The sequence below is a fragment of the Rhodanobacter ginsengiterrae genome (assembly GCF_050026815.1).
GTDB lineage: Bacteria > Pseudomonadota > Gammaproteobacteria > Xanthomonadales > Rhodanobacteraceae > Rhodanobacter > Rhodanobacter ginsengiterrae.
Genome location: NZ_JALBWO010000057.1, coordinates 681717 through 739387, shown reverse-complemented (window position 1 = coordinate 739387; position 57671 = coordinate 681717). Strand labels below are relative to the sequence as shown.

Annotated in this window: 43 protein-coding genes and 1 riboswitch (2 of these 44 cut by a window edge); of the genes, 21 read left to right on the top strand and 22 right to left on the bottom strand. The window is 67.0% G+C overall.

Annotated features, from left to right (window positions below; genetic code table 11):
* Positions 1 to 2192, bottom strand: the 5' portion of a protein-coding gene (locus ACQGNJ_RS18160) for a glycoside hydrolase family 20 protein (RefSeq protein WP_426690649.1). The gene continues 25 nt to the left of window position 1, outside the view; only the first 2192 of its 2217 coding nucleotides appear in the window; its start codon is at positions 2190 to 2192; its stop codon lies beyond the left edge, outside the window.
* Between the two features lie 278 nt (positions 2193 to 2470).
* Here ACQGNJ_RS18160 and ACQGNJ_RS18155 point away from each other — a divergent pair, with 278 nt between their 5' ends.
* Together ACQGNJ_RS18155 and ntrC are read left to right on the top strand one after the other, a co-directional pair.
* Positions 2471 to 3439: a two-component system sensor histidine kinase NtrB gene (locus ACQGNJ_RS18155; protein ID WP_426690648.1), complete on the top strand. Its 969-nt coding sequence runs from the start codon at positions 2471 to 2473 to the stop codon at positions 3437 to 3439.
* Positions 3440 to 3769: 330 nt separating this feature from the next.
* On the top strand, positions 3770 to 5158 hold the full coding sequence (gene ntrC, locus ACQGNJ_RS18150) for a nitrogen regulation protein NR(I) (protein ID WP_426690647.1): 1389 nt from the start codon (positions 3770 to 3772) through the stop codon (positions 5156 to 5158).
* 18 nt (positions 5159 to 5176) lie between these two features.
* Here the strand turns inward: ntrC and ACQGNJ_RS18145 are convergent, their stop codons facing one another.
* A complete protein-coding gene (locus ACQGNJ_RS18145; protein WP_426690646.1) occupies positions 5177 to 9073 on the bottom strand; it encodes a GH36-type glycosyl hydrolase domain-containing protein in 3897 nt (1298 codons plus the stop codon).
* 272 nt (positions 9074 to 9345) lie between these two features.
* Here ACQGNJ_RS18145 and ACQGNJ_RS18140 point away from each other — a divergent pair, with 272 nt between their 5' ends.
* The 4 genes from ACQGNJ_RS18140 (at position 9346) to ACQGNJ_RS18125 (ending at position 14152) form a co-directional block, all read left to right on the top strand.
* Complete coding sequence (locus ACQGNJ_RS18140) at positions 9346 to 10671, top strand: glucoamylase family protein (RefSeq protein ID WP_426690645.1); 1326 nt, start codon at positions 9346 to 9348, stop codon at positions 10669 to 10671.
* Positions 10668 to 12197, top strand: coding sequence for a mercuric reductase (locus ACQGNJ_RS18135; RefSeq protein ID WP_426690644.1), 1530 nt, complete (start codon positions 10668 to 10670; stop codon positions 12195 to 12197). The genes ACQGNJ_RS18140 and ACQGNJ_RS18135 overlap by 4 nt, the downstream gene beginning before the upstream one ends.
* A gap of 73 nt (positions 12198 to 12270) precedes the next feature.
* On the top strand, positions 12271 to 13176 hold the full coding sequence (gnd, locus tag ACQGNJ_RS18130; protein WP_426690643.1) for a phosphogluconate dehydrogenase (NAD(+)-dependent, decarboxylating): 906 nt from the start codon (positions 12271 to 12273) through the stop codon (positions 13174 to 13176).
* A 508-nt stretch (positions 13177 to 13684) separates the two neighbouring features.
* A complete protein-coding gene (locus ACQGNJ_RS18125; protein WP_426690642.1) occupies positions 13685 to 14152 on the top strand; it encodes a hypothetical protein in 468 nt (155 codons plus the stop codon).
* Here ACQGNJ_RS18125 and ACQGNJ_RS18120 read toward each other — a convergent pair.
* The 7 genes from ACQGNJ_RS18120 to ACQGNJ_RS18090 all read right to left on the bottom strand — a co-directional run bounded on the left by ACQGNJ_RS18120 (position 14144) and on the right by ACQGNJ_RS18090 (position 18759).
* Entirely contained in the window at positions 14144 to 14707 is a 564-nt protein-coding gene (locus ACQGNJ_RS18120) for a DUF488 domain-containing protein (RefSeq protein ID WP_426690641.1), read from the bottom strand. The genes ACQGNJ_RS18125 and ACQGNJ_RS18120 overlap by 9 nt on opposite strands.
* A 3-nt stretch (positions 14708 to 14710) precedes the next feature.
* Positions 14711 to 14923, bottom strand: coding sequence for a hypervirulence associated TUDOR domain-containing protein (locus tag ACQGNJ_RS18115; RefSeq protein WP_426690640.1), 213 nt, complete (start codon positions 14921 to 14923; stop codon positions 14711 to 14713).
* Positions 14924 to 15027: 104 nt separating this feature from the next.
* The gene (locus tag ACQGNJ_RS18110) at positions 15028 to 15306 is read right to left on the bottom strand and encodes a hypothetical protein (RefSeq protein ID WP_426690639.1); all 279 of its coding nucleotides are present in this window, start codon (positions 15304 to 15306) and stop codon (positions 15028 to 15030) included.
* 53 nt (positions 15307 to 15359) lie between these two features.
* Positions 15360 to 16067 carry a LytR/AlgR family response regulator transcription factor gene (locus ACQGNJ_RS18105; protein ID WP_426690638.1) on the bottom strand — a complete coding sequence of 236 codons (708 nt, stop codon included), beginning with the start codon at positions 16065 to 16067 and terminating at the stop codon, positions 15360 to 15362.
* Positions 16064 to 17116, bottom strand: a complete 1053-nt coding sequence (locus ACQGNJ_RS18100) for a sensor histidine kinase (protein ID WP_426690637.1) — start codon at positions 17114 to 17116, stop codon at positions 16064 to 16066. Before ACQGNJ_RS18100 ends, ACQGNJ_RS18105 begins: the two co-directional genes overlap by 4 nt.
* Before the next feature lie 30 nt (positions 17117 to 17146).
* The gene (locus ACQGNJ_RS18095; protein WP_426690636.1) at positions 17147 to 17809 is read right to left on the bottom strand and encodes an alpha/beta hydrolase; all 663 of its coding nucleotides are present in this window, start codon (positions 17807 to 17809) and stop codon (positions 17147 to 17149) included.
* Positions 17810 to 17934: 125 nt separating this feature from the next.
* Positions 17935 to 18759 carry an energy transducer TonB gene (locus ACQGNJ_RS18090; protein WP_426690635.1) on the bottom strand — a complete coding sequence of 275 codons (825 nt, stop codon included), beginning with the start codon at positions 18757 to 18759 and terminating at the stop codon, positions 17935 to 17937.
* A 190-nt stretch (positions 18760 to 18949) separates the two neighbouring features.
* Here ACQGNJ_RS18090 and ACQGNJ_RS18085 point away from each other — a divergent pair, with 190 nt between their 5' ends.
* The 4 genes from ACQGNJ_RS18085 (at position 18950) to ACQGNJ_RS18070 (ending at position 23342) form a co-directional block, all read left to right on the top strand.
* Positions 18950 to 21394 carry a S9 family peptidase gene (locus ACQGNJ_RS18085; protein ID WP_426690634.1) on the top strand — a complete coding sequence of 815 codons (2445 nt, stop codon included), beginning with the start codon at positions 18950 to 18952 and terminating at the stop codon, positions 21392 to 21394.
* 101 nt (positions 21395 to 21495) lie between these two features.
* Complete coding sequence (locus tag ACQGNJ_RS18080) at positions 21496 to 22305, top strand: SPFH domain-containing protein (RefSeq protein ID WP_426690633.1); 810 nt, start codon at positions 21496 to 21498, stop codon at positions 22303 to 22305.
* 68 nt (positions 22306 to 22373) lie between these two features.
* On the top strand, positions 22374 to 22967 hold the full coding sequence (locus ACQGNJ_RS18075; RefSeq protein ID WP_426690632.1) for an HAD family hydrolase: 594 nt from the start codon (positions 22374 to 22376) through the stop codon (positions 22965 to 22967).
* Between the two features lie 42 nt (positions 22968 to 23009).
* Positions 23010 to 23342, top strand: coding sequence for a hypothetical protein (locus ACQGNJ_RS18070; protein WP_426690631.1), 333 nt, complete (start codon positions 23010 to 23012; stop codon positions 23340 to 23342).
* An 83-nt stretch (positions 23343 to 23425) separates the two neighbouring features.
* Here ACQGNJ_RS18070 and ACQGNJ_RS18065 read toward each other — a convergent pair whose 3' ends face one another.
* Positions 23426 to 24061, bottom strand: coding sequence for a hypothetical protein (locus ACQGNJ_RS18065; RefSeq protein ID WP_426690630.1), 636 nt, complete (start codon positions 24059 to 24061; stop codon positions 23426 to 23428).
* A 295-nt stretch (positions 24062 to 24356) separates the two neighbouring features.
* Between ACQGNJ_RS18065 and ACQGNJ_RS18060 the strand changes: the two genes are divergently transcribed.
* Entirely contained in the window at positions 24357 to 25058 is a 702-nt protein-coding gene (locus tag ACQGNJ_RS18060) for an RNA polymerase sigma factor (RefSeq protein ID WP_426690629.1), read from the top strand.
* Positions 25059 to 25074: 16 nt separating this feature from the next.
* Here ACQGNJ_RS18060 and ACQGNJ_RS18055 read toward each other — a convergent pair whose 3' ends face one another.
* The 5 genes from ACQGNJ_RS18055 to zwf form a co-directional block, all read right to left on the bottom strand.
* Positions 25075 to 25887 carry a TlpA family protein disulfide reductase gene (locus ACQGNJ_RS18055; RefSeq protein ID WP_426690628.1) on the bottom strand — a complete coding sequence of 271 codons (813 nt, stop codon included), beginning with the start codon at positions 25885 to 25887 and terminating at the stop codon, positions 25075 to 25077.
* Positions 25888 to 25981: 94 nt separating this feature from the next.
* On the bottom strand, positions 25982 to 26629 hold the full coding sequence (gene eda, locus ACQGNJ_RS18050; protein WP_426690627.1) for a bifunctional 4-hydroxy-2-oxoglutarate aldolase/2-dehydro-3-deoxy-phosphogluconate aldolase: 648 nt from the start codon (positions 26627 to 26629) through the stop codon (positions 25982 to 25984).
* Positions 26630 to 26760: 131 nt separating this feature from the next.
* The gene (gene edd, locus ACQGNJ_RS18045) at positions 26761 to 28578 is read right to left on the bottom strand and encodes a phosphogluconate dehydratase (RefSeq protein WP_426690626.1); all 1818 of its coding nucleotides are present in this window, start codon (positions 28576 to 28578) and stop codon (positions 26761 to 26763) included.
* Between the two features lie 104 nt (positions 28579 to 28682).
* The gene (pgl, locus tag ACQGNJ_RS18040; protein ID WP_426690625.1) at positions 28683 to 29396 is read right to left on the bottom strand and encodes a 6-phosphogluconolactonase; all 714 of its coding nucleotides are present in this window, start codon (positions 29394 to 29396) and stop codon (positions 28683 to 28685) included.
* Positions 29397 to 29539: 143 nt separating this feature from the next.
* The gene (gene zwf / locus ACQGNJ_RS18035) at positions 29540 to 31003 is read right to left on the bottom strand and encodes a glucose-6-phosphate dehydrogenase (protein ID WP_426690624.1); all 1464 of its coding nucleotides are present in this window, start codon (positions 31001 to 31003) and stop codon (positions 29540 to 29542) included.
* A 223-nt stretch (positions 31004 to 31226) separates the two neighbouring features.
* Between zwf and ACQGNJ_RS18030 the strand changes: the two genes are divergently transcribed.
* The 3 genes from ACQGNJ_RS18030 to nagA all read left to right on the top strand — a co-directional run bounded on the left by ACQGNJ_RS18030 (position 31227) and on the right by nagA (position 34271).
* Positions 31227 to 31979, top strand: a complete 753-nt coding sequence (locus ACQGNJ_RS18030; protein WP_426690623.1) for a GntR family transcriptional regulator — start codon at positions 31227 to 31229, stop codon at positions 31977 to 31979.
* 9 nt (positions 31980 to 31988) lie between these two features.
* A complete protein-coding gene (locus tag ACQGNJ_RS18025; RefSeq protein ID WP_426690622.1) occupies positions 31989 to 33020 on the top strand; it encodes an SIS domain-containing protein in 1032 nt (343 codons plus the stop codon).
* A 102-nt stretch (positions 33021 to 33122) separates the two neighbouring features.
* Positions 33123 to 34271, top strand: a complete 1149-nt coding sequence (gene nagA / locus ACQGNJ_RS18020; protein WP_426690621.1) for an N-acetylglucosamine-6-phosphate deacetylase — start codon at positions 33123 to 33125, stop codon at positions 34269 to 34271.
* Between the two features lie 86 nt (positions 34272 to 34357).
* Here nagA and ACQGNJ_RS18015 read toward each other — a convergent pair whose 3' ends face one another.
* Positions 34358 to 35041 (bottom strand): hypothetical protein, encoded by a 684-nt coding sequence (locus tag ACQGNJ_RS18015; protein WP_426690620.1) that lies wholly within the window; start codon positions 35039 to 35041, stop codon positions 34358 to 34360.
* A gap of 39 nt (positions 35042 to 35080) precedes the next feature.
* Here ACQGNJ_RS18015 and ACQGNJ_RS18010 point away from each other — a divergent pair, with 39 nt between their 5' ends.
* The gene (locus tag ACQGNJ_RS18010; protein WP_426690619.1) at positions 35081 to 35953 is read left to right on the top strand and encodes a sulfotransferase family protein; all 873 of its coding nucleotides are present in this window, start codon (positions 35081 to 35083) and stop codon (positions 35951 to 35953) included.
* Between the two features lie 190 nt (positions 35954 to 36143).
* Here ACQGNJ_RS18010 and ACQGNJ_RS18005 read toward each other — a convergent pair whose 3' ends face one another.
* Together ACQGNJ_RS18005 and ACQGNJ_RS18000 are read right to left on the bottom strand one after the other, a co-directional pair.
* Positions 36144 to 37763, bottom strand: a complete 1620-nt coding sequence (locus tag ACQGNJ_RS18005) for a tetratricopeptide repeat-containing sulfotransferase family protein (protein ID WP_426690618.1) — start codon at positions 37761 to 37763, stop codon at positions 36144 to 36146.
* Positions 37764 to 37928: 165 nt separating this feature from the next.
* Complete coding sequence (locus ACQGNJ_RS18000; RefSeq protein WP_426690617.1) at positions 37929 to 40979, bottom strand: TonB-dependent receptor; 3051 nt, start codon at positions 40977 to 40979, stop codon at positions 37929 to 37931.
* A gap of 421 nt (positions 40980 to 41400) precedes the next feature.
* Positions 41401 to 41631, top strand: a riboswitch (cobalamin riboswitch).
* Positions 41632 to 41764: 133 nt separating this feature from the next.
* On the opposite strand from ACQGNJ_RS18000, the gene btuB reads away from it, so the two are divergent.
* The 4 genes from btuB to ACQGNJ_RS17980 all read left to right on the top strand — a co-directional run bounded on the left by btuB (position 41765) and on the right by ACQGNJ_RS17980 (position 52473).
* Entirely contained in the window at positions 41765 to 43615 is a 1851-nt protein-coding gene (gene btuB / locus ACQGNJ_RS17995) for a TonB-dependent vitamin B12 receptor (RefSeq protein WP_426690616.1), read from the top strand.
* A 319-nt stretch (positions 43616 to 43934) separates the two neighbouring features.
* Positions 43935 to 47111 (top strand): efflux RND transporter permease subunit, encoded by a 3177-nt coding sequence (locus ACQGNJ_RS17990; protein WP_426690615.1) that lies wholly within the window; start codon positions 43935 to 43937, stop codon positions 47109 to 47111.
* 147 nt (positions 47112 to 47258) lie between these two features.
* Positions 47259 to 50822 (top strand): efflux RND transporter permease subunit, encoded by a 3564-nt coding sequence (locus ACQGNJ_RS17985; protein ID WP_426690614.1) that lies wholly within the window; start codon positions 47259 to 47261, stop codon positions 50820 to 50822.
* 1348 nt (positions 50823 to 52170) lie between these two features.
* Positions 52171 to 52473: a hypothetical protein gene (locus ACQGNJ_RS17980; RefSeq protein WP_426690613.1), complete on the top strand. Its 303-nt coding sequence runs from the start codon at positions 52171 to 52173 to the stop codon at positions 52471 to 52473.
* A 59-nt stretch (positions 52474 to 52532) separates the two neighbouring features.
* Here the strand turns inward: ACQGNJ_RS17980 and ACQGNJ_RS17975 are convergent, their stop codons facing one another.
* Positions 52533 to 53042, bottom strand: coding sequence for a transposase (locus ACQGNJ_RS17975; RefSeq protein WP_426690612.1), 510 nt, complete (start codon positions 53040 to 53042; stop codon positions 52533 to 52535).
* A gap of 123 nt (positions 53043 to 53165) precedes the next feature.
* Between ACQGNJ_RS17975 and olsF the strand changes: the two genes are divergently transcribed.
* Positions 53166 to 54878, top strand: a complete 1713-nt coding sequence (olsF, locus tag ACQGNJ_RS17970) for a bifunctional ornithine lipid synthase OlsF (RefSeq protein ID WP_426690611.1) — start codon at positions 53166 to 53168, stop codon at positions 54876 to 54878.
* A 36-nt stretch (positions 54879 to 54914) separates the two neighbouring features.
* On the opposite strand, the gene ACQGNJ_RS17965 is transcribed toward olsF, so the two are convergent.
* The 3 genes from ACQGNJ_RS17965 to ACQGNJ_RS17955 form a co-directional block, all read right to left on the bottom strand.
* Positions 54915 to 56213: a glycosyltransferase gene (locus tag ACQGNJ_RS17965; protein WP_426690610.1), complete on the bottom strand. Its 1299-nt coding sequence runs from the start codon at positions 56211 to 56213 to the stop codon at positions 54915 to 54917.
* 107 nt (positions 56214 to 56320) lie between these two features.
* Complete coding sequence (locus ACQGNJ_RS17960; RefSeq protein WP_426690609.1) at positions 56321 to 56512, bottom strand: CsbD family protein; 192 nt, start codon at positions 56510 to 56512, stop codon at positions 56321 to 56323.
* Between the two features lie 226 nt (positions 56513 to 56738).
* Positions 56739 to 57338, bottom strand: coding sequence for a DUF2239 family protein (locus ACQGNJ_RS17955; protein WP_426690608.1), 600 nt, complete (start codon positions 57336 to 57338; stop codon positions 56739 to 56741).
* A 146-nt stretch (positions 57339 to 57484) separates the two neighbouring features.
* Here ACQGNJ_RS17955 and ACQGNJ_RS17950 point away from each other — a divergent pair, with 146 nt between their 5' ends.
* On the top strand, positions 57485 to 57671 hold the start of the coding sequence (locus ACQGNJ_RS17950; RefSeq protein ID WP_426690607.1) for a M16 family metallopeptidase. It continues 1205 nt past the right edge of the window; 187 of the gene's 1392 nt are visible here — the first part of the coding sequence; it begins with the start codon at positions 57485 to 57487; the stop codon falls past the right edge of the window.

The window sequence follows — 57671 nt, the reverse complement described above, 5'->3', positions numbered from 1 at the left end:
AACAAATGCGCCGGCTTCCCCGCGCCCTCGTGGCCGGGTGGAAGCATGCCGTAGTTCTGCGCGGTGACGCGCAGGTAGCGGGCGGTCACCGGCACGGTGGTGTCGAAGCGCACGGTGCGGATCATCGCGCGCAGGTCCATCGGGTCCACCGCGATCGGCGTGGACTGCAGCGTGCGCCAGGTCTTGCCGTCGTCCGAAACGGCGAAGGTGACCAATTTGGGCAGCAGCGCCCAGGAACCGCTCTGCTGCAGGAAGCGCATCTGGATGCTGTGGAACGGCGTGACGGGCTTCAGGTCGATGGTGGCGTCGAGGTCGTTGCCGCGCCAGCCCGCCCACAGGCCGTCGTTGAAGTTGTCGTCGCCGATCACGCCGTCGACCAGTTGCGTGGCGGCGCCGGCGTAGTGCGGGTCGGGCGCGGTGAGGTACGTGAGCGGCTTGCCCAGCGCCTTGTTGTCCACCGCCTGGAACGTCTGGCTGGGCAGGTACGGCACGCCATGGCGGAACGGCGCCACCTTGAGCGTCGCCGGCGCGTAGCGGTCCAGCACGTCGCCGAAGGTGGGCGACTGTGCGGTCGGTTCGCTGCCGTCCACGGTGTAGTGCAGCGCGATGTCGTCGAAACCGCGCGCGGCGCGCACGCGCCAGCGGTGTTGCAGCGGGTTGTAGCCGAGCTTGTAATCGACCAGGTCGCGGTCTTCCGGGCCGTAGGCGATGTGCTGCGCGTCCAGCCACGGGTAGTGCGCGCGCAGCCGCCGCTGGAAGTCGGCGTAGTCGTGGACGTCGGGGTTCCACAGGCGTTCGGCCAGCGCGATCACGCGCGGATAGAGCATCGCCTCCAGGTTGCGCGGGGTGACGTATTCGCTCCATAGCGGCGCCTCGGCGCCGAGCACCTGGTCCTGGTGTCCCGCGAAGGCCGGCGAGGCAAACGGATTGATGCGGTAGATGTCCTGCGTGGTGAGTTCTTCGATCGGCGTGTCCAGATAGAACGGCCCGGCGATGATCAGCCGGTTGCCGTTGGCCAGCGCCTTGGCCGCCTCGGCATCGCCGCGCCACATTTCCACCACCGCGTTGCGGTCGGCGCCGCCTTCGAGGATCTCGTCCCAGCCGACCAGGGTCTTGCCGCGCGCTTCGAGGTCGCGCTGGATGCGCTGGATGAACCAGCTCTGCAGCGCGTCGACGTCGGCCAGCTTTTCGTCGTGCATGCGCTGCTGCGACGACGTACTTTGCGCCCATTGCTGCTTGGGTACCTCGTCGCCACCGATGTGGATGTAGGGCGCGGGGAACAACTCGGCCACTTCATCGAGCACGTCATGCAGGAAGGCAAACGTCGCCTCGTCGCCCGCGCAGTAGATGTCGGTGAACACGCCCCAGGTGGCCGGCACCACGATCGGCTGCTCCGGGCACGACAGCGACGGGTAGGCCGCGACCGCCGCCGAGGCATGTCCCGGCATCTCGATCTCCGGCACGATCATCACGTTGCGCTGGCGCGCGTACTCGACCACGTCGCGGATGTCCTGCCGGGTGTAGAAGCCACCGCTGCGGCTGCCATCGGCCTCGGTGCGCCACGCGCCGACGCTGGTGAGCTTCGGGTATTTGCGGATGGCGATGCGCCAGCCCTGGTCGTCGGTCAGATGCCAATGCAGCACGTTGAGCTTGTAGCGCGAGAGCAGGTCGATCTGCTGCTTGACCAGCGCCACCGGAATGAAGTGCCGCGCCGCATCCAGCATCACGCCGCGCCAGGCGTAGCGCGGTGCGTCGTCGATGCGCACGGCGGCGATGGCCAGCGTGGCGTGATGCCCCGGTGGCAGCAGTTGCCGCAGCGTCTGCACGCCCCAGAACAGCCCGCGATCGTCGGCCGCCGCGATCTCGAGCCGTTGCGGCGTGACAGTCAGCCCGTAGGCCTCCTCGCCTTGCACGGAAGGATCGATGCGCAGTTCGATGCGCGGCTGTTTGGTGGCCGCGCCGATCCGCAGCGCGATCCCGCTGTCCGCGCGGATGCCATCGCGCAGGAAGGCGGCGATCTCCCGGGCGCGTCGATCGACCGGCGCGACGATGCGCACGTTCCGGTCCAGCGCGAAGCTGCCGCGGCCGACCTCGATCCGGCTCGGCTGCGGGATGATCGCCGCTTGCGCGTGCGCTTGTTGAGCGGCCGACCAGCATGCAAGAAGCATCAGGGCAGCAAGACGTCTGGGCATGGCCGATGTTCCTGGAAGAGCTGGCTTGTTGGCAGGTCCGAACGATGCTCATGCGCGGCGTCGAATAATTCAAGCAATCAGGTTGCGGCGGTCGAATCATGCAGCTGCGCCCGGCGGCGGAGTCTTCAGGTCGCGCGAACCTGAAGGCGTGCGACTCGCGCCAACCGGCAGTCCAGGCCGCCGAGGGAACCGCGCTCGATGATTCGGTTGCACCAAATCGAAGCATTGGCCAATATGGTGCAATGAACGAGGCCGATTGCCCAACTTGGGCGGCACAGATGACGACCGGGCTGGCCCGGCTCGACGCGCAGCTGCACCTGCAATGGATCAATCCGGCGCTGGCCGAGTGCCTCGCGCTGGGGCCGCGCAGCGCCGCCGGCCAGCCGCTGGCGCGCTGGCTGGATGAAACCGCGCTGGCGCAGGCCGCACGCGCGCTGGCCGAACAGCGGCCACTGCAATGGCGCGAAATGCCGCTGGCCGGTGCGGCGGGGCGCGAACTGCTTGCCGATATCGCGCTGCAGCCGATCGACGACGGCTTGCTGCTGGAAGTGCATGTGCTGGCCGAACCGATGCCCACCGCCTCGCCGCTGTCGGCGACCTTGCGCGGCTTCGCCCATGAGGTGAAGAATCCGCTGGCCGGGCTGCGCGGTGCCGCGCAGTTGCTGCAACGGCGGGTCGACAACGACGACCTGCGCGCGCTGGCACGGCTGATCATCGACGAGGCGGACCGCCTCGCCACGCTGGCCAACCGCCTGCTGCACCACGATGGCGCGGCGCAGCCGGGGCCGGTCAACATCCATCAACTGCTGGAACGGCTGGCCGACCTGCTGCAGGCCGAGCCGGCGCCGCCGCGCCTGCAGCATGACTACGACCCCAGCGTGCCGGACCTGCACGGCGACGCCGATCGCCTGCAGCAGCTGCTGCTGAATCTGGCCCGCAACGCGGTGGAAGCCGGCGCGCGCACGCTGACCATGCGCACGCGGGTCGAGCACGGCGTGCGCGTGGGCGAGCGCATGCAGCGGATGGCCTTGCGCGTCGACATGATCGACGACGGCGCCGGCGTGCCGCCCGCGCTGCGCGACACGCTGTTCCAGCCGCTGGTGTCCGGCCGCGCCGACGGCACCGGGCTGGGCCTGGCGCTGTCGCGCGAAATCGCCCAGGAACACGGCGGCGAACTGCGCTACAGCAGCCGTGCGGGGCAGACCGTGTTCTCGCTGTACCTGCCGCTGGAGCGCGCCCGTGGCTGATGCCCGTCAATGCGCCGTGCTCCCTCCCCTGCACAGCAGGGGAGGGTTGGGGTGGGGTCAGCTCGTGATCTTCCTCGCCACCCGGCGCCACCCCCTCCCAGCCTCCCCCTGCCCGCAGGGGGAGGAGCAGAGCGAAGCACGCGCCGCACTTCCTCGCGCCGTGCTCCCTCCCCTGCGCAGCAGGGGAGGGCTGGGGTGGGGTCAGCTCGTGATCTTCCTCGCCACCCGGCGCCACCCCCTCCCAGCCTCCCCCTGCCTGCAGGGGGAGGAGCCGAGCGAAGCACGCCCCCATGTCCCCGGTTCCACGCGGGGAGCCAATGAGACCGACGCATGAAGAATGAAGACATCTGGCTGCTCGATGATGATCGCGGTGTGCGTTTCGTGCTGGCGGAGGCGCTGCGCGATGCCGGACATGTGGTGCGCGAGTTTGGCGATGTGGCGACGGCGCGCGAGGCCTTGCAGTCGGCGCGCCCCGCCTTGCTGCTCACGGATGTGCGCATGCCGGGCGAAGACGGGCTGGCCCTGCTCGGCGAACTGCAGGCGCAGGCCATCGGGCCGGTGATCGTGATGAGTGCCTATACCGACGTGGCGACGACGGCCGCGGCCTATCGACTGGGTGCGGTCGACTACCTGGCCAAGCCGTTCGACCTCGATCATGCGGTGGCCTCGGTGCAGCGCGCGCTGGCCAGCGCGGCCGCGCCGACGCCGGCCGCTTCCAGCGTACCCGCGGCGAACCACGCCCTGCTGGGCGAAAGTGCGCCGATGCGCGAGGTGTTCCGGCTGATTGGCCGGGTCGCCGCCAGCGATCTCAACGTGCTGGTCACCGGCGAGACCGGCACCGGCAAGGAACTGGTGGCGCGCGCGCTGCACGAGGAAAGCGCGCGACGTGACAAGGCCTTCGTGGCACTCAACACCGCGGCGATCCCCAGCGAATTGCTGGAAAGCGAATTGTTCGGCCACGAGGCTGGCGCGTTCACCGGCGCCACCCGCCGCGTCAGCGGCCGTTTCGAGCAGGCCGAGGGCGGCACCTTGTTCCTCGACGAGATCGGCGACATGCCGCTGATCCTGCAGACGCGCCTGCTGCGCGTGCTGGCCGGCGGCGAGTTCTATCGCGTCGGCGGGCGCGAACTGATCCGCTGCAATGTGCGCATCGTTGCTGCCACCCATCAGGACCTGACCGCGCGCGTCGCCGCCGGCCTGTTCCGCGCCGACCTGATGCACCGGCTGGACGTGGTGCGCATCGAGCTGCCGCCGCTGCGCACCCGGCGCAGCGACATCGCCGTACTGGCGCAGCACTTTCTCGCCGTCACCGCGCAGGAGCTGAAGCTGCCGCCGAAGCGGTTCTCCAGGGCCGCGCTGAAGCTGGTGGTCCAGCGCGACTACCCGGGCAACGTGCGCGAGCTGGAAAACCTGTGCCGCCGGCTGGCCGTGATTGCTCCGGGCAGCGAGATCCTGCCCGCCGATCTCGGCGGTGCGACGGCCGCTGCGCACGGCGGCGAATGGACCGACGCGCTGCGCGAGTGGGCGGTGCAGGCGCTGGCCGACGGCGAGGTGGACATCCACGCGCGGGCCCGCGACGCGCTCGACCAGACTCTGCTGCAGGCGGCGCTGGCCGGCAGCGACGGCCATCGCCAGAACGCGGCGCAGGCACTGGGCGTGGGCCGCAATACGCTGACCCGGAAACTTGGCACCTCACGCACGCGGCGCGGCCCCGCCTAGGCGCTCGCTGGCGAGCTGCTAGGCGCTTGGCGTGCCAAGGGTGATGTGCAGATGGTGCGTCCTGCCGTCGTCGCACAGCGCGATCGCGGCGCCGGCTTCCAGCGTTTGGCCGTCCATTTGCACCTGGACCACGCCGCCACAGACATGGTGCGGATTCTGCACGCTGATCTCGTAGCGAGTGACGTGCTCGCCGCGATGGCGATAGACGATCTCGAAGCCGTCCCACGCCCTGGGCATGCATGGCTCGATGCGCAAGCGGTCGCCCTGCAGGCGGAAGCCGAGCACCGCTTCCAGTCCCGCGCGATAAAGCCATGCCGCCGAGCCGGTGTACCAGGTCCAGCCGCCGCGGCCGATATGGGGCTCGACCGAATAGACGTCCGCGCAGACCACGTACGGTTCCACTTTGTAGCGGGCGATCGCCGCGGCGCTGTCGGCGTGGCCGAGCGGATTGAGCAGGCGGAACTGCTCGCCGGCGCGGTCGCCGTCGCCCAGCCCCGCCCAGGCGAACACCGACCAGGTCGCGCCATGCGTGTACTGGCCGCCGTTTTCGCGCACGCCCGGCGGATAGCCCTTGATGTAGCCGGGATCTTCCTTGCCGTCCTGGTCGAACGGCGGGGTGAACAGGCGGGCCAGTTGATGCGCATGATCGACCAGCAGACGATCGACCGAGGCCATCGCCTGGGCGGCGTGAGTGCGGTTGTCGCGACCGGCCATCACGCTCCACGACTGCGCGATGGTGTCGATCCGGCACTGCGCGCTCTGCGCCGAACCCAGCGGTGCGCCATCGTCGTAGTAGCCGCGCCGGTACCACTGGCCGTCCCAGGCCTGCTCCAGTGCCGTGTGCAGGGCGTCGGCGTAGTCGCGCCAGCGCTGCGCGCGCGCGCCCTCGCCGCGCTGTTCGGCCACCGGCGCGAAGCGATCGATGCTGGCAAGCAGGAACCAGCCCAGCCAGCTGCTTTCGCCGCGGCCAGCCGCGCCGACCGCGTTCATGCCGTCATTCCAGTCGCCGGTGCCGATCAGCGGCAGGCCGTGCGCGCCGCGGGTGAGGCTGGAGTCGATCGCCAGCGCGCAGTGTTCGTAGACGCTCGCGGTGTGCTTCGACAGCGTGGGCTGGAAGAACGCGTCGGTGGCGTCGTCGGGAATGGCCTGGCCTTCGAGGAAGGGCAGCGCGTGATCGAGCACCGCGCGGTCGCCGCTGACCTCGACGTAATGCATCGCCACGTAGACCAGCCACACGCGGTCGTCGCGGATTTTCGTGCGGATGCCCTGGCCGTTCGGCGGCAGCCACCAGTGCTGCACGTCGCCTTCGGCGAACTGGCGCCCGGCAGCGCGCAGCAGGTGTTCGCGGGCCAGGTCCGGTCGCGTCACGCACAGTGCCATCACGTCCTGCAACTGGTCGCGGAAACCATATGCGCCGCTGGCCTGGTAGTAGGCCGTGCGTGCCCACAGCCGGCAACCGGTGATCTGATACAACGCCCAGTCGTTGAGCAGCAGGTCCATCGCGCGGTCCGGTGTCTGCACCTGCACGGTGTCGAGCAGGTCGTTCCACAGCGTGGCGACGCCCGCCAGTACCTCGTCGACGTCGCTGCCGCGATAGGTCGTCACCAGCGCCTGCGCCGCTGCCTCGTCGGCGCCTTCGCCGAGCAGAAAGAGCAATTCCAGGCAGCCGCCCGGCGCCAGTTCGACCTGGGTCTGCAGTGCGCCGCATGGGTTCAGGCCAGCACCGAGCCGGCCATCCAGCGGCGTGTCGTGCTGCAGGGCGGCAGGCGCGGCCACGCTGCCAAGCAGGCCAAGAAAATGCGCGCGGTCGCCACTGAGCGACTGCTGCTGCCCGGCCATATCGAAGAACGCCACCCGCTCGCCGAAATCGGCGCGCCAGCGATTGCGTGCAAACAGCGCGCCGGTGGTTTCATCGCGCGAGGTCACCACGTACGGCGCCGGCGTGCTGCCGTTAGAGCCCAGCGCCCATTCGACATAGCCGGTGATCGACAGCCGCCGCGTATGCGCCGAGCGGTTGCACAGGCGCAGGCGCGACAGCTTGATCGGGTCCTGCGTCGGCACGCACTGGGTCAGTTCCAGCGCGATGCCGTGCGCGTCGTGGCGAAAGCGCGTCCAGCCCTTGCCGTGGGTGGTGCTGCCATGGGCGCCGTCGACGCGAATCGGCAGCGCGGTGGCGCTCCACAGCCGGCCATCGTCCAGGTCGCGCAGGTAGATCACCTCGTGCGGCATGTCGCTGACCGGATCGTTCGGCCATGGCGTCAGCGGATTCTGCTGGCTGTTGCCCGACCAGGTGTAGCCGCCGCCCTCGGCCGTGACCAGGCAGCCGAACGCCGCATTGGCCAGCACGTTGGTCCAGGGCGCGGGCGTGGGCAGCGCGGCATCCAGGTCGATGCGGTAGCTGCGGCCCTGATCGATGAAGCCGCCGTGGCCGTTGGCGAATTCGAGTGGAGCGGTATCGTCGGGCAGCTCGAACGAGGCCGTGCTGACGCGGACCGGCGTGGGCGGCGACCGCCGCTCCGGCGCGGTCGGCGACGCTGCCGTCTCCTCACCGGCCACGTCGTTCAGCACCAGCCGCGCCACGGTGAGCAGGCCGTTGCGCAGGTCGTCGGCGACCTGATCATCGCGCAGGCAGAACAGCTCGGCCCTGGCCGCATCGGCGTCCTGCTGCAGCTGCTTCTGCTGCGCATCCACGCGCTGCGACAGGGCGGCACGCACGGCACCGGTGTCGTCGCCCAGCCCGTCGAGCAGCACCACATCGATCGCCAGCTGCTGGGCGCGCCACCAGCGTTGTGCCAGCAGCAGTTCATCGCACAGCGCGAGATCATGCTGACCGCGCACGAACAGCAGGGCGATCGCCCGGTCGCCGGAAATGCCGGCGCCCCACAGGGTGGGCGGGCCACCGACGCCACGGGCGCGCTGGGCGGCGCTGGCACGCTGGCTGGCGTCGCTGCAGAGCAGCGCGTGCTGCCAGCGCGCAAGGCGCTCGCTCTGCGCGTCGCCGATGCCGAAGCGTTTGCGCTCGGCGTCAGCATGTTGCTTCGCCGCGGCGAACAGCTGCGTCGCCGCCGATGGATCTTCCAACTGCGCGCCCAGTGCCAGCGCGCCATCGCGCGTCTCCGCCAGCTGCGTCCACAGCAAGAGTTCGATGCTTTCGCCCGCGGCCAGGGTGAACTCGTGGCGCAGGCTGAATACCGGATCGAGCACGCAGCCGGTGCTGCCCGACAGCGCGGCGCCCGGCTGCATCGCGGCCGCGTCGCGCAGCGTGCGGCAGCGGCCGAGAAAACGCGCGCGATCGGTTTCATGCGTGGTCTGCGTGGCCGACGTGCCGGCGACCTGCAGCGCCTGCGCCGCCCACACCTGGGCCTGGCTGTCGCTGCGTCGGCGCCGGGTCGCCAGCAGCAGCCGCCGTCCGGCGTCCCACTCGGTCTGCACGAACATCTTGGAGAAGGCCGGGTGCGCGTTGTCGTCGCCGACCGCGCCCAGCACCAGTTCGGCGTAACTGGTCAGCGACAGGGTGCGGCTGCGCGCGCCGTGATTGCGCAGGGTCAGCCGGCGCAACTCGATGTCGGCTGCCGGGGCCACGGCAATCTCCAACGCGCCGTGCAGATCGCCGTGACGACGCGTGAACGTGATGCTTCCGGCGGCCTGTTCAATCGCGTCATCGGCTGCCGCGATGCCGAGCGGCTGCGGCGTGGCACCCCACACTTCGCCCGTGGCCTCGTCGCGCAGCAACAAGAAGCTGCCCCACGGATCGCTCACCGGATCCTCGCGCCAGCGCGTCACGGCCAATCCGCGCCAGTGCACGAAGCCGGCGCCGCAGCCGTCGAGCATGCTGCTCAGTTTGCCGTTGGAGAGGATCGGCAGCGGCATGGCGCGTGCATCGGCGGGTGACGAAACGGCGGGACGGGAAGACATGATGCGGGCGAACTCCTTGGTCGGTCGTCGCAACCCTTGCGTGTCGCGATCGCTTTCCAGCGTAAGGCGGCGACGGGGAAACATTGCGTGAAATCGCCGCGCTTGCACGTTGCCGATGCAATTGCCCGATCAGAATGACGGGCGGACCTGGTGATGCATCCGCCGGCACCAATGGCGAATGCGGTTGTCCCAGAGCTTGTCCGAGGGCGTGATCGTTGCACCGGTGTAACTTGTCCGTCCGCCTGCCCTTCGCCTGACCGGGATCCCGCTGGATGCTGACAACGCCCATTTGCACCCTTGCCGACGACGCCCTGCTCGAGCACCTGCAGCGTGCCGCCTTCGGCTACTTCGTCGAGACCATGAATCCGCAGAACGGGCTGGTGCCGGACACCTCGCGCGCGAACTCGCCGGTGAGCATTGCGGTGGTGGGCTTCGCGCTGTCGGCGTATCCGGTCGCGGTCGAGCACGGCTGGATGGAGCGCGCCGAGGCGGTGCGGCGTTGTCTGCTGGCGCTGCGCTTCTTCCATGCCAGCGACCAGAGTGGCAGCCCGACGGCGACCGGCTACCGGGGTTTCTACTATCACTTCCTCGACATCCATGCCGGAACGCGGGTGTGGCAATCGGAGTTGTCGATGATCGACAGCGCCCTGCTGATCGCCGGCATGCTCACCGCGGCCAGCTACTTCCAGGCCGACAACGCCGCCGAAACCGAGCTTCGCGCGCTCACCGACGCGCTGTATCGGCGCGTCGACTGGCGCTGGGCGCAGGACGACGCCGGCACCATCCGGCAGGGCTGGAAACCGGAGTGCGGTTACCTGCACTACGGCTGGGAAGGCTACAGCGAGGCGATCGTGCTGTACGCGCTGGCGCTGGGTTCGCCGACCCATCCGATCGCGCCGGATTGCTATGCCGGATGGGAGGCCACCTACCAGTGGGAGAATCTGTACGGCCAGGACTTCCTCTACGCCGGTCCGCTGTTCGTGCACCAGTTCTCGCACGCCTGGGTCGACCTGCGCGGCATCCGCGATGCGTTCATGCGCGAGAAATGTTCGGACTATTTCGAGAACACCCGCCGTGCGGTCCACGTGCAACGCCGGTATACCCAGCTCAACCCGCACGAATTCGCCGGTTACGACCGCAACGGCTGGGGCTTGTCGGCTTGCGACGGTCCCACCGACGAGAGGATGGGCGAGGCCAATGAAAGTCGACGGCTGTTCGGCTACGCGGCGCGCGGTGTTCCCTACGGACCGGACGACGGCACCTTGTCGCCGCCGGCGGTGCTGGCCTGCGTGCCGTTTGCGCCGGAACTGGCCCTGGCCGCCTTGCGCAACATGCTGCTGCGCTATCCGGAAATACTCACGAACGATCGACTGGCTGCCAGCTTCAATGCCAGCGTGTGCGACGCGGAAGGTCGGCCGTGGGTATCGCCGGGTCATTACGGACTGGACCAGGGCATTGTCTTCATGATGATCGAGAACCATCGCCGCGGCAGCATCTGGCAATGGCTGCGTGGCTGCGCGCCGCTGGTCGACGGCTTGCGCAAGGCGGGCTTCAGCGGCGGCTGGCTGGATGCGCCTGCAGCGGAGGCGGCCCGATGAGCAGGAAATTCGACGCCAGTATCTGCCCGCCGGTGGATGCGCATGAGCGCAAGCGGCTGGAGGCCGTGCGCCCCGATGCGTGGAACAATCCCGAGCCGCGCGGACCCTATCAGCTGCTGATCATCGGCGCCGGACCGGCCGGGCTGGCCGCCGCCAGCGAGGCCGCGGCGCTCGGCGTCAGCGTGGCGCTGATCGAACGCCACGAGATCGGCGGCACCTGTTTCAACACCGGCTGCGTGCCATCCAAGGCCTTGCTGCGCACCGCGGCGGTGTACGCGGAAATGCGCGACGCGGCACGCTACGGCGCGCAGGTTCCGGCCGACATCCAGGTGGACTTTGCCGCGGCAATGACCCGCCTGCGGCGCATCCGCAGCCATCTCACCAACACCACCTCGGTGCGGCTGCTGGCTGCCAGCGGCGTGGACGTGTTCTTCGGCAACGCGAAATTCGAAGGCGCCGATCGGCTGAGCGTGAACGGACAACCGCTGCAGTTCGAGAAGGCCCTGATCGCCACCGGCGCGCGACCCGACATTCCCGACATTCCGGGGTTGCGGAAGGCGGGCTTCCTCACCAACACCACCATTTTCGAACTGGAAGAACTGCCGGCGCGACTGCTGGTGATCGGTGGCGGTCCGCTCGGCTGCGAACTGGCGCAGGCCTTCCAGCGACTGGGTGCGAAAGTCACCATCGTGCAGAATCGCCCGCTGTTCCTCGAACACGAGGAACGCGACGCGGCGCAAACCCTTTCCGACGCGTTCGCCCGCGATGGCCTCGAGGTGCGCCTCAATACCACCGCCAGCGAGGTTCGCGTGGACGGCGACGAGAAAGTGGTCGACCTGGTCAGCGATGACTACCACAGCACGATTCGCGTCGACGCGATCCTGACCGGCGTCGGGCGGCGGCCGAACGTGCAGGGGCTGGCGCTGGAAAAGGCCGGCGTGGCTTATGACGAGACCACCGGCATCCAGGTCGACGACCAGCTGCGCACCGCCAATCCGCGGATCTATGCGGCCGGTGATGTCTGCCTGGAGGCCCGCTACACCGACACCGCGGAAGAGTCGGCGCGCATCGTGGTGCGCAATGCCCTGCTCGGCGGCCGCGAACAGCTGAGCAAGCTGGTGATTCCGTGGTGCACCTATACCGATCCGGAAATCGCCCACGTCGGCCTGTACGTGCGCGAGGCCAATGCGCAAGGCGTTCCGGTGAAGACCTTCACCGTGCCGATGCACCAGGTGGATCGCGCGATCACCGACAGCGAGCAGGGCGGCTTCGTGAAAATCCATGTGCGTGACGGCACCGATCGCATCCTCGGCGCCACCATCGTCGCGCGCGATGCCGGCGACATGATCAGCCAGGTCACCCTGGCGATGGTGGCGGGCGTGGGCATGCGCACGCTGGCGAAGGTGATTCACGCCTACCCGACCAAGACTTCCGCGATCCGGCTTGCCGCGCAGGCCTACAACCAGACCCGCGTGAGCGCACGCGTGCTGGCCCGGTTGAAACGCTGGCTGGCGCGGCCGCACTGATCCCGGTCACGTCGACTTTTCGTTTCGGAGCCTAGACTGCTTTCCATTTCTCCACTGACACAAGGACTCTCCCATGCAATTGGGCATGATCGGCCTCGGCAAGATGGGCGCCAACATGGCGCAGCGACTCATCCAGGGCGGCCACCAGGTCACCGGCTTCGATCCCAGCGCCGAGGCGCGCAAGAATCTGGAAGACCACGGCGGCGGTTCGGCCGAGTCGCTCAAGGCCCTGGTGCAGGCGCTGCCCGCGCCGCGTGCGCTATGGCTGATGGTGCCCTCGGGCAAGATCACCGACGACACCGTCGATGCCTTGCTGGCGCTGCTGGACAAGGGCGACACGATGATCGACGGCGGCAATTCCAACTACAAGGATTCGCTGGGCCACGCGGCGAAGTGCGCGAAGCAGGGCGTCAACTACGTCGACTGCGGCACCAGCGGCGGCGTGTGGGGGCTGGCCGAGGGCTACAGCATGATGATCGGCGGCGACGAGAAGGTCGTCGACGGCCTGAAGCCGATCTTCGAAACCCTGGCACCGGGCAAGGACAAGGGCTGGGGCCGCGTCGGCCCGGTCGGCTCGGGCCACTTCACCAAGATGGTCCACAACGGCATCGAATACGGCCTGATGCAGGCCTATGCCGAAGGCTTCTCGATCCTCAAGCACAAGCAGGAATTCGGCCTGGACCTGGCGCAGATCGGCGAGATCTGGCGCTACGGCAGCGTGGTGCGCTCGTGGTTGCTGGAGCTGGCTACCGACGCGCTGGGCAAGAACCCGAGCATGGACGGCGTCGCCCCCTACGTGGTCGATTCCGGCGAAGGCCGCTGGACGGTCAACGCGGCGCTGGAATTGAATGTATCCGCGCCGGTGATCACGCTGTCGCTGATGGAGCGCTTCCGCTCGCGCGACGATGACTCGTTCACCGACAAGCTGCTGGCCTCGCTGCGCAACGAGTTCGGCGGCCACGCGATCAAGAAGGAATAACCGCCTCGCTCCCTCCCCTGCGTGCAGGGGAGGGTCGGGGTGGGGGCACCTCATCGCTCAAGCCAGATCAAAAGCGCACCCCCTCCCAACCTCCCCCTGCTGCGCAGGGGGAGGAGCCAAGCGCGTACTGCTCCCTCCCCTGCTTGCAGGGGAGGGCTGGGGTGGGGTCGCTCTTGACCTTCGCCCCAGGAATCCAGCGACGTGCCGCTTGGGCAATATCCACGGTTGCCGCTTTCGTCTGCCCGCGGCCGTCACCACCTTCTCCGGGGTGGCCAGAGCAACGTCCGCCGACCCGCGGGCCATCGTGGCCCGCACACTTCGCAAGAGCCCGAGCCGGACCTGCTCGGCAGCGCCTGCCGCTGCGCCGATCCGGCCTGGATGACTTGTGACCCACGGCGGCAAGACGCGCCGACCCTCCCTGCTAGACTCGCCCGACCGACCCGGGCCTGCGCTCACGCCATGCCGGGTCGTCTGGGGTGTTTGACAGTCTTGTCGAGGGTGGGACCACATGGCCGTGCCGTTGTCATGGAAACTGGGCGGTGCTGTCGCGGCGGTGATCGTCGCGGCGTTGGCGTGGCATGGACTGTCGCTGTACATGGCGGCCCGTCATGCTGACGAGCTGACCCTGGATGTCGCCCGCGATGCGGAACGGGAGGCGCAGCAGGCGCGCGCCCAGGCGCAGCAGCGCAGTGCCGAGTTGGCGGCCACCTTGCAACGGCAGCGCGAAGACCTGGCCAACACCTATCGGCAGGTCAGCGAGGATGCCGCGCAGTACCACGCCGAGCAGCTCCGGCGGGAGGAGCGCGAGCGGCAGGAGGCGCTGCGGATCAAGGCCACCTATCGGCTGGGCGCAAACCAGCAGTGCGCCGACGGCGTGGTCATCAATCGCAGCGGATCGAGCTTCACCCAGGCGATCGGCAGCAAGGGCGCACCGATCAAGTGCAGCGGCGACACGGCAGAAGAGCCGCTACGCTGAGCTTCCCGGCGGCATCAGCTCGCCTTGCGCCGGTGCGTAGCTCAGGCGTCCATCCACGATCTGCGCCGGCGAGGTGTACGGATGTGCGGTCGCATGGCTGGCATCGATGATGTGGATCACCTCGATGCCGCGCAGCTTGAGCACGTCGGAAACGAGCGAGCGGTGGCAGCGCCACCACACGGCTTCCGCGCACATCATCGCGGTGCGTTTGCTGGCGGCCAGCTCAAGCAATTGGGCCAGACCCTCGGCGAACTCGGCGCTGGCGGTGTAGTCGGCGTAGCCCTGGAACGAGGCATTGCGCCATGCCGTATTCGGTGAGCCCGGCTGCACCTTGCGCCGGCCACCCAGCTTGGGAATCCATTGATAGGCAATGTCGTGCGCGGGCATTGAGGTGGCCATCGCCTCACTGGCGAAGTGCGGATAGCGACGCGAACCGGGGAAGCGCCGCACGTCGGCGATCGCCTCGATCCGGTACTCGCCCAGCAGTTCCAGGAACGCTTCCAGCGAGCGGGTGGAGTGACCCATGGTCCAGACGGTGGCGGGATCGGCAGGCATGGCTCAGTCGATCTTGTGCAGCGCCGAACCCTTGTGCAGCGCGATGTGCTCGGTCTTGTCGCTCTTGATCCCGTACTGCGGGTCGTCCTTGCTGCAGCGGTGCGTGTGACCCTTGTAGTCGGTGTCGCGCGTGTGCACCTTGGTGATCTTGCCGCTGACGTGACCGGCCTCGGAATTCCAGCGCACGTGGTCGCCGACCTTGAATGCATGACTCATCACGATGGTCCCGAAGTAGGGTGGCCGTGATTGCAGCACGCGCTCCGTGCATGGCGCGTGGCGGCGGTTTCGCCAGCCCGGCGTGGATCACATGGAAGCGCGCCTCACCCGGTGCCCACGTTCCTGCCGAAGATCGCGAAGAACAACACGTGCATCGCGGCGATCGAGCCGAACCACGGCGCCATGTCATCCCCGCTCCAGATCCTGCACAGCGCCAGCGGGTGAACCAGCAGCAAGAGCCACCAGCACAGCCGACCCAGCTGGCCGATCGGGCCGGGGTGCGCCGCGCGAAAGTTGACCAGTCCGAACCCGCCGGGAAAGACGGCCCAGAAGCCGCCTAACACCAGAAGAAGTGAGAAGACCAACCGCTGCAACACCCACATGCGCGACTCCTTTCGTTGGCAGGGCTTCGGGATGGACGCCGGTGGCAGTGGGCCTATACCAGTCGCAACAGCTTGCGCAGCGCCGGCAGATTGCGCCGGCTGATCTCCGGCGCCAGTTCCGTGCCGTCCAGGCGGGCCAGCACGCGTCCGTCGGCGAGGGTCTTCAGGCCGAGCAGTCGCGTGGGTGGCACCAGGCAGTTGCGGTGCAGGCGGATCAGCTGGTCGGGGTAGGCTTCTTCCAGCTGGCGCAGCGACTCCTCGATCAGCAGCTCGCCGCGGCGATGGTGCACCACCACGTACTTCTCGTCGGCGAGCAGGCAGGTCACCTCGTCCAGCGCGATGCGCACCTGCTCGCCGCGCAGGCGGCCGTGCAGCCAGGCAACCGGTTCGCGCGGCGCATCCGCCAGGCGCCGCTGCGCGCGCTGCAAGGCGTCGCGCAGGCGTTCCAGCCGCACCGGCTTCAACAGGTAATCGGCGGCACCCAGCTCGAACGCCTTCAGTGCATGCGCCTCGTAGGCGGTGCAGAAAATCACCTGCGGGCGCGCGCGCCCGGCCAGGCGCTGGGCCAGGCTCACCCCGTCCATGCCGGGCATGTTGATGTCCAGCAGCAGCACGTCCGGTTGCAGCTCGCCGATGGCGGCCAGCGCCGCCTCGCCATCGGCGACGTTGCCGACGATTTGCACGTCATGGCACTCGCCGAGCAGGCCAGCCAGGCGTGCCCGCGCCAGCGGTTCGTCGTCGACGATCAGCACGCGCGTCACGCGGCATCACCCGGCAGTTGCAGCAGCACCACGAAGCGCCCGTCCTGCGGTCCGGCGGTCACCCGCGCCTTGGGCCCGTAGCGCCAGCCCACGCGGCGCCGGACATTGTCCAGCCCATGACCGTTGCCGGCCACCGCCGGTGTCGGCGGCAGCGGATTGATGACTTCTATGCGCACGCCCCGGCCGTCGCATGCGCCGCGCAGAATCACCTCGCCGCCTTCGCGCAGCGGCTGGATGCCGTGGCGCACCGCGTTCTCCACCAGCGGCTGCAGCAACAGGCGCGGCAGCGGGAAGTCCTCGGGCAGGTCGTGCAGCTCGCGGGTTATCTGCAATCGATCGCCAAGGCGCAACTGCTCGATCGCCAGGTAGCGCTCGACCAGCGCCAGCTCCTCGCCCAGCGTGCCGTCGGCGCTGTCGTGCTGGCCGAGCGCGGCGCGGAACAGTTCGCACAGGTCCTCCACCGTGCGTTCGGCCGCAGCCGGATCGACGCGGATCAGCGCGGCCACGGTGTTCATGCTGTTGAACAGGAAGTGCGGGCGAATGCGCGCCTGCAATGCCTCGACCTGGGCCCGGGTCACCGCGGCCAGCCGCGTCTGCCACTGCGCCAGCACGTAGAAGTAACGCAGCATCGCCGCGCCCAGCAGCGCGGCGACCACCAGGTTGTCGCGGCTGAAGGCGAAGCGGCTGCTCTTGATCAGTTCCATCCGCAGGGCGCCGTCGAACCAGTGCGCCACCAGGCTGGCCAGCAGCACGATCAGCAGGATCAGCAGCCACACGGCGACGTAGGGAAAATGGCCGGGCAGACGCTGCAGCCAGGGGCGCAACTTGCACAGCAGCACGCCGACCACCAGCGCCAGCCAGGTCACGAACAGCATGCCGACGCTGTAGGCCGACCAGTCGCGCGGGTTGTCGCCGGCCAGCCACATCACGGTCACGGTCAGCGCGCCCACCACGAACAGCGCGAACAGCGCCGGCAACCGGCAGAAATCCGGCAGCGGGCTTTGTTCGATGCGGCCGCGCAGGCCGCGCGGGAAGCTGGATTCGCGCATGCGGCCAAGTATGCCGCAGTGCGCGCGTGCTCAGGCCAGTCGCTGGCCCAGCCAGTGACGCAGGTCGCCGATCTCCTCGGCGCAGACCGCGTGGGCCATCGGATAGGTGTGCCACTCCAGCGGATAACCCAGCGCCTGCAGCGCATCGCGTGAATCCAGTCCGCGCTGCAGCAGCACCACCGGATCGGCCGTGCCATGCCCCCAGAAGATCGGCGTGGCGGCATTCGCCGCATGCCGCTCGGCCGCCACGGTGGCGGAGATCGGCAGATAGGCGGACAGCGCCACGATGCCGGCCAGCTTCTCCGCGTGGCGAACGCCGGCGGACAGCGCGATGGCGCCGCCCTGCGAGAACCCGGCCAGGAAGATCCGCTCGCTGGGCACGCCGCGGGCCTGCTCGCGCGCGATCAACGCTTCGATCGAGGCGATCGAGCTGCGGATGCCGGCCTCGTCCTGGCGCGACTGCAGATCGAAGCCGACGATGTCGTACCACGCGCGCATCGACATGCCGTTGTTGATCGTCACCGGCCGCACCGGCGCATGCGGGAACACGAACCGCAGCGCCGGCCACGCCGGATCGACCAGCTCCGGCACGATCGGCGCGAAGTCGTTGCCATCGGCACCCAGGCCGTGCAGCCAGAGGATGCTGTGGGTCGGGTTGGCGGCGGTTTCGTGTTCGATCGCGGGGAGGGTCATGGCATGGGTCGACAGCGAGACGGATTGCCATCGTAGCAGTCGCAGTCATCCGCCTGGATTCGCAGGTGCCCGCCCGCGGGCGATGCTTTTCACGGAGTTCGGGATGCGGCGGTCTTCGCGCAAATCTAAAGATGCATGACTATCGGATTGATCACGCTCGGTTGCAGCACGCTGGAAAGTCCCGGCCGCCAGCTCCGGTCCGCCTCTGCACCCACGTCGAAACCCGTCTTCTGCAGGAAATTCCGGTCCGCCTCACTGGTCCTGCCGAGAGGACTGTCGTTGCCAGGGCCCTGTCTGGCGGTGCCGCAATAGCCGTTGCTGGCAAATCGCCTTCCGCTTCTTTCGGGAAAAGCAGCGCCCACCTGATTCAGATTGAAATTGACAGTCATGCGAAACTTGGCCGCCACTGGTATGCCATCCACCTGCTCGGGGATATACGGGTCCAGCAAAAGGCTTTCCTTGGCCGCCTGGACAAGAAGCTTGCCCGAGCGCCCTCCCACCGACGTGTGCGAATCGGTGATGGCCAGTTTTCCATCAGCGTGCAGCTCGCCGATGAGCACGACACTGCCTTCCGCGCGATCACGTACTGCATCTTGAGGGTAACGGGCAGCGAATTTATTGTCCCACCTCGGCCCCTGACTGACGTATCCGATGGTCAGCGTGTATTTGCCGCCGGCATCGGCTAGCGCGTCGAACTTTACCTGGATGAAGGTGTGCGCCGGCAGTGACTTGCCGTCCCGCTGCGGTGGCACAAAGCGCCAGTGCTTGAGCGCAAGATCGAGCACCGCAGCAATCGGTTTGGCGATGCCGGCATCGGCTTGCGTCCGTGTCACTTCACCCTGCGCATTGACGTCCGCGCCAACCACGAAAGTCTCCTTGCGGGTGTCGTCGGCCCATGCCGGCAACGTGCAGAGCAGAAGCAAAACCAACAGCCAGCGGATGCTTTTCATGGTTGATCTTTCCCCTTGACGTTCGTGCGATGTGCGCGAGCCGGCATGATGCCGCAGCTGCGCATTACCCGCCATTCTGTCGCACCTCCCGCCAGCGTGTTCGAGTCTCCATCACCCTGACTTATGGCACAGCGTACTTCGCGGGCCAGCCGTGCACGGTTATGCTGGCTTTTTGCCCTGGGGAAAATCCATGCGCCGATTGCTGCCTGCTGCCCTCGTGGCGCTGACCCTTGCACCGATGGCGTTCGCGGCGCTGCCGGCGGCCGCGCCGCTGGACCTGGAAACGGTGATGGCCAACCCCGACTGGATCGGTCAGGCGGTGGAATCGCCTTACTGGAGCGTGGATGGGCGCCACCTGTACTACGCGCTGAAGCGCGACGGCAGCCAGGTGCGCGATTTGTACCGGGTCGACCCGGTCGGCGGGCCGGCCGTGAAACTCGACCCGGCCGCGATGGCGCAAGCCGACGGTCCGGCCGTGTTCGACCGCGCGCACCAGCATGCCGCCTTCATCCTGCACGGCGACGTGTTCGTCGTCGAGCTGGCCAGCGGCCGGCGCCAGCAGATCACCCGCACGCCGCAGGACGAGTCCGCGCCGCGCTTTTCCGCCGATGGCCGCGCGCTGCAGTTCCGCGACGGCAACGACTGGTACAGCCACGACCTGGCCAGCGGCGTCACCGCGCCGGTGGCGGTGCTCAAGTTCGTCGACGATCCGCAGGCGAGGCAGCCCGATGCACTGGGCGCGCGCCAGCTGGAACTGTTCAAGACCTTGCGCCAGCTCAAGGCCGACAAGCAGGCGCAGCACGAACAGGAGCAGGCGCTGGATGCCGCCGATGCCGGGCGCGCACCCCAGCCGTTCTTCCTCGGCGACAAGATCACCGCGGTCGACAGCGAGCTGTCGCCGGATGGCCGCTGGCTGCTGCTGGTCACGGCGCCGAAGGGCTACGAGGCCGGCAAGGCACCGCAACTCACTCACTACATCACCGACTCCGGCTATCCCGAACAGCAGGAAGCCCGTGTCTATGTGGGCCGCAGCGATCCGGCGCCGCAGTCGCTGCTGCTGCTCGACCTGCAGCATCACCAGCCATACCCGTTGCAGACCGACAGCCTGCCAGGCGTCAAGGACGATCCGCTGAAGACCATCCGCGCGCAAACCGTCGCCGTGCTGGAGAAGGCCGGCAAGCAGGACGAGGCGAAGGCACTGAAGGCGCCCGACGTGCGGGCGGTGCGCATCGTCGGCAGCGACGATGACGGCGGTGGCGGCGGGATCGCATGGAGCGACGACGGCAGCCATCTCGCGATCCAGTTGCGCGCAATCGACAACAAGGATCGCTGGATCGCCAGCGTCGACTTCGCCAGGCACGCGCTGGTCAGCCAGCAGCGGCTCACCGACAACGCCTGGATCAACTGGAACTTCAACGATTTCGGCTGGCTGAAGGACGGCCGCACGCTGTGGTATCTGAGCGAGCAGACCGGCTACTCGCAGCTCTACAGCAAACCGCTCGACGGCAAGGCGAAGGCGCTGACCAGCGGCACGTTCGAAGTCAGCCACCCGCAGCTCAGTGCGGACGGCCAGTGGTTCTACCTGCGCACCAACCAGGTGGCGCCGTACAGCTATGACGTCTATCGCGTGCCGTCCACCGGCGGCGAACTGGCCCGCATCACCAACTATCAGGGCATGGACGACTTCGTGCTGTCGCCCGACGGCAGCCAGCTGGCCGTGCTGCATTCCTCGCCGTACGTGTTGTCGCAACTGGCCGTCCAGCCGTCCGCCGGCGGCACGCCGCGCGAGCTGACCAGCACCATGAAGCCCGCGTTCACCGCGCATGACTGGATCGCGCCGAAGGTGGTCGAGGTGCCGTCCAACCATGGCGCCGGCAAAATCTACGCGAAGTATTACGGTCCGGCCAATGAAGACGCCGCATCGAAGCCGGCGGTGATCTTCGTGCACGGCGCCGGCTACCTGCAGAACGTCACGCTGACGTGGTCGAACTACTTCCGCGAGCAGATGTTCCACAACCTGCTGGTGCAGCAGGGCTACGTGGTGCTGGACATGGATTACCGCGCGTCGGAGGGCTACGGCCGCGCGTGGCGCACCGCGATCTACCGCCAGATGGGCCATCCGGAACTGGAAGACCTGCTCGACGGCAAGGCGTGGCTGGTGCGCAACCACCACGTCGATCCGCAACGCGTGGGCATCTACGGCGGCAGCTACGGCGGCTTCATGACCGAGATGGCGCTGCTGCGTGCGCCGGGCGAATTCGCCGCCGGCGCTGCGCTGCGCCCGGTCAGCGACTGGACGCTGTACAACCACGAGTACACCGCCAACATCCTCAACGACCCGCAGCTCGATCCGCAGGCGTTCAAGACCAGCTCGCCGATCGAGTACGCCGACAACCTGCGTGATCCGCTGCTGATCCAGCACGGCCTGATCGACGACAACGTGCTGACCGAGGATTCGATCCGCATGTACCAGCGGCTGATCGAGCTGCACAAGAAGAATTTCTGGATCTCGCTGTACCCGATGGAGCGCCACGGCTTCGTCCATGCCGACTCGTGGCATGACGAATACCGCCGCATCGACGAGTTGTTCGAGACGTATGTGAAGCCGGTGAAGAGCGTTCCAGCCGGGCCATGACCGGACACGCTGCGCGGCAGGTCGCCGGGATTCCGATGTCGGCGGCCTTGCGGCATGATGGCTGCGGGTGACCACGCCAACGAAGCAAACCAGGGGAAGACATGAAGAAGTCGGGTTTTGCCGCGATCGCGGCAGCGCTGCTGCTGGCGTGCACGGGTTGTACCGTGGTCTCGCCGGATGCCGGCCAGCAGGCCGTGCTGATCGACAAGCCGATCCTGTTCGGCCATGGCGGCGTGCGCGACCAGCCGGTGACCACCGGGCTGACCTATACCTGGTTTTCCACCAGCCGCATCTACGTCAACATGTTTCCGCAGCAGTACGACGGCAACTTCAGCGACCTGATGTCCAGCGACGGCGTGCCGCTCGATTTCCACGCGATCATCCGCCTGCAGGTGGTCGACCCGGTGGCGTTGGTGAAGAATTTCGGCCAGGACTGGTACAAGAACAACGTCGAGCAGGAGTTCTTCAACCGGGTGCGCTCGGCGGTCAAGAAACACGGCATGAACGAGACGGCGATCCAGACCACCGCCATCGACGCGATCGACAGCGAAGTCAGCCGTGAGATGACCGCCTACCTCAACGACAACAAGTTGCCGATCCGGCTGATCAAGATCACCGTGGGCAAGGCCAACCCGCCCGATGCGGTGCGCAACCAGCGGGTGGAGACGGCGCAGCAGGAACAGCGCGTGCTGACCGAGCAGAAGCGCGATCTTGCCGAACAGTCGCGCAAGGCCGCCGAGCAGAGCCGTGCCGAGGCGGACAACGCCTATCGCCTGGCGATGAATCTCAGCCCGGCGCAGTTCGTCGAGATGGAACGCATCAAGATGCAGGCCGAAGTGTGCGCGGTGAAGGAGGCGAAGTGCACCTTCATCATCGGCGGCCAGGTCGATCCGGTGGTCAACGTCAGGTAGGCGAAACCTGCTGCCGACGTGTCGTCATCGCGATGCGCGCCTGCCACCACGAAACGGACTTCACAGCCATGAACCTTGCCCTGTTCGATTTCGACGGGACGATCACCACCCGCGAGATGTTTTCCGACTTCATGCAATTCGCGGTGACGCCGCGGCGGCTGGCCGCCGGCAGGATACTGCTGGCGCCGGTGGTGATCGGCTACAAGCTGGGCCTGGTGTCTTCCAATGCGATCCGCTCGCGGGTGGTGCGCTTCGGCTTTCGCGACGAGCCGCTGGCGCGGCTGCATCAGATGGGCGAACGGTTTGCCCGCGAGGTGCTGCCCGGTGTGCTGCGCGCGCAGGCGCTGGAGCGCATCGCCTGGCACAAGGCGCAGGGTGATCGGGTCGTGGTGGTCTCCGGCGCGCTCGACGTGTATCTGCAGCACTGGTGCCGCCAACACCAACTGGAGCTGATCTGCTCGGAGCTGGAGGTGGTCGCCGGCCGCTTCAGCGGACGCTACCGCGGCCATCAATGCGTGGGCGCGGAGAAGCCGCGGCGGGTGCTGGAGAAGTACGATCCGGCCGCCTTTGCCTGCGTGTACGCCTACGGTGACACCCACGAAGACCTTGACCTGCTGGGCATCGCCGACCGAAAGTATTTCCAGTGGCGGGAAGTGGCCTGAGCGCGCGGCGCCGGCTCGTTGATGAACATCCGGGAGGGGATCATGCGCAAACTGTTGATGACGTCCATGCTGGCGTGCCTGCTGCTGGCCGCGTGCAGCAAGCCGCTGCCGCCGGAAAAGGCTGCCTATGCGGGCTACTGGCGCGGCCACGCGATGGCGCTGTTGATCACGGTCGGCGGCAATGTCGAGTACACCCGCGAGGAAGGCGGCAAGCGGACGTCCATCAACGGGCCGCTGCAGAACTTCGACGGCGACAACTTCACGGTCGGCATCGGCCCGCTGAAAACCACCTTCGTGGTATCCGCACCACCGCACCAGGACCAGGGTGCCTGGCACATGACGGTCGATGGCGTGGACTTGACCCGGGATCGGTAGCGGGTTTTCCGGCGCGCGTCCTGCAGCGCACCGCGCGGAGCGCGCGGTGCCTGCGATCGGGTCGTCAGCCCAGCGAACCTGGCTCAGTGCAGCGAGGCCAGCTTCACGCCTTTCACTTTCAAGGCCCGGGCCACGTCGTACATCGCCTGGTTGAGGATGCGATGGGTGTTCTCGTCGGCGCCATGGCCGAACTTCGCGTCGATGTCCTGCATCACCTGCACGTGGATGTCGTGCGACAGCGCCTTGTCGAACAGATAGCCGGACCACCAGCTGCCGTCGGGAGTGGTGCCCGCCGTCACCAGTGTGCCGGCCAGCTTGGCGCCCCGCAGATCCGCCGGTGCCGCCGGCAGTTTGACGCCCGCCTCGGTGGCGCGCTTCAGGCCGTCATTGACCGCGAAGGTCATGCCGGCGATGAAGTTGTCGGTGGCAGTCTTGCCGTACTGCTTGGTGAGCTTGGCCACTTCGGCGTTGACGGTGTCCTGGCCCAGCATGGACACCAGTGCCGTGGCAAAGTTGAAGTGATCGGCGCCGCCACCGGCCGCGACCAGGGCGGCGGTGACGTTCAGCGCGGGCGCGCCGCTGTAGGTGACGCCGCCAAACCAGTTCATCGCCGACGCGTTCATCGCGTGTGTCGATGCGGCCGGTGCCGGTTGCGCCTGCGCGACGGTGATGCCGCCCAGGGTGAGCGCGACGGCGAGCGCGAAAATGGTCTTGTTCATGGGTGGTGACTCCTTCGAAGGGCAGCGTGAGCGAGCGGATGCCCGCTGTAGACGTACCGGTGCGCATGGGATGCAGCGCGCCTGCGCGAGGTTCCGACGGACCCTCAGGCGCTGCGTGAGCGTCGCGCCGACGGGCTTGGGTGAGCGCTGACCACGCCTTGGCTGCGCGCGCGGCACCGGCCCGGTGAATTCGCCGGGGAAGCACAGCGGCAGGAGCGCCGTCGCACGCGGGCCGGCTGCGCCGGGAACCTTCGGCGCTGCAGTTGCATCGGATCAGGAGTAGAAGGAGAACACCATGTCAGCCCATGCCCATGTTGCAGCCATCGACTACGCCGCGCTCGACGACGGCGCGCTGGTGGCGCTGGTCCGCGCCGGCCATCGCGAAGCGTTCCGCCACATCATGCAGCGCTGCAACCAGCGCCTGTTCCGGGTGGCGCGCGCCGTGCTCGGCGAAGACGCCGAGGCGGAAGACGTACTGCAGGAATCCTATATGCGCGCCTACAACAAGCTGGATTCGTTCCGCGGCGACGCCACCCTGGCGACCTGGCTCACCAGCATCGTGCTGAACGAGGCACGCGGGCGGCTGCGCAAGCGCCACGCCATGGTCGGCCTGGAGCAGGTCGATGCGGCCAGCGACGACAGCCACCAGGTGCTGCGCTTCCCCTCGAAATTCGGCAGCGAAGACCCGGCGGTTTCCGCCGCGCGGGCGCAGATCCGTCACCTGCTTGAGCACGCCATCGATGAACTGCCGCCGGCGTTCCGCACGGTCTACATGCTGCGTGACGTGGAGGAGTGTTCGGTCGAGGAAACCGCCAGCCTGCTGGCGATCAAGCCGGAAACGGTGAAGACCCGGCTGCACCGCGCGCGACGTTTGCTGCGTGCCGCGCTGCGCGACAGCCTGTCCGACACCATGAGCGAAGCGTTCCCGTTCATGGGCCAGCGCTGCGCCCGGGTCACCGCCGCGGTGATGGCGCGGCTGGACGCCGAATCGGCCTGATCCCATCGCGCGCGGATCAGCGCGCCGGCGGCGACTGGATCCGCTGCAGCCGCTCGGCCAGCGTGGCCCGCGACAGCTCGCCCATGTGGATGTCGCGCAGGCGACCTGCGGCATCGAGAAACAGGGTGGTCGGGTAGCCGCGCACGTTGTAATGGTTCGACAGCTGCAGGTTGCCGTCGATCAGCACGTTGTCCAGCGTGAGCTGCTGCACCCGCATGAAATGCGTCACCACCGCAGCCGATTCGCCCTGGTCGGCGAACACGAAGCGCCACTGCGGCATGCTGCGTTGCGCCTCGGCCAGCACCGGCATCTCGCGCCGGCAGGGGCCGCACCAGCTGGCCCACAGGTTGATCACCGTGGGCTGGCCGCGAAATCCCTCGATGGCCACCTCGTGCCCGGCCAGGTCCGCCAGCGCCAGCGGCGGCAAGGCGGGGTGGGCCTGGCTGGTGAGCCGCCAGGCCAGCAAACCCGCGAATGCCGAGGCGGCCAGGCCGACCGCCACCCCTGCACTCAGTGGTCGCCGCAGTGCCGGGCGGCGCCAGGCGATCAGCAGCGTCGCCACGACCACGCCGAGCGTACCGGCGAGCGGGTCGAAACCGCGATCGCGGATATTCAGGATGGTGGCCGGCTGCTCCGCATACTGCGCCCACCAGCCGACTACATACGCGGCCCGCGCTGCCAGCAAGCCGAGGCCGAGCACCAGGAACAGCGGGTTGCCGGCATCGGCGTAACCGCGCCGATGCAGGAAGCCGGCGGTGGCCGTGGCGGCGATCACGCCGAACAGCAGCGCCAGCAGGCCGGACGACAGGGCCAGCGGTCCGATGTTCAAGGGACCCGTCCTTGCCGACGAGGCGCGCGGCGCGCGCGCCGAAGAGGAGCAATACCGTTCTGGCCGCACGCGGCGGCTGCAGCCATCGCGCGATTCAACCCAGCGCCGCCGCTTCGCGTGCCAGCAACTCGATGCCGGCCCAGTCGCCGTTGGCCAGCTTGTCGGCGGGCGTGAGCCATGAGCCACCGACGCACAACACGTTCGGCAAGGCGAGGAAGTCCGCGGCATTGACCAGGCTGATGCCGCCGGTGGGGCAGAAGCGGATCTGTGGCAGCGGGCTGGCCCAGGCACCGAGCAGCTTGTGGCCGCCAGCGGGCACCGCGGGAAAGAATTTCAGGTGGTGATAGCCGCGCTCCAGCAAGGCCATCGCCTCGCTGGCGGTGGCCACGCCGGGCAGCAGCGGCAGTTCGCTGTCGTCGGCGGCGTCGAGCAGGCGCGGCGACGTGCCGGGCGACACCGCGAAACGGGCGCCGGCCTGCTGCGCGGCCTGCAGATCCCGTGCGGTCAGCGCGGTGCCGCAGCCGACCACGGCGCCTTCCACTTCGGCGGCAATCGCGCGGATCGCATCGAGTGCCGCTGGTGTGCGCAAGGTGATTTCGATGACCGGGGTGCCGCCGGCCACCAGCGCGCGCGCCATCGGCACCGCGGCCCGCGCGTCGTCGATGATCACCACCGGTATCACCGGCGTCAGGCGCATCAGGGCGCCGACTTGCTGCTGCTTGTGTTCGATGTGACTGGTCACGTCATGCTCCGATTCTTGGCTCCTCCCCCTGCCGGCAGGGGGAGGTTGGGAGGGGGTTGCTCAGGGTTGCGGGGAAGATCAAGGGCGGACCCCACCCCGGCCCTCCCCTGCAAGCAGGGGAGGGAGCAGAGCTATAGCACGCCGGCGCCGAGGTCGGCGTTGGCGGCAGCCTGGCGGAACAGGCTGAACAGTTCGCGGCCCATGCCGCTGTGTTCGCGCGACAGGTCGGCGACATGCGGCAGGCGGGCGTCCAGTTCGTGCGCTTCCATCAGGACGTCCAGACGGCCGTTCGCGGCATCCAGCCGGATCATGTCGCCGTTGCGGATCTTGGCGATGTTGCCGCCGGCCACCGCTTCGGGGGTGACGTGGATCGCCGCCGGCACGCGGCCGGAGGCGCCGGACATGCGGCCGTCGGTGAGCAGGGCGATGCGATGGCCGCGATCCTGCAGCAGCGCCAGCGTGGGGGTGAGCTTGTGCAGCTCGGGCATGCCGTTCGCGCGCGGGCCCTGGAAGCGCACCACCGCCACGAAGTCGCGATTGAGCTCGCCGCGCTTGAACGCGCCGGCCACTTCGTCCTGGTCGTCGAACACGATCGCCGGTGCCTCGATCAGCAGGCGATCGTCCGGTACCGACGACACCTTGATCACCGCGCGGCCGAGGTTGCCCTCGAGCATGCGCAGGCCGCCGTCGGCGCGGAACGGTTCGTCGATGCCGCGCAGCACGCCGCGGTTGCCGCTCTGCCTGGACACGGGCGTCCAGTGCAGCGCACCGCTGTCGTCGAGTTGCGGGATCTGCGCGTAGCCGTCCAGGCCGGTGCCGAAGATCGTCTGCACGTCGCCATGCAGCAGGCCGGCACCGAGCAGCTGGTCGATCAGGAAGGCCATGCCGCCGGCGTCATGGAACTGGTTCACGTCGGCATAGCCGTTGGGATAGACGCGCGCCAGCAGCGGGATCACGCCGGACAGCGCGTCGAAATCGTCCCAGCGCAGCGCGATGCCGGCGGCGTGCGCGATCGCCACCAGGTGCAGCAGGTGGTTGGTCGAGCCGCCGGTGGCGTGCAGGCCGATCACGCCGTTGATGATCGCGCGCTCGTCGACGATGTGGCCGAGCGGCAGGAACGCCTCTTCCAGCGCGCTCTGCGCGGCAATCCGGCGCACCACCTCGGCGGTGAGCGCGTCGCGCAGCGGCGTGTCCGGCGTGGTGAAGCTGGCGCCGGGCAGGTGCAGGCCCATGATCTCCATCAGCATCTGGTTGGAGTTGGCGGTGCCGTAGAAGGTGCAGGTGCCGGCGGCGTGGTACGACGCGGCCTCGGCTTCCAGCAGCTCGGCCTTGCTCGCCTTGCCGTCGGCAAACGCCTGGCGCACCTTGGACTTTTCCTCATTCGGAATGCCGCTGGGCATCGGCCCGCTTGGCACGAATGCGCCGGGCAGATGGCCGAAGCTGAGCGCGCCGATCAGCAGGCCCGGCACGATCTTGTCGCAGATGCCCAGGTACAGCGCGCCGTCGAACATGTCGTGCGACAGCGCCACCGCGGTGGCCATCGCCACCAGGTCGCGTGAGAACAGCGACAGCTGCATGCCGGGCTGGCCCTGGGTGATGCCGTCGCACATCGCCGGCACGCCGCCGGCGACCTGCGCGGTGAAGCCGGCGTCGCGCGCCACCTGGCGGATCAATGCGGGATAGCGCTCGTACGGCTGGTGCGCCGAGAGCATGTCGTTGTAGGCGGTGACGATGGCGAGGTTGGCGCGCCGGCCGCTGCGCAGCGCGGCCTTGTCTTCCGTGCCGCAGGCGGCGAAGCCGTGCGCCAGGTTGCCGCAGGACAGGTGCTCGCGCTGCGGACCGCTGCGGTCGATCGCGTCGATCCGCGCGAGATAGGCCGCACGCGTCTCGCGACTGCGCTCGCGCAGGCGTTCGGTGACTTCGGCGACGACGGGATGCAACGTGGTCATGATTCAAATCCGGAAGTGAGTGGAGAGGAGTGAGAAGTGCGAGAAGGCGCAAGTGATCGGTGCATTTCTCTCACTTCTCACTCCTCGTCTCTCACTTCGCGCTTTCACGGGCACCAGTACACCGCCACCGGCACCCGCTGCTGGGTCAGCACCGCGCGCACCGGATAGTCCCGCGCCGCGCCGAGGCCGAGCCGCGCATCGGCGAGCAGGTCGCGCTTCTTCTCGCCGGTGACCAGCAGGTACAGCGCACGGGTCTGCAGCAGGACTGGCAAGGTGAGCGTGATGCGTGGTTCGCCCGCCCCCCCGGCATGCATCGGCAACACGCGCGCGTGGCCGTCCAGGTCGAGCGCCTCGGCCAGATGGTCGCCGCCGGGGAAGAACGACGCGGTGTGGCCGTCGTCGCCCATGCCCAGCACCACCGCGTCGAACGGCAGCGGCAAGGCGGCGATGCGCGCATCGGCGGTGGCCAGCCCGGCTTCGGGGGACGCGTCGCCGGTGTACAGCGGAACGAATTGCGCCGCAGCGGCGTCATGCTGCAGCAGCAACGACTTCACCAGGCGTGCGTTGGAACGCTCGTCGCTGTCGGGCACCCAGCGTTCGTCGACCAGGGTGACCTGCACCCGCGACCAGTCCAGCCGTTCGCGCGACAGCCGCGCAAACAGCTCCTTCGGCGTGCTGCCGCCGGACACCGCCAGCAGCGCATGGCCGCGTTCGGCCAGTGCGGTGCGCAGGCGCTCGGCGATGCGCTCGGCCAGCGCGCTGGCCTGGATCCGGCAGTCGGTGAAGCTGTGGGTGGTGACGTTCAGGGATGGGGTCATGACGGATGGTGGCGCGCTCGGGAAGTCAGCGACTGCCGGCGCGCATCGCGTTGGGGAGGAAGGTGAAGTCTGCCGCGCGCGTGGGCAGGGCGGAGTGAAGCCGCGCCCGGGGCCGCGGGAAAACGCGGCAGGCGGGCGCGGACTCATTCACCGTCTTCGTTCCAGGTGCGGCCGTCGCGCTCGATCAGCGCCACCGCGGCACTCGGACCCCAGCTGCCGGCGGTGTACGGCCGCGGCGGCTCGCCGCTGTCGGCCCAGGCGGCGAGGATCGGGCCGGCCCAATGCCAGGCGGCCTCCACCTCGTCGCGGCGCATGAACAAGGTGGGATTGCCGCGCACCACGTCAAGCAGCAGGCGCTCGTAGGCATCGGGCTGCGACACGCCAAAAGCCTCGGCGAAGCTCATGTCCAGCGGCACATGACGCAGGCGCAGGCCGCCCGGGCCCGGATGCTTGATGGTCAGCCACAGCTTCACGCCTTCGTCCGGCTGCAGGCGCAGCACCAGCCGGTTCTGCGCCAGCGTGCCGGCGTCGCTGCCGAAGATCGAATGCGGCACCGGCTTGAAGGTGACCGCGATTTCCGAGACCCGGCTGGGCAGCCGCTTGCCGGTGCGCAGGTAGAACGGTACGCCGGCCCAGCGCCAGTTGGCGATCTCCGCCTTCAGCGCCACGAAGGTCTCGGTGTTCGACTTGTTGTTGCCCAGTTCCTCCGGATAGCCCGGCACGCTGGCGCCATCGGCCACGCCGGCGCGGTACTGGCCGCGCACGGTGAGCTGGGACGCGTTGCTGTCGTCGATGGGCTTGAGCGAATGCAGCACCTTCAGTTTCTCGTCGCGCACCGCATCGGGCGCCAGCGACGAGGGCGGCTCCATCGCCACCATGCACAGCAGTTGCAGCATGTGGTTCTGCACCATGTCGCGCAGCGCGCCGGCACGGTCGTAATAGGAGCCGCGATGGCCCACGCCGAGGGTTTCGGCCACGGTGATCTGCACGTGGTCGATGTGCGCGGAATTCCACAGCGGCTCGAACAGCGCGTTGCCGAAGCGCAGCACCAGCAGGTTCTGCACGGTCTCCTTGCCGAGGTAGTGGTCGATGCGGAAGGTCTGCGATTCGCTGAACACCTTGCCGACCGCGTCGTTGATCTGGTTCGCACTGGCCAGGTCGCGGCCGATCGGCTTCTCCAGCACCACCCGCGAGGCGCCTTCGTTGAGCTTGTAATGGCCCAGCCGGTTGCAGATGTCGACGAACAATTCCGGCGAGGTCGACAGGTAGAACACCCGGATGTGTTCCGGTGCGCTGCCGATGAAGTGGGCGAAGTCGTCCCAGCCCTCGTCCTTGCGCGCGTCCAGCGGGCGATAGAACACCTGCTGCAGGAACACGTCGAGCCGGCGCGCATCGCAGATGCCGACCAGCGCCTCGCGCAACTGGGCGCGATAGGCATCGTCGTCGAGGGTCTCGCGGGCCACGCCGACGATGCGGCTGCTGGCGGGAATCTGGCCATCGAGGAAGCGGTGGAACATCGCCGGCAGCAGTTTGCGCACGGCCAGATCGCCGGTGCCGCCGAAGATCACCAGGTCGAAGGGATCGACCGATTGGGTAGAAGCAGTCACGCAGTCACCTCGACACGATGCCGGATGGCGGGCAGGCCGGATGGCACGATTTGCCCGGATGAGCGTTGATAGTACCAGTGAAATACCAGAACGACTACCGGGCTGCATACGAATTCATTCCTGCCGGCAATCGCCCGTGAATGCGTTGTCTGAGGCGGTTCCGGCCGGGCCGGGAAAAGAATGGGGTTGCGGTTAGTGGTTTGCCATTGGTATGGTTGCGGTTATGGAAACTGCCTTGGTCAATGAATACCGCCGGATCTGCCAGGATCCGACTACGCACCAGCCGCTGGCCTATCTGCGCCTGCGCCGGGCGATCCGCAACATCGTCGAGCACCGCGATATCGAGCCGGGCCAGGCGTTGCCCAGCGAGCGCGATCTGTCGCAGGTGCTGAAGCTGTCGCGGGTGACCGTGCGCAAGGCGATCGCCGGCCTGGTCGAAGACGGCCTGCTGACCCAGCGGCATGGCGCCGGCACCTTCATCGCCGAGCGCATCGTCAAGCCGATGTCGCGGCTGACCAGTTTCACCGAGGACCTGCGCGATCGCGGCCTGCGCCCGCGCTCGGAGTTCTTCGAGCGCGGCATCGGCGAGGTCACCCCGGAAGAGGCGATGGCGATGAACCTGTCGCCCGGGTCGCTGGTGGTGCGACTGCATCGCGTGCGCTATGGCCAGGACGAGCCGCTGGCGATCGAGCGCAGCGTGGTGCCGGCCAGCGTGCTGCCCGACCCGATGCTGGTGCACGACTCGCTGTACGAGGCGCTGGAAAAACTCGATGCGCGCCCGCGCCGCGCGCTGCAGCGCTTGCGCGCGGTGTCGCTGAATGCGCAACAGGCGCGGCTGCTGCACGTCAACGTGGGCAGCGCCGGACTGAGCATCGAACGACGCAGCTTTCTCGACGACGGCCGCGTGGTCGAGTTCACCTGTTCCTGGTACCGCGGCGACATCTACGACTTCGTCGCCGAACTGCAGACCGACTGAAGGATGCCCATGGACGCCCGCGACACCTTGATGTTCCAGGAAGCGCACGAATCGGCCGAGGTGGTCGCGCGCCAGTTCGCCGCCAACGAGGCGGTGGTGTCCGCGCTGGGGCTGGCGCTGCGCGCCGATCCACCGCGCTTCATCGTGACTTGCGCGCGCGGCAGTTCGGATCACGCCGCGGCCTATGCCAAGTACGTGTTCGAAACCCGGCTTGGCATCGCCACGGCATCGGCGTCGCCATCGGTGACTTCGGTGTATGCGGCCGAGCAGCAATGGCAGGGCGCGTTGTTCATCGCCATCTCGCAGTCGGGCAAGAGCCCCGACCTGCTGCGCAACGCCGAGGCGGCGAAACGGGCCGGCGCACGGGTGGTGGCGCTGGTGAATGTCGAGGATTCGCCGCTGGCGCGGCTGGCCGACACGGTGATTCCGTTGCATGCCGGCCCCGAGCGCAGCGTGGCGGCGACCAAGAGTTACCTCGCCGCGCTGGCGGCGGTGCTGCATCTGTGCGCGCGCTGGCTGGGTGACGCCGAACTCGGGGCGGCGCTCGGCGTCTTGCCGCAGGCGCTGCGGGACAACTGGAATGCCGACTGGTCGGCGCTGAGCGACGGTCTGGTCGATGCCCACAACCTGTTTGTGGTGGGCCGCGGCTACGGCCTGGGCATCGCGCTGGAAGCGGCGTTGAAATTCAAGGAAACCTGCGGCCTGCACGCCGAGGCGTTCAGTGCGGCCGAGGTGAAGCATGGCCCGATGGCCCTGGTCGGCCCCGATTTCCCGGTGCTGTGCTTCGCCCAGGACGACGACACGCTGGACAGCACGCTGGCCGTCGCGCGCGACTTCCGCGGCCGCGGCGCGCAGGTGTTCGTCGCCGCACCCGGCCTGCACGGCGCGGGGACGTTGCCGGTGGCGGCGGGACTGCCCGCCCTGGTCACCCCGCTGCTGATCATCCAGAGCTTCTATCGCGCCGCCAGCGAGCTGTCATTGCGCCGCGGCTTCAATCCCGACGTGCCGCCGCATCTCAACAAGGTGACCGAAACGGTATAGGAGTGAGGGAAGAGGGTGAGGGGTGAGAGCGAGCCGAACCTTCTGTCCCGCCCCGACGCCGCCTTCTCTCACTTCTCACTCCTCTCCACTCACTTCTCGCCCATGATCATCGCCCTCACCAACGCCCGCGTACTCACCCCCGACGGTTGGCGCAACGATGTCGCCGTGCTGCTCGATGGCGAGCGCATCGTGGATCTGCTGCCGCCGACCGATCCGCGCGCGCGCGCCGCGGAGCAACACGATTTGCGCGGCGCCATGCTGCTGCCCGGCTTCATCGACGTGCAGGTCAATGGCGGCGGTGGCGTGCTGTTCAATGAAGCGCCCACGGTGGCGACCTTGCGCCGGATCGGCACGGCGCATCGACGCTTCGGCACCACCGGCTTCCTGCCGACGCTGATCAGCGACGACCCCGCCGTGATGGCCGAGGCGTTGCGGGCGGTCGAGCAGGCGCTGGCCGAAGGCGTGCCCGGCGTGCTGGGCATCCATCTGGAAGGTCCGTACCTGGCGCCGGCACGCAAGGGCGTGCACGACGCGAAGTATTTCCACGCGCCGGGCAGCGACGAACTGGCGCTGCTGTGCGCACCACGCCGCGGTGTGCGCCTGATCACGCTGGCCCCGGACCAGGTGCCGCTGGCCAGCATCGGCGCGCTGGTCGATGCGGGGCTGATCGTCTGCGCCGGCCATACCGCAGCCGACTACGCGACCACCCGCGCCGCGCTGGATGCCGGCGTGCGTGGCTTCACCCACCTGTTCAATGCGATGACCCCGTTCGGCAGCCGCGAACCCGGCGTGGTCGGCGCCGCGCTGGAGGACGCCGGCAGCTGGTGCGGCATCATCGTCGACGGCCACCACGTGCATCCGGCCAGCCTGCGCGTGGCGATCGCCGCGAAGCCGCGCGGCCAGATGCTGCTGGTCACCGATGCGATGCCGCCAGTGGGTTCGGACCACCCGGACTATGTGCTCAACGGCGAGACCATCACCGTCAGGGACGGCATCTGCCAGACCGCCCAAGGCGTGCTGGCCGGCTCGGCATTGGACATGGCTGGCGCGGTACGGAATGCCGTGCAGATGCTGGGCCTGCCGCTGGACGAAGCAGTACGCATGGCGAGCACCTATCCGGCCGCATTTCTCGGTCTGGGCGAAAGCCACGGGCGCATCGCCGCGGGTTATCGCGCCGACCTGGTCGTGCTGGATGACGACTACGCCGTTGCGCGAAGCTGGATTGGCGGCGTGGCTGACCGCGCGGGCTGAGCGAAGACCGCGCCGTCGCTTGCGCCGTTACGTGCCGCTATCATCGCGCGATGAATCCCCAGAATCTTTCCGCCGCGGAAAGCCGCCTATGGCGTCGCTCCAGGCAATACCTGGAAACCGAACAGCTGATCGCGGCGCAGGCCGCGCTCGAGGCACTGGTCCAGCGCCTGCCGCGCGAGCCTTTCTTCCGCATGGAACTGGCCCAGGTGATGCTCCGGCGGGAGCAGCCGCGAGCCGCCACGGCGCACTGGTTGCAGGTCGCCGAGACACGCCTGCCGGATGATCCCTGGCTGGTGCTCCAACTGGCACAGCAGCTGTGTCACGTCGGTGAAGTACTTGCTGCGCGTGCCTGCCTTGACCACCTCGCGCAGTTGGGCGATGCACCAGCCGAGCTGTGGGCCGAACAGGCGCAACTGCGCTCGGCGCTCGGTGAATTCGCCGAGTGCAGGGCGGCGCTCAAGCGGGCGCTGGCCGCGGGCAGTGAGGCGCCGGATGATCTCTACCTGCATGCCATGATGTTCCAGTTCGGCGGCGAGGTGTCCAGTGCCGGGCAGGTGCTTGAGGAATGTCTTCGCCGCTGGCCGTTCTTTGGCGGCGCTGCGATGGCCCTGGCCAATTTGCGCAAGCAGACGCCGGCCAGCAACCATCTCGACTTCCTGCACGGACAGCTTCGCCGGTTTCCGACAGACAACGCCACGCCATCGGACAATCTCGTCCGGGCTGAATTCGAGGCGGCGGTTTTCAAGGAGCTCGATGATCTCGGTCGCCATGACCAGGCATGGGCTGCGCTGTCCAGGAGCAATGCCCTGATGCGTGCCCTCAACCCGTACGATGCGTCGATCGAGACCGCTGTCACGGATGCCTTGATCAGGCACGCAGGCGATGCGCCCGCCCGTGCGGCGCCGCAGTTCACGGGTCCCACGCCGATCTTCGTGGTTGGCATGCCACGATCCGGCACCACCTTGCTCGATCGCATGCTTTCCAATCATCCGGAGGTGATTTCCGCCGGTGAAATCAACGACTTCATGCGCCAGTTCCACTGGGCTGCCGACGTGCCCGCGGGCGGCATGCTGAAGGCGATCGAACAAAGTGCGCAGATCGACTACGCCGAACTGGGCGCGCGCTATCTCAAACAGACGCAGTGGCGGGCGCAGGGGCACAGGTATTACATCGACAAGCTGCCGGCCAACATCCAGATGGTCGCCTTCATCCGCCGCGCCCTGCCGCATGCGGTGATCCTGCACATGGTGCGCGACCCGATGGAGGTGTGCTTTTCAAACTATCGAGCCATGTTCGGCAAGGTTTCCGCATACAGCTACGACCTGCAGGCGCTGGCCCATTACCACGGCCAGTACGCGCGCCTGGCCAGCCATTGGCGCGAACACCTGCCCGAAGCGTTGCTCGACGTCTCCTATGCGGAACTGGTGCGTACGCCCGAAGCCAGCTTGCGTCGGGTGCTGCAACACTGCGGCCTGGAGTTCGAGGCGGCGTGCCTGCGTCCGGAGGGCAACGTGGCGCCGGTGGCAACGCCGAGCAATATCCAGGTTCGCGAGCCGATCCACACGCGCAGCCTGGGGCAGTGGCGGAACTACGAAGAGCAGCTGACACCGTTGCTAAGGATGCTCGAAAAGCCATTGCGCCAGCAGGCGACCGTGGCCCCGACGGGACTCCGGACGGACTGATTCGTGGCAGGTGGGGAGGTCGTACCCGCCCAGGCGGCCGGCATGATTTTCAGCAGCGCTTTCCGTGCCTTGGGTGACGACTTGCTGGCGGCTGGTCCATTGACGTGGCGCGCGGTTGCGGAGGTCGTTGGCCTCGTGCCCATGCTGGAGCCCGCCGCCGCGGAATGGCATCGCTGCGCGCCAGGCACGATCATCCTGTGCCGGTGGTGATCTCGCCGATGGACGCACGCAGTTGTTCCAGCTGTTTTGCATAGGGACGCCATTGATCCAGGCCACGCGTGTGGATCGATTCCCGCACCTGGGCGCTGCTCGGGGTGGCGACCGGAGCGGGGTTGAGTTCGGGATGCAGGCAGCCTTCCTCGAGCGCGAGCCCGCAGTGTGCGAGTACTTCGCGCAAGGTGGCTTCGGGCTCGCGCACCAGTTCCGCATAGGAGACGTCGAGCATCGCTCCGGGCAGTCGTTCGTGCCAATGGCTGGCCAGGCGCGCGTACTGGCCGTGGTAATGGGCCAGCGCCTGCAGGTCGTAGCTGTAGGACGAAACATTGCCGAACATCGCCTTGAAGTTCGAGAAGCAGGTGTCGACCGGGTCGCGCACCATGTGCAGGATCGGAGCGTGCGGCAAGGCGCGGCGGATGAAGGCGACCATCTGGATGTTGGCCGGCAGTTTGTCGATGTAGTAGGCGCGACCCTGCGCGCGCCACTGGGTCTGTTTGAGATAGCGCGCACCCAGTTCGGCGTAGTCGAGCTCCGCGCTGCGCCGGATAACTGCCAGCAGCCCATCGGTCCGGGCCGGGGTTACGTCGGCCTGCCAGTGCAGCTGGCGCCAGAAGTCGATCAGCTCGCCGGCTGAAAGAACTCCGGAGTGAGCGGACAGCATCCGGTCGAGCAGGGTGGTGCCGGAGCGCGGCATGCCGACGATGAAGATGGGAACAGGGCCGTCGGACCCGGAGCGGGATCGGGTGGCGGCAGTTCGGTTGTTCGGCCACGGCATGTCGATCAGCGCATCAGTAACGGCGGCTTCGCCCGTCGCGTCGTACGGGTTGAGCTCGTGCATGAGCGCATTGCACCGCGCCAGGGCAGGCCATGCCTCCTCGTGACGCTTGAGGTCGTCCAGTATCTTGAATTGCGCGTACTCGAATTCAGCGCGCACAAACATGGCATCCGGCTTCTCGCCGTGCGGCGGGAGCCGCTGCAGTTGTTCCTGCACGAAAGCCAATTGATTGGCTTCGGGTTTCTGCTTGCGCAGGTTGACCAGCACCATCGCGGCATCACCGAAATGCGGCCAGCGCCGGAGGCAGCCCTCCAGCACCGCGCAGGCCTTGTCGAGGTCACCGTCAAACTGCAGCAGCATCGCGTACAGGTGGTGCTCGCCCGGTGTATCGATACCTGCTGCCATGGCTCGCTCCATCAATGCCCTGGCCGGCGCGATCTCGCCGAGCATGAAGCGCAGGTGGGCCTGACCGACCAGCAGTTCCGGTGGTAGCGCGGGCGCCTGGGAGAGCAGATCGAGACAGCTGCGCGCCGCCAGCGTCTCGCCAACGGCGACGAGACGTTGCGCCACGCTGATGATGAACGGCGCATCCCGCGGGAGTCGATGCGCTACGCGAAGCAGCAGTGCCGTCGATGCTCGAAGTTGGCCTCGCTGGAACAGCACGTCAGCCAGCTCAAGCAACACGGTAACGTCATCGGGAAGGTGACGTGCAAGCGCCTCCAGGGCGACTTGCGCAGCCTCCCATTGCCGGTTGTTGATGCATTGCCTGACGTGCTGGCGCGCGCGGTTTTCTGCGTCGGAAGGATTCTGGGTGGTCATTTTCGGATAGTAACTTCACGGGTGCCCCGCCGTGGAGCCGCACCTCGCCTGGAACGAACGCACGACGTGCCGTCATTCCGGGAAGGGCTCGACAGCGGGATATAAAAAAGCCACCGACCGGAGGGTCGGTGGCTTGGTTCGGCCAGTTTCAGCCGCTGTCAGCGATCAGTAGTCGTACTGGACCGACAGGCGCACCGTGCGCGGCGGCTGCCAGAAGATGCCGTCGCCGTAGCTGTTGTTGACGAACACGGTATTGACACCGTCGTAGGCGCTTTCGCCAGCTGCGTCGGTCTGCACGGGCCTCTGCTGGTCCAGCGCATTGATCACATCCAGGTTGAAGCCCAGCTTGTGGTCGGCAAACGCCGGTGCATAGTGGACGCCGAGATTGACCTGCTCCGTCCACGGGGTATGGCCAGCCTTGCCTGGCGGCTGAAGAACGCCGTGGCACCAGTGGTAGTTGCCGCTGCCGCCATTGTTGTAGCCGGTCGGGTCGCCCACACCATCGGTGCCGTAGTAACCCAGGCATTCCTTCGGCGTGCCGGACTGCGCCAGCAGCGTGCCGGAGACCAGCCATTCCGGCGTGATCTGGTAGGCGCCACGGAAGCGGATCGCATGCTTGCGCACATTGGACAGATCACCGTCCTGGCCCTGCATCAACTGCCAGCTATCCCAGTCTTCGGTCTTGGAGACATCGCCCTGGCCGAAGTCCGAACGCACCTGACCTTCGGTGTTGCCGAAGCCACGGCTGAAGGTGTAATCCACGCGACCCATCCACTTGCCGTCGAACGGATGCTCCAGATACAGGTTCAGCGAGCCGATCTTGCGGCGGACGCCATGGATGTAACCCCAATCCTTCTGGGTCATCGGCACGATCACGCTGCTGCTGCCGTCGTCGGACTTCACCAGCATGGTGTTGGTCAGGCCCGGGTTGATCAGGCGGCAATAGGAGGCTCCGTACAGCGAGTTGCCGTAGAGGCTCGGGTCCAGACCCATGCTGGTCATCTTGGCGGCGATCTGGCCCGGCTGGCACTCGTCATCGATCGCCGTCTTCAGGTCGCGCCACATCGCCTTGGCGCCGTAGGTCCAGTTGTCGTTGAGCTTCTTGTCGAAGCCCGCGATGAACTCATCCACGTACTCCGGCTTCAGGTTGCGCGCGGTGACCTGCTGCGGATCCTTGGGCAGGCCGAACTCGCCGTCGGGCGAGGTGGCCGGGGCAAGCGCGGTCAGCCCGGTCGGTACGCCATTCGCGTCAATGCCGGTGTAGCTGAACGGCTGGGTGAGGTAGGTGGAGCGGTTCGCCGCACGCTCGGCGGCGTTGTCCGGCAGCGCAAGGTAGTAGCGGCCTACGTTGCCGTAGATCTTGAACGAGGAATCGCCATTCACGTCCCAGCTGGCGCCGATACGCGGCTCCCACTGGTTTTTCTCGTCGACGAACGCCTTGCCCACGTCGTTGTAGTTGGTGAAATGGTCGTTGCGGATACCGATGTTCAGCAGCACGTTGGAACTGACCTGCCAGTCGTCCTGCAGGTAGTAGGCCTTCTGCGTCATGGTCATGCTGGTGGCCCAGCCGACCGTGCGCTTCTGCACGTAGGTGGGGAAGTAGCGCCAGTAGTAGTTCACCGCCGGGTTGAACGGGTTCTGCTGATCCGGGCCCTGATGACTGGCCTTGTAGCTCATGTTGTCAATACCGACGGCGAAGTCGTGGTCGCCCAGGCGGTAGTCGAAGTCGGCACGCAGGCCGTGCGTGGCATTGCTCGCCTGCGGCGAGGTCCAGGTGGTGTTGCCCTGGGCATTGACGATGCCGTTCGGGCCGGTGCCCGGCGGCAGGTAAGCCGGATTCTCGTTGTACGGCCGCGAGATGAAGGGCAACGGGCTCTTGTTGCCGTAAACAACCGGGTCCTGGAAATGGGCCTTGCCGTACAGGACGCTCAAGGTAGCCGCGTCGGTGATGTAGCTGGTGAAGTGGCCCAGGTAGAACTGCGCGTTGTCCTTGGTCACATCGTTGTTGTTGCTGAACGCACCCGACTTCAGCGTGCTGTTGTCAAACAGGTAGGTCTTGCCGGCACCGTTGGCCTGGCGCTGGTTCAGCGCGGTCAGCTCGAGGATGTTGCTGTCGGTGATGTTCCAGTCCAGCTTGCCGTAGAACTTGGTGTTCTTGTCGCGCAGGTACTGGACCTTCTGGCTGGCGGCCGATTCCACATTGGTGATCTGGTCCCTGGTGGTTTCGGCTGCCAGGAAGATGAACAACTTGTCCCTGATCAGCGGACCGCCGACATAGGCGGAGTACGTGGTCTCCCACCGCTTGTTGTCGTTGCGGTACTGGTTCAGCGTACCCGGCTTGCTTGGGTCTTCCAGCTGGTAATGCGTGTAGCCATCCGGGCTGGCCGGATTGACAACGTCGGCGGGAATCGCCGGGTTGCCATAACGATTGTTGACCGGCGTGCCTTCGAGGAACCGCGGCTGCCATACCACCTGGCCACCGAAGTGCCATTCATTGGTGCCGCGCTTGCCGAGCTGGTTGATCACGCCACCGTCGGAACGACCGTACTTGGCGCTGTAGCCGCCGGTGAGGGTTTCCTGCTGGTCGATGGCGCCGTAGGGCAGCGCGAAGCCGCCCAGGTTCTTGTACGGCTCGCCGGTGTTGTAGCCGTTCACGTAGTAAGCATTCTCCGATACGCTCGAACCGCCAAAGGCGACCGCGTTGCCGAAGAAGCCACTGCCCTTGACCGTACCCGGGGCGAGCAGCGCAATGGACTCCGCGTTGCGGCCGATCGGCAGTTTCTGCAGGTCGGCCGCGGTGATGACCGTGCTGGAGCTGACGCTGGAAACGTCGATGGCGGGCAGCGCGTTGGCCGAAACAGTCACCGCGGTCAGCGAGGTGGTTTCGGCATTGAAGGTCACGTTCGTGCCGGCTCCGGGCGCCAGGGAGACCTTCCGCGAGTCGACGACCGTGCCGTCTTTCTTCAGCGAGACCGTGTAGGTACCCACTGGCACGTTGCTGATCTGGAAACGACCCGCGCTGTCAACCGCTACTTCGCGGGTCAAGCCGGACGTGTTGGTGGCAACGACGGTTTCGCCGGCCGCTGCCGGCGCCTGGCCAAAGATCGAGCCCGTGGTGGACTGGGCCATGGCGACGCCGCCAAGACTCATGCTCAAAGCCAGGGCAAGCGCGGTGCGGCGCCAGTGCGGATTGCGGTTTTTATTGTGATTGCTCATTGGTAATGAATCTCCCCGGTATAGAAGGCCCGAAAGCCGAGTGGCGTAAATCGATCAAGTAGTTGAGCAGCAAGCTGGTGGCGCGCTGGTCGAAGGCAGACTGGCGACCACCGAATGTTCCAGTCGGTCAGGCAGATAGCCGATGCGGCAGCCCTGTATCCGTGACGTCCAGCAACCTTCTGTTCCGAACATAAATCCAGTCAAACGCTGGCGTCAACAAAATGTTCAATAAATATTATCAACTAGTAAAAAATTGCGATGCCCTGGCGAGTTATTCGCAAGATATTTCGATTATTGTTAATGCCCAACAACTTCTCGCGAAAATGCCCCGTGGCATTTCAGATAATGGCGAAACCCGCCGGGCCGGGCGGCGAAGAGGCCCGCTGGCGGCTTGCTTGATTGCGCCGAACGGGCGTCGACGCTAGAGTTGCGCGGTTCAGGTGCCCCGAAGGCTTTGCGCTGCAGGGGTGAAACGGGAAGCCGGTGCGTGGTGTGCGAACACACTGCAAGGCCGGCGCTGCCCCCGCAACGGTAAGCGAGATCCACGAACGGCGAATGCCACTGTGCACGGCACGGGAAGGCGTCGTTCGGGGCATGCGATCCACGCATGCCACTCGCCAGCCCGGAGACCGGCCCGAACGATTCCTGGTGGCTCGCGGTGGGCGAGGCCGAACCACGTGTCGGTCGATTCCGCCTGCCCGTCGTTCCGTCTTCCCCGTGCGCGCTCCCAGTCCATTGAACGATGGCTGTGCGCGAGGGTGCATGGCCTTGAGGAACGAACGGACATGAAGAAGAACTTGCTGGCAGCAGCGCTGCTCGCCGCCACCCTGACCGCGCATGCGGCCGACCAACACGATGCAGTCAATCCGGGCGCGGTGATCGTCACCGCCACGCGCACGGCGATCACCGTGGACGATGCGCTGTCGTCGGTCAGCGTGATCACCCGCGCCGACATCGAGCGGCTGCAGCCGCTGTCGCTGGCGGACCTGCTGACCGGCTTGCCGGGCGTGAGCTTCGCCAACAGCGGCGGCTACGGACAGCAGACCTCGCTGTTCCTGCGTGGCACCAACTCCTCGCACACCCTGGTGTTGATCGACGGCGTGCGGATCGGTTCGGTGGGCAATGGCCTGGCGGCGTTCGAGCAGCTGCCGGTGGAACAGATCGAGCGGATCGAGATCGTGCGCGGGCCACGTTCCAGCCTGTACGGCGCCGACGCGATCGGCGGCGTGATCCAGATCTTCACCCGCCGCAGCTCGCACGATGGAGCGCTGCTGCCGTCTTTCAGCGTGACCACCGGCAGCCACAACCTGCTGCGCGGCCAGTTCGGCCTGTCCGGCGGCAATGGTCACGCCTGGTACAACCTCGCGGTGGGCGCCCAGCACACCCGCGGCATCAATGCCTGCCGCGAGGGCGCCGGCACGGTGTTTGCCGGCTGCTACGCCAACGAGCCGGACAACGATCCGTACCGCAACGAAAACCTGGTGGCCAACGGCGGCTACCGCTGGGACAACGGCGCCGAACTCAGCGGCAGCTGGCTGCGCAGCCTGGGCGAGATCCACTTCGACGGCAGCTACCAGAACCGCAGCCGCACGGTGCAGCAGACCGCCGGCTCCGCCTTCAGCCTCAACCCGACGGCAGCATGGAAGACCACGCTGAGCGTGGGCCAGAACCTCGACCGCTACGACAACTACGAGAACCAGAGCTTCGTCGGCTACATCTATTCGCGTCGCAACCAGGCCGCGTGGCAGAACGACGTCAGCCTGGCCGACAACCAGCTGCTGACCCTCGGCGTGGACTGGCAGGGCGAGAAGATCGACAGCGACACCGGCTTCCTTGCCAGCCGTCGCAACGACACCGGCGGCTACGCGCAGTATCAGGGCACGTTCGGCCGTCACGAAGTGCAGTTGTCGGCGCGGCGCGACCACAACAGCCAGTACGGCAATCACGACACCGGCGCGGCCGCGTGGGGCTATCACTTCGATGGCGGCCTGAAACTGTCGGCCAGCTACGGCAGCGCCTTCCACGCGCCAACCTTCAATGATTTGTACTACCCGTATGGCAGCGGCAATCCGGACCTGAAGCCGGAGAAATCGCGCAGCGCCGAGCTCGGCCTGAGCCAGCAGCTGACCACGTGGAACTGGGCGCTCAACGCCTACCAGACGCGCATTGACCAGCTGATCGCGCTGGACAGCAACTACTTCCCGATGAACATCAGCAAGGCGCGCATTCGCGGCGTGGAAGGCCAGCTCGGCGTGAACCTCGGCGGGTGGCAGCTGCAGGGTTATGCCACCTGGCTGCAGCCGCGCAACGACGATGGTGGGGTGAACGGCGGCAACGTGCTGCCGCGCCGGCCCGAACACACCGCACGGGTGGATCTGGATCGCCGCTTCGGCGAGTTCGGCATCGGCGCCACCGTCAACGGCGCCGGGCGCGGCTACGACGATGCGGCCAATGCGCATCCGCTGGGCGGTTACGCCACTACCGACTTGCGCGCGAGCTGGCACTTTGCAGCTGACTGGCAGGTGGAGGCGCGGCTGGCCAACGTGTTCGATCGCCACTATGAAACCGTGTGGTATTTCAACCAGCCCGGCCGCAGCGGGTTCCTGACGTTGCGTTACAGCCCGGACAATCGCTGAACCTGACCGTCTCGCAGGGCGGGCACGGCCCGCCGGCTGCTGGCGGTAACCAAAAGCGGCGGGCCGTGCCCCCTGCGAGGTGCGAGGTCAGGCAGGTTGGGGCTTCGCTACGCTCACCCCAACCTGCCTGACTGCGCCATATCCGAGACGCGCGTCGGAGCACCTGCCATCGGGCACGACAGGGACTTCAGGCACGTACGCCGGGCAGGGCAAGCTGGCATAAGGTCGGCATGAACGGAACTCTCGACACGGCCTTCCCGCTTCCGCGCCTGCCTGTGCGATGGACTCTGCCGGTATGCTTGCGTGTCCGGGAGGCCTCTTGAATATTTTCGCACCGCTGGTTCGCCGCCCTGTCGGCACCTCATTGCTTGCCATCGGCCTGATGTTGTGCGGGCTGTGGGCTTATCTGCTGCTCGGCGTGGCGGCGTTTCCGTCGATCGAGTTTCCTGGCGTGGCGGTGTTCGCGCAGATGCCGGGTGCCAACGCGCAGACCATGGCCAGCACCGTGCTGGCACCACTGGAGCGTCACCTCGGGCGGATCCCCGGGGTCAACATGATGTTCTCCAGCGCCAGCGAGGGTGGCGTGCAGATCCAGGTCATCTTCGACATGGATCGCAGTGCCGACAAAGCCGCGCGCGATGTGCAGGCGGCGATCAACGCCGCCGCCCCCGACCTGCCGACCGGCCTGCCCAGCCCGCCGGGCTACATCAAGTTCGACACCTCGCAGATCCCGGTGCTGCTGGTCTCGCTGACGTCCACCAGCCTGCCGCCGGATCAGCTTTACGACCTCACCGACACCTTGCTCAAGCCGGCGGTGGCGCAGATCAACGGGGTGGCCCAGGTGACCGTATCCGGCGGTGCGCCGCATGCGGTGCGGATCGTGCTGAATACCGGCGCGCTGAGCAGCAGGGGGATTACCGCGAACGACGTGGCCAATGCGCTGCGCGCAGCCAACGTCACCTCGCCACAAGGCACGCTGAGCAATGGCGCCACCCGGATGACGGTGACCGCCAACGACGCGCTGCACAGCGCGGGGGATTTCGCCTCGCTGGTGATCGCCAGCCGCAACGGCGTGCCGGTGCGTTTGTCCGACGTGGCCACGGTCAGCAGCGGACAGCAGGACAAGTACGCGGCGGCGTGGTTCAACGGCACCCGTGCGGTGACCATGCAGATCAGCAAGCGCTCGGACGCGAACGCGGTGGCCACGGTCGAGGCGATCCGCGCCGCGCTGCCGGGCTTCACCCACCTGATGCCGGCCGACGTGGAGATCCATCCGATCTTCGACCTGACCCCGACCACCGTCTCCGCGCTGCACGAGGTGGAAGTGGCGCTGCTGATGAGCATCGTGATGGTGGCGCTGGTGATGCTGGTATTCCTGCGCCGGTTGCGGCCGACCGTGATCGCGATGTTCAGCGTGCCGCTGTCGCTGGCCGGCGCGTTCGTGCTGATGTGGATGCTCGGCTTTACCCTCAACATCTTCTCGCTGGTGGCGCTGGTGCTGTGCGTGGGTTTCGTGGTGGACGACGCGATCGTGGTGATCGAGAACATCGTGCGCCACATGGAAAAGGGCATGCGGCCGCTGCCGGCGGCACTGACCGGCGTGCGCGAGATCGGCTTCACGGTGATCTCGATCACGCTGTCGCTGATCGCGGTGTTCGGGCCGATGGTGTTCGGCAACAACATGTTCACCATGCTGATGCGCGAGTTCTCGGTGACCCTGATCGCCACCATCGTGATCTCCGCGCTGGTTTCGCTCACGCTGACCCCGGCGCTGTGCGGCGCCTGGCTGGCGCACGAACCGGAAGGTTCGCGCAGGCCGGGCCGGCTGGAGCGCATCGCCGAGCGCTTCGACAACGGCATGCTGCGCATCTACGAGCGCGCGCTGGACTGGGCGATGCACCATCGCCGGGTCATGCGCTGGCAGCCGATCATCCTGCTGGTGCTCACCATCGGCATGGCCGTGGCGGTGGTGATGACCGCCGGCGGCGGACTGATGCCGAAAGAGGATACCGGCCTGCTGCAGGCGCGGATCCGGGCAGACGCGAACATCTCGCCCGCGCTGCTGGCCATGCGCACGCAGGCGATGGCCGCGGTGATGCAGGCCGATCCGGCCGTGCTCGACGTCTCCACCATTCTCGGCGGCGGCAAGAACAATGGTTCGGTCGGCAACAGCTCGACCCTTTTCGTCGACCTCAAGCCGCTCGGCGACGGCCCCGGCGACCGCCACGATTCGGCGCAGCAGGTGGTCGACCGGCTCAGCAAGTACTACGCGACCGTCACCGACCTCGACGTGTCGCTGACCGCGGTGCAGTTCATCCAGGGCGGCGGCCCCGGTGGTGGCGGTGGCGGGCAGTACGCGTTCCAGCTCAGCAGCAACGACGGCATTCCGCTGCAGGGGCCCACGCTGAAACTGGCCCAGGTCATGCGTGGCATGAAACAGTTCAGGGACGTCAGCACCAGCTTCGACAGCATCGGCAAGCAGCAGATGCTCAAGGTCGATCGCGACGCCGCCGCGCGACTGCACGTCAACATGGGCCAGATCGATTCGGCGCTGTACGACGCGTTCGGCCAGAACCAGGTGTCGACGATCTATTCGGACATCAATCAGTACCGGGTGGTGCTGGTCGCCGACAATGCCGATTCGCTGAGCCCGGCCACCTTGCTCAATACCTATGTGCGCAACACCCAGGGTCAGATGGTGCCGCTGTCCGCGCTGGCGAAGATCGAGCCGACCATCGCACCGGTCAGCATCAGCCACTTCAACCAGATCGAATCGGCGTCGATCAACTACAACCTGATCAAGGGCGTCACCCAGGCCGAGGGGCTGAAGCTGGTCGATCAGGCGATGTTCGCCGCGCAGCTGCCGACCGGCGTGCAGAAGAAGTACAGCGGCGACAACAAGAACCTGGTCGATGCGTTGAACAACGCGTTGATCATGCTGCTGGCGGTGATCCTGGTGATGTACGTCGTGCTGGGCATTCTTTACGAAAGCCTGATCCATCCGCTGACCATCCTTTCGACCCTGCCGGCTGCCGGCATGGGCGCGTTCCTGGCGATGCTGCTCACGCATACCCAGCTGACCTTGATGTCGGTGATCGCGGTGCTGATGCTGATCGGCATCGTGAAGAAGAACGCGATCCTGATGGTCGACTTCGCCCTAGTCGCCGAACGCGACCGCGGACTGTCCGCACCGGAGGCGATCCGCGAAGCCGCGCTGGTGCGCTTCCGTCCGATCACGATGACCACCCTGGTGGCGATGGGCGCGGCGCTGCCGCTGGCGATCGGTTTCGGTACCGGCTCGGAAATGCGCCAGCCGCTCGGCATCGCGATCCTCGGCGGCCTGCTGGTGTCGCAGTTGCTGACCTTGCTGAGCACACCGGCGATCTACCTGTGGCAGCACGACCACCGCGAGCGCAAGGCGGCACGGCGCAAGCTGCGCGCAGAGATCCAGCGCCAGCGCCTGTTGCAGCAGCAGATGCCGGCGCTGCCAAAATAGCCGCGCGACCGACCCCTGCCTTCCGGCAGGGTGTGGACTTCAGGCACATTCGCCACCGCCTGCAAGCGGGCATAAAGCCCGCATGAACGGAACTCTCGCCTTGCCCCTCTCCACCTTGTGCCATCGCCACCTGCCGGTGTGGGCGCGATGAATGTCTTTGCGCCGTTGATCCGCCGCCCGGTCGGCACCTCGCTGCTGGCGATCGGCCTGATGCTGGCCGGCGTGTGGGCCTACCTGCTGCTCGGCGTGGCGGCGTTGCCATCGCTGGATTTCCCCGGCGTCTACGTGGTGGCGCAACAGCCCGGCGCCAGTGCGCAGACCATGGCCAACACCGTGCTGGCACCGCTGGAGCGCCACCTGGGGCGGATTCCCGGCATCGACGAGATGTACGGCAACGCCAACGAGGGATCCGCTTCGGTAATGGTGCGTTTCACCATGGATCGCACCGCCGACAGCGCCGCGCGCGATGTGCAGGCGGCGATCAACGCGGCCGCCGTCGATCTGCCCACCGGCATGCCGGCGCCGCCGCAGTACTTCAAGTTCGACACCTCGCAGATCCCGATCCTGTTCATCACGCTGACCTCCGACGGCATGCCGCAGGACCGGCTGTTCGACCTGGCCGATACCTTGCTGAAACCGGCGGTGGCGCAGATCGACGGCGTCGCCCAGGTGCAGGTGTTCGGCGGTACCCCACATGCGGTGCGGATCGAGCTGGACACGTCCGCGCTGGCAGCGAAGAAGCTCACCGCGAATGACGTGGCCAATGCGCTGCGCGCGGCCAACGTCACTTCGCCGCAAGGCATCCTCAGTGACGGCCGCACGCAGATGACGGTCAGCGCCACCGACGGCCTGCAGACGGCGGCCGAGTTCGCCCACCTGCTGATCTCGGTGAAGAACGGCACGCCGGTGCGGCTGTCCGACGTGGCGAAGGTCTACAGCGGCCAGCAGGACGAGTACCAGGCGGCCTGGTTCAACGACCAGCACACCGTCGGCCTGCAGATCAGCAAGCGGCCGGAAGCGAACGCGGTGGCCACGGTCGAGGCGATCCGCGCGCGACTGCCCCAGCTGCGTGCCTCGCTGCCGTCGAACATCAGCATGGCGCCGGTGTTCGACCTCACCCAGACCACCAAGTCGGCGCTGCACGAAGTGCAGGTGGCGCTGCTGATCTCGATCGCCATGGTGGTAATGGTGATGCTGGTGTTCCTGCGCCGGCTGCGCCCGACCCTGATCGCCACGCTGAGCGTGCCGCTGTCGCTGGCCGGCGCGTTCGTGGTGATGTGGACGCTGGGCTACACGCTCAACACCTTGTCGCTGGTGGCGCTGGTGCTGTGCATCGGCTTCGTGGTCGACGACGCGATCGTGGTGATCGAGAACATCGTGCGCCACATGGAACGCGGCGAGCCGCCGATGCAGGCGGCGCTCAAGGGCGTCGGCGAAATCGGCTTCACGGTGATCTCGATCACCCTGTCGCTGGTGGCGGTGTTCGCACCGCTGTTGTTCGGCAACAACATGCTGGTGATGCTGCTGCGTGAGTTCTCGGTCACGCTGACCGCCGCGGTGGTGATTTCGGCGCTGGTCTCGCTGACGCTGACCCCGGCGCTGTGCGCCTGGATGCTGGAACACGAGCCGGCCACGCGCAAGCCGCCCGGGCGGATCGAACGGGCGGTGGAAAACTTCGATCGCCGGCTGCTGCAGGCCTACGAGCGCGCACTGGACTGGGCGATGCACCATCGCCGCATCATGCGCTGGCAACCGCTGACCCTGCTGTTCCTCACCTTCGCGCTCGGCTTCGCCGTGGCCAAGACCGCCGGCGGCACCTTCATGCCGGACGAGGACACCGGCCAGCTGCAGGTCGACATCCGCGCCGATGCCAACATCTCGCCAGCGCAGATGACCGAGCGCACGCTGGCGGTGGCGAAGATCATGCAGGCCGAACCCACCGTGCTCGACCAGCTGACCATGCTGGGCGGCAACAACAGCGGCGGCGCGGTCGGCAACAGCGCACAGATGTTCGTCGACCTGAAGCCGCGCGGCAGCGGTGCGGGCGAGCGGCACGAAGGCATCAAGCAGGTGGTCGAGCGGCTGTCGAAACAGTACGACAAGCTCGCCGGCGTGAAGGTCTCGGTCAGCGCCGCGCAGTTCCTCGGCGGCGGCGGCAGCGGCGACGGCGGTGGCCAGTACGAGTTCCAGCTGATCAGCAACAACGGCGAGGATCTGCAACCGTGGGTGCTGAAGCTGGTGCGCCAGATGCGCACGGTCAAGGAATTCCGCGACGTCGGCAGCAACTTCGACCAGGTCGGCAAGCAGCAGTTGCTGAAGATCGACCGCGAGGCGGCGGCGCGCCTGCACGTCGGCGTCGGCACCATCGACTCGGCGCTGTACAACTCGTTCGGCCAGCGCCAGGTGTCGCAGATCTATTCCGACATCAACCAGTACGCGGTGGTGCTCAGCACGGGCGCCGCGCAGAACGTGAGCCCCGAGTCGCTGCTCAACATCCGCGTGCGCAACGAGCAGGGTCAGATGATTCCGTTGTCCGCACTGGCCACCATTGCGCCGAACATCGCGCCGTTGCGCGTGCGCCATCACAACCAGCTGGAAGCCTCCACCATCAGCTACAACCTGGCCAAGGATGTGCCGCAGGATCGCGGCGTGAAGCTGGTCGAGCAGGCGGCGTTCGCGGTCGGTCTGCCCAACGGCATGAAGGTCGAATACACCGGCGCCAACGAGCGCCTGCAGAAGTTCAAGTCCAACGGCATGGTGCTGCTGCTCGGCTCGATCCTGGCGATGTACATCGTGCTGGGCATTCTCTATGAAAGCCTGGGCCACCCGCTGACCATCCTGTCGACCCTGCCGGCCGCCGGTGCCGGCGCGTTCCTGGCCATGCTGGTGACGCAGACGCAGATCTCGATGATGGCGATCATCGCGATCCTGATGCTGATCGGCATCGTCAAGAAAAACGCGATCCTGATGGTCGACTTCGCCCTCGTCGCCGAACGCGAACGCGGCCTGTCCGCCCCCGCGGCGATCCGCGAAGCCGCGCTGGTGCGCTTCCGCCCGATCACCATGACCACCCTGGTGGCGATGGGCGCCGCGCTGCCGCTGGCGATCGGTTTCGGCATCGGTTCGGAAATGCGCCAGCCGCTGGGCATCGCCATCGTCGGCGGACTGCTGGTGTCGCAGCTGCTGACCTTGTTGAGTACGCCGGCGATCTATCTGTTCAACCATGATCGCCTGGGTCGGCACGCGAGAGGATTGATGCCGGGGCGGCTGCAGTGGCTGGCGATCGGCAGCATCGTGCTGGGCGCTGTCCAGGTGCTGGTTGGGGTGCTCGCCCTGTTGATCCCGGGTGTGGCAGCGAAGATGGGGGACAAGGCCCCGATCGCCTCGATCGTGTTGCTGGTGCTTGGCGTGACCTTGCTCATGCTGGGGGTTGCCGTGCTGCGACACAGGCGCCGCGCGCGCTTCGCCCTGTTCGGCGTATTCGCCGTGATCCTGGGCCTGCCCGTACTGGGCCAGCTTGCGATGCTGGCGATGGCGCCGCCGGGGGCGCCCGGCGGCAACCCGATCGGGATCATCCTTCCTGCCGCGATGCTGACTGCGGTGGGCTGGGGCGTGTTCAGCAAACGCACCAAGGCCTATTTCAGCGAGTCGACCTCAGGCTTCCTGGCCCGACGCATTGGGCGCCTGCGACTGGCCCGGAGCCGGCACTGATTCTCTCGGCGGCAGGACTGCAAGTGAGTCGCAGTCGAGCGCCGTTCCGCACGCACATCCGCAATCAGGAGGAAGAGGATCGGCGGTTGGAGCAGTTGCAGCTGCTGAGATAGGTCGGCCACCGCACGGTGGCCACAACAGAGGGGCCGCGTCAGCGACTCCGTCCAAGCCGCTTCGAGCGGCTCTCACATAACTAAAGTCCCCGGCTTTGTCGGGGGATACTTGCCTTAAGCCCTATTCCTTGCACCGACCAGCCTTGGCCGTCCGCGCGGGCGGCACGTGGCGGGGCGTCCCAGGGTGGTTTCCACCATGCGTTGGACGCGCTCATCGCCGAATGCACGCTCCTGGCTGGCATACGTGCGGAGGTGTTGCAGGTCTTCCGGCGCGATGCCTGCGTCAATTAAAGGTGACGTGGCTAATTGAATTCGTTCGTCGCCTAGCAAAACGAGCCACCTGCCGGGCTTAATTAGCCACCTCCGCTTTATTCAGCGGCAAGCTTCGCGCGAGAGACGGCGAACGTGGTGCCGATCCTGATCGTCGGAAGATGGCGCCTCGATTCACGCCCCGCTGGGTCACGTGCAACGGAATGCCGGGCAGCCCGAGTCGCGGCAGGCGGGGCATTCGGGAATCTCAATCAACGAACCGGCTGCCGGCGTGAGGTTGTAGGCTAAGCCGGTCTGCCGGCGATGGTGTCGGTCATGAGTAGGTGGGGCCGTGTTTAATTACCTCCGTCCCCTTAAATTGTGCATGTGGACGCTTGACCAGCGATAGTCCTGCGGACGGGTGGTCATGGCGGCACGAAGGGGGTATCAACCAGACAGGATTTGAATCGGCATTGCCAAAGCATGCCGCAGCGCGCATGGCGGTAGTTGAACGCCTGGACGTAGTTCTGGCCGACGGCGCGCATGGCGCGGGACAAGGCGCTGGGTTGTGGCGAGGTGAGCAGCAGGTGGAAATCAACGCGAAGGCATGCACGTGGACAGCATGCTTGCGGCAGGCTTCGTGCAAGAGACGGCGAAAGTGGTGCCGGTCCTGATCGTCCAGAAAGATGGCGCCTCGATTCAAGCCCCGCTGGGTCACCTGCAACGGAGTTCCGGGCAGTTCGAGCCACGGCAGGCGGGGCATTCTGCAATCTCAATCAAAGAACCGGCTGCCAGCGTGAGGTTGTAGGCTTGGACGGTCTGCCTGTGATGGCGCCGATCATGAGTAGGTGGGGCCGTGTTTAATTACCTCCGTCCCCTTAAATTCTGGACGCTCCGCCAGATAAGTCATATTCGGTAATTGTTTTGCCGGAGCAGTTGCCCATACTTAACTATGAGGCTAGGTCCTACGGAATAAGGCCAGTAAAATGAAGGATGTGAGTTCCATTACGTTTGAAACAAATTTGTATCTTCGTCCCACCTCCCAAGGCGGGCGCGAAAAACCCGTGGTTGCCTATCAGGCATATTCATATCGTCCGCATATCATCTTGGGTGGAGGAATAAGTATCTGCGGGATTTCCTTGATTGAAGATAGTGCTCTTATGCCGGGTTGCTCCGGTAAAGCAAAGATAATGATCGTCCAGCCCGAGCGCATCCCAATGTTCAATATTGGCGAGAAATTTCTTATTCTCGAGTTCGATAGAATCGTTGGTGAAGGTGTTGTGGGGTGAGCGTTGCGTGAGCTTCTTCGTCCGAAAAAGGGGACGGGGTCTGAGGTTTCCCCACGTTTTCATGCTGCCACAGGCATTTGATCGAGCAGTGCCGGAGATGGCTTTCGTATCTGCTCCATGAGCTCTTCGAGCCTGGCGTTTGACCATCGTCGCAGCAGCGCCTCACGGCCCAGCCGCATGATCGAGTACAGCCGTCGCTTGGATCGAAACGGCGCCAGCCATTGATCTATCCCTGCGGTTTCGCAAGCCATGCCGACCAGCCAGCTGGCGAAGGCTGCCATCGTGTGGAGCAACAGCAACACTTCGATGCGCTTGTCCTTGCGGGTCAGGCTGTCTTCAAAGGCATGACCGTAGCGGTGGGATTTGAGATCCCGGAAAGACAGTTCGATCTGCATGCGTCGCGCATACAGCGCGACTATCTGTCGGGCACTCAAGTGACTCAGTGCCGGTGAAGCGACGAGGAGCCATGGCTCCCGCTCACGCGCCGCGTTCTGCTTACTCTTCTTGGTGCGCGAGGGCACACCCTGACGATTGCGTTGTTTGCGTCCCTTCGGTGGCTTGGCATGCACGGGGAAACCTCAGGGACGGAGGCCTCCGTCCCCTTTTAGACGTCACATCTGCAGGCCCGATCACCTCGACCGATTGTCACATTCCCCCTGCAGCATGGCGGCAGTCGATTCGAGGACACCGCCATGCTGAGTATCGAGCAGTCTCTGGTCGAGCGCCTGCCCTGGCTTGCGCAGTACCCCGCCATCCGGCGCCCGGTGTCGGGCATGCTCGGGCGGCTGGCGGACGAGGACGGCTTCAACCGCGTGTTGCAGCGGGTCGGCAGCGCGGAGGGGTTTGATTTCGTCGAGCGCGTGCTTGACGTGCTGGGCACCAGCTATCACCTCAACCTGCGCGAGCGCGAACACATTCCGCTGGACGGCCCGCTGCTGGTGGTGGCGAATCATCCGCTGGGCATGCAGGACGCGCTGGCGCTGCTGCAGCTGATCGGTTCGGTGCGGCCGGACGTGCGCATCCTCGGCAATGACTGGCTGGCGACGGTGCCGCAGCTCGGCAAGCTGCTGCTGCCGGTGGACGTGTTCGGCAAGGGTGGTGCGTCGCGGTTGCGTGGTATCTACCGCGCACTCGACGAGGGCCAGGCGCTGATCGTGTTTCCCGCCGGCGAGGTCTCGCGGATGCGCGCCGATGGCGTGCGCGACGGACGCTGGTCGGACGGCTTCGCGCGCTTGTCGCTGCGGCGCCAGGTGCCGGTGCTGCCGGTGCATGTCGCCGCGCGCAATTCGACGATGTTCTATGGCGTGTCGATGCTGGCCAAGCCGCTGAGCACGGCAATGCTGCCGCGCGAGGCGGTGGCGCGCGGCAGCCGGCGCATCGGCTTCAGCATCGGTGCGCTGGTCGCCGCGAGCGAGCTTCAGCAACGCAGCGGCGGTTCGCCGGCGCAGGCGGCCAAGCTGATGCGGCGGCATGTGTATCGGGTGGGTCGGCATCGCGGGCTGATCTTCGGTGGCCAGGCGCCGCTGGCGCATCCGGAGCCGGCCGGGCAGGTGGCCGCCGAGCTGGCGCAGGCCGAGATGCTGGCCGAGCTCAATGATGGCAAGCAGGTGTTGTTGCTGCAGGGCGCGGCCAACAGCGTGGTGCTGCGCGAGATCGGCCGCCTGCGCGAGCTGACCTTCCGCAAGGTCGGCGAGGGCGTCGGTGCACGCCGCGATCTGGACGCCTTCGATCCGCACTACGAGCACCTGGTGCTGTGGGATCCCAGGCTGCTGCGCATCGCCGGCGCCTATCGTCTTGGCCACGGCCAGCGGTTGCTGGCCGAGCGCGGCCTGGAGGGTCTGTATACCTCCAGCCTGTTCCACTATTCGCCGGCGCTGGAGTCGCGGCTGGCGCAGGGGCTGGAGCTGGGGCGCAGCTTCATTGCGCCGGCGTACTGGCGCTCGCGCGCACTGGACCAGCTGTGGCAGGGCATCGGCCTGTACCTGCAGCGCCATCCCGAACTGCGCCACCTGTTCGGCCCGGTGAGCATGTCGGTGAGCCTGCCGCGCGAGGCGCGCGAGTGGATTGCGGCCGCGCACCAGCACTATTTCGGCGCACCAGGGCTGGCGGCGGCCAGGCAGCCGTTCGTGATTTCCGCCGAAGTGACCCGCGGCGTGCGGCAGGCCGTGGCAGGCCTGGATGCACCCGCTGGCCTGGGCAAGCTGAAACATCACCTGGATGCGCTGGGCGTCAGCCTGCCGGTGCTGTATCGCCAGTATGTCGACCTGGTCGAACCGTCGGGGGTGCAGTTCCTCGACTTCGGCGAGGACCCCGGCTTCTCCGGCTGCGTCGATGGGCTGGTGATGCTGGATCTGGCGGCGCTCAAGCCGGCCAAGCGGGCACGTTATCTGGGCAAGGCGGCCTGAGCCGGGCGCGCTCGGCCCCGCACAATCCGCGCGCCGCTATTTCCGCAGCGCAGCCTCGATGACATCGGCGGCGCGTGCAGCGCCGTTCTCATCGCGCATCGCCAGTGCGACCCGGGCTGCGTTGTTCACGTAGTCCGGGTCGTGCAACAGCGGCTGCAGCCGCTGGGCAGCGCGATCGGCCCGGTAGCGTCTGGCCGGGAGGATTTCGGCCACGCCCAGCCGCTGCAGTCGCGCGGCATTGTCGGGCTGGTCGAAGCCGTGCGGCACCACCAGTGTCGGTCGGCCACTGCGCAGCGCTTCGCTGCTGGTGCCGATGCCGCCGTGATGGACGATGACGGCGGCACGCGGGAACAGCTCGGCGTGCGCGGCGTAGTCGGTGCAGTGGATGGTCGCGGGAAGATCGCGCGGCAGGCGCGCGCGCATTTCCGCCGAACCGGTCAGCAGTACGGCGCGCTGGCCGAGTTGTTGCGCCGCCCTGGCGCTTTCGCGCAGAAAGCTGGCGTTGGCGTGCACGGCGGCCGAGCCAAGGGTGAACACGATCGGCGCGGGGCCGTCATCGAGAAAGGCCTGCAAGGCAGGATCGCGGACGACGACCTGCGGGTAGCGTGCGGCACCGGTGAGGGTGACGTTGGCCGGCCAGTCCGGCTGCGGCCGGCCGAACAGCGGCGAGAACAGCGCCAGCACGCCACGCGGTGCGTGCTGGCCGCGATGGAACGGATCGCCCAGCGGCGATTGCGGCGGCAGGCCCAGTTCACGCCGCAGCGCACGCACCGGCGCGGTCCATGGATGGCTGATGCGCGTGGCGATGCGCGACAACCAGCGGCCGCGTTGCGGCGAGCTGCGCAGGAAACGGTCGAGCGCGCGCATGCCGGAGGCGGGCGGGTCGCTGGCGGAAAGAAATCCTGCCGGTGCCAGTACCGCCGACAACCAGGGCAGCCGGCCGGCGGCCTCAGCCTGTTCGCCGATGATCTGCGCCGCGAAGGCGAGCGTGCTGGTGACCAGCAGATCGGCGTCCGCACACAACGGCAGCAGCTTGTCGTAGCTGGCGCGCACGTCGAGCGCCGCCACGTCATGCACGACGAAGCGTGGTCCGCGCCAGGGATGAAAGGCCTGCGCCACGAAGGCCTCGCGATCTTCCGGCTCGGTCATGCCGCTGGCGTTGGCAAAGCCAAGTCCGGCTTGTTCCACCGGAAGCTGGTGCACCGCATGGGTGGCGATGGTGACGCGGTGGCCACGTCGCCGCAGTTCCTGTCCGACGGCGAGGAACGGGAACAGGTCGCCGAGCGAACCCACGGTAGCGAAGACGATGCGGGCGTTATGCACGGTTCTGGGCATGACTTCCATGCAGGTTCGGGGGCGTGGCAATCCATCCTGCCACTGTCCCGGAAAAAAGGCCGCACCCTGTCAGGTGCGGCCGTTCCGGTCGAAACGGTTGCCGCCGCTTACGGGCGACGCTTCTTGTCGGCTTCACGCTGTTCGTCGGTCGCCTTGCCCACGGCATGCTGCAGCTTGCCGGCGTTCTTCTCGACATTCCCCGCGACCTGCTTGCCGACATTGCCGGTGACCTTGCCCACGGTTTCCTTGATGGCGCCCTTCACTTCGTGTTTGGTGCCTTCGGTACGATTCTTGTCCACGTGTGTTCTCCAGATGCTCGACTGCGTGATCGCAGACGACACCTGTTCTAGCGGTCCACGAGTGGCCAGGTCGTGACGCCGACGTGGGTGCCACGTTGACATCTTGGCGTTCAGCAGCGCCGGCTGCGCAGCGAGTCGATGGTAGGCGGTGAGGCGCAGACCGGGTTGCGTCTTTCGCGAGCCGCGCAGCGGCCGATACGGCTAGTCCCGGGAGATGTACGTGGCGTCATGGCGAGGCCGCGTCCGCCTGTTCATCCCAGGCGATCGCCGCCAGCTGTTGCAGATGAGTCCGAATGTCGGCGGGCCAGTGCTCGATCAGTGTGTGGAAGTTCTCGCGCTCGCCCCGATAGAACGCCCGCGAGGCTTCTTCGTAGCCGGGTGCGTCGCCGGCCATCACGCGCATGAAGCGGTCGACCGAATCGACCGCCTGGCGTGCGCGTTCCTTCACCCCACCCTGGCGGATGGACTGCTCGACCAGCCGCCGCAACACTGCCGAGGCGCCGCCCGGTTGCTGGGCCAGCCAGTCCCAGTGGCGCGGCAGCAGGGTGACTTCGCGCGGCACCACGCCCAGCTTCGGGCGGCCGGGTCCGCGACTGGCCGGCTCGGTCGCGGCGTCGGGCGCAAGACGCGCCAGCACGTCGTCGACGCTGCCGCGGAAGTCGATTTCCAGCGGACGACTCGAATGCTCGTCGAGGATCAGCAAGGGTCCCGCCACGCCGTCATCGAGCGCCTGTTTGGCGGCGCGCGCGACGTCGGCAACCGCGCCGCTGGCAAGACGCTTTTGGCCATCGAAGGCGATGCATGAGGTGGTGGGGAGCGGTGACATGGTTTTACCCGGGTGATTAGTGCGCGAATAATACCCGGATCAAAACATCAGTCAATATTGCCCGGGTAAAAACTTCCGGGCAGCGGCGTTCCGCCAGTGGTGCCCGGCTTGCTATGGTTGATCCTTTCCACCCGAAAGGACTACGGATGACCAAGCGTCTGCGTTCGGCCACCTTGATGGTTTCAATCAGCCTGTTCGCCGCCATGGCGATGTCGCCTCCCGCCAGGGCGGAGCAACTCGCGATCCCGCCGATCCCGTACCACCAGCGGACCCTGCCGAACGGCTTGCAGGTGATCAGCGTGGAGGATCACGCCAGCCCCAATGTGGCGGTGC

Bases quoted from the DNA above. Each gene is read 5' to 3' on its own strand.
- ACQGNJ_RS18065 (WP_426690630.1), bottom strand. From the start codon at position 24,061: ATGAACAAGACCATTTTCGCGCTCGCCGTCGCGCTCACCCTGGGCGGC.
- ACQGNJ_RS18090 (WP_426690635.1), bottom strand. From the start codon at position 18,759: ATGAAAAGCATCCGCTGGCTGTTGGTTTTGCTTCTGCTCTGCACGTTG.
- ACQGNJ_RS18080 (WP_426690633.1), top strand. From the start codon at position 21,496: ATGAAGAAGTCGGGTTTTGCCGCGATCGCGGCAGCGCTGCTGCTGGCG.
- gnd (WP_426690643.1), top strand. From the start codon at position 12,271: ATGCAATTGGGCATGATCGGCCTCGGCAAGATGGGCGCCAACATGGCG.
- ACQGNJ_RS18115 (WP_426690640.1), bottom strand. From the start codon at position 14,923: ATGAGTCATGCATTCAAGGTCGGCGACCACGTGCGCTGGAATTCCGAG.
- ACQGNJ_RS18005 (WP_426690618.1), bottom strand. From the start codon at position 37,763: ATGACCACCCAGAATCCTTCCGACGCAGAAAACCGCGCGCGCCAGCAC.
- ACQGNJ_RS18120 (WP_426690641.1), bottom strand. From the start codon at position 14,707: ATGCCTGCCGATCCCGCCACCGTCTGGACCATGGGTCACTCCACCCGC.
- ACQGNJ_RS18025 (WP_426690622.1), top strand. From the start codon at position 31,989: ATGGACGCCCGCGACACCTTGATGTTCCAGGAAGCGCACGAATCGGCC.
- ACQGNJ_RS17965 (WP_426690610.1), bottom strand. From the start codon at position 56,213: ATGCCCAGAACCGTGCATAACGCCCGCATCGTCTTCGCTACCGTGGGT.
- ACQGNJ_RS18010 (WP_426690619.1), top strand. From the start codon at position 35,081: ATGCGTGCCCTCAACCCGTACGATGCGTCGATCGAGACCGCTGTCACG.
- ACQGNJ_RS18140 (WP_426690645.1), top strand. From the start codon at position 9,346: ATGCTGACAACGCCCATTTGCACCCTTGCCGACGACGCCCTGCTCGAG.
- ACQGNJ_RS18110 (WP_426690639.1), bottom strand. From the start codon at position 15,306: ATGTGGGTGTTGCAGCGGTTGGTCTTCTCACTTCTTCTGGTGTTAGGC.
- olsF (WP_426690611.1), top strand. From the start codon at position 53,166: ATGCTGAGTATCGAGCAGTCTCTGGTCGAGCGCCTGCCCTGGCTTGCG.
- ACQGNJ_RS18070 (WP_426690631.1), top strand. From the start codon at position 23,010: ATGCGCAAACTGTTGATGACGTCCATGCTGGCGTGCCTGCTGCTGGCC.
- ACQGNJ_RS18155 (WP_426690648.1), top strand. From the start codon at position 2,471: ATGACGACCGGGCTGGCCCGGCTCGACGCGCAGCTGCACCTGCAATGG.
- ACQGNJ_RS18125 (WP_426690642.1), top strand. From the start codon at position 13,685: ATGGCCGTGCCGTTGTCATGGAAACTGGGCGGTGCTGTCGCGGCGGTG.
- ACQGNJ_RS18095 (WP_426690636.1), bottom strand. From the start codon at position 17,809: ATGACCCTCCCCGCGATCGAACACGAAACCGCCGCCAACCCGACCCAC.
- ACQGNJ_RS18000 (WP_426690617.1), bottom strand. From the start codon at position 40,979: ATGAGCAATCACAATAAAAACCGCAATCCGCACTGGCGCCGCACCGCG.
- ACQGNJ_RS18060 (WP_426690629.1), top strand. From the start codon at position 24,357: ATGTCAGCCCATGCCCATGTTGCAGCCATCGACTACGCCGCGCTCGAC.
- ACQGNJ_RS17985 (WP_426690614.1), top strand. From the start codon at position 47,259: ATGAATGTCTTTGCGCCGTTGATCCGCCGCCCGGTCGGCACCTCGCTG.
- ACQGNJ_RS17980 (WP_426690613.1), top strand. From the start codon at position 52,171: ATGAAGGATGTGAGTTCCATTACGTTTGAAACAAATTTGTATCTTCGT.
- ntrC (WP_426690647.1), top strand. From the start codon at position 3,770: ATGAAGAATGAAGACATCTGGCTGCTCGATGATGATCGCGGTGTGCGT.
- ACQGNJ_RS18145 (WP_426690646.1), bottom strand. From the start codon at position 9,073: ATGTCTTCCCGTCCCGCCGTTTCGTCACCCGCCGATGCACGCGCCATG.
- ACQGNJ_RS18085 (WP_426690634.1), top strand. From the start codon at position 18,950: ATGCGCCGATTGCTGCCTGCTGCCCTCGTGGCGCTGACCCTTGCACCG.
- ACQGNJ_RS18135 (WP_426690644.1), top strand. From the start codon at position 10,668: ATGAGCAGGAAATTCGACGCCAGTATCTGCCCGCCGGTGGATGCGCAT.
- edd (WP_426690626.1), bottom strand. From the start codon at position 28,578: ATGACCACGTTGCATCCCGTCGTCGCCGAAGTCACCGAACGCCTGCGC.
- ACQGNJ_RS18015 (WP_426690620.1), bottom strand. From the start codon at position 35,041: ATGGCGACCGAGATCATCGAGCTCCTTGAAAACCGCCGCCTCGAATTC.
- ACQGNJ_RS18075 (WP_426690632.1), top strand. From the start codon at position 22,374: ATGAACCTTGCCCTGTTCGATTTCGACGGGACGATCACCACCCGCGAG.
- ACQGNJ_RS18030 (WP_426690623.1), top strand. From the start codon at position 31,227: ATGGAAACTGCCTTGGTCAATGAATACCGCCGGATCTGCCAGGATCCG.
- btuB (WP_426690616.1), top strand. From the start codon at position 41,765: ATGAAGAAGAACTTGCTGGCAGCAGCGCTGCTCGCCGCCACCCTGACC.
- nagA (WP_426690621.1), top strand. From the start codon at position 33,123: ATGATCATCGCCCTCACCAACGCCCGCGTACTCACCCCCGACGGTTGG.
- ACQGNJ_RS17955 (WP_426690608.1), bottom strand. From the start codon at position 57,338: ATGTCACCGCTCCCCACCACCTCATGCATCGCCTTCGATGGCCAAAAG.
- pgl (WP_426690625.1), bottom strand. From the start codon at position 29,396: ATGACCCCATCCCTGAACGTCACCACCCACAGCTTCACCGACTGCCGG.
- ACQGNJ_RS18100 (WP_426690637.1), bottom strand. From the start codon at position 17,116: ATGCGCGAATCCAGCTTCCCGCGCGGCCTGCGCGGCCGCATCGAACAA.